The sequence below is a fragment of the Candidatus Thiosymbion oneisti genome (assembly GCF_004359955.1).
In the GTDB taxonomy this organism is placed as follows: domain Bacteria; phylum Pseudomonadota; class Gammaproteobacteria; order Chromatiales; family Chromatiaceae; genus Thiosymbion; species Thiosymbion oneisti.
In genome coordinates, this window is record NZ_SMSC01000003.1 from 115130 (window position 1) to 172800 (window position 57671).

The window sequence follows — 57671 nt, forward strand, 5'->3', positions numbered from 1 at the left end:
AAAAAACTGCTTGAAAAGCTGCCGCGATGCCGCAATCACTTGAAAGACTTTGTCTCGCCCATCCAGCAACCCCAAAGCATACGCAAAATATATGCTATTAAAGATAAACGGTAATGCCAAGAAGACCTGGCCAGCTTCTAGGTTGTGACGACCCCCGAGATATTGGGTATATATTCACCCACATCCGATTTTAATTGAGAGGATCAGTAGAAAATAGAGGTAGCGACGTAACACGCTTCACGTCAATCACTTTCCTTGTAATTTTAATTCGCCCCTGAATACCTGTCAAAAGCCTTACCACGCAAACCTCACCAGGCCAAGAATGACCAACGCTAAAAAAATACCCTGGGCCAACAGCCCAAAACCTTGAAGGCTTCGTCGAAACATTTTACATTCGAAATTCGATCTTCTTCCCGCCAACTGATCGTAAGTGCTTTTTAATGTTTTGACCACGGTGATAACTTGCAAGAAGCATCACATAACTGGAACGCCAAACTCACCGCAGTGCTGACTCAGTAATAGAATTCTGCAGCGAAGATGTACCATAGAGGTTCAAACCTGAAATCCAAATCAAGATATACAGTTGGCGCAAAGCACCTGCAGAAAAAAAAAATCTTATTATACAAAGTGGCTTTCACGAATGTGCGGAACTGCGAGCAACTTCGAAAGCGACTTCCCTTTACTACGGTGGAACTGTGCGCCGAGCAGACAATCAACCTGCTCGTGAACACCTTTCTTCCAGCAGCGGAACTAAGTCTCTAACAGCCCGCCGATCAATGCAAGCGACGACAACATAGTCCATTTCTCTGCTCAAACGGCATAACGGAAGGCTGCTTTGTGAGAACCACCCAAACCATAGTTATCAATATCATTTCCGTACATAAACCGGCTTCTATAATCCTGGCAGTCCCCGGTGATCACCGCCGCCCGTAAAGTACCAAGGTCGGGAGCTGATTGTCCACGACCATAACCGTATGAATCCGCCTGTACTTCGGCCTAAACCTGACCAACAGCACGAACAACCTGCGCCTTTACAACGATAGGCTGGTGGTATAAAAAACAAGAATGCGATGATTTTTTCATAGCTTTAGTCAGGCCTGTGCTTGCTGCGCAGCTATGGCGGCGGAAATTTAGCGTACATAAAAGCCGGTTACAAGATTTTACCGGCGTAACGAATTTCATCTTTGCCGCGGATTTCCGGCTGTCCAATTGGTAAGCCAAACGCACCCTTGAGCCTGCAAAAAAGTGAGCGACAAAGGACGGAGCAAGAGCGGTCAGCATGAAATGGAGAGAAACTTGCGCATCCATTTAGGCACCAAAACTGCCCTGAAAGTCTCCCAAGCCAAGTCTGAAGATACCTTTATATAGCGAACCGTATCAAAGGTTAATTCAACATGATGATAATAGCAGTTCGTGCTACGGAGGGGAAAATCTTGATAACCTTGACAAGCAGCGCGTGGTCCGTGCTCAATTCTAAACCAGACAAGAAGGCGCGGAAAGCCGAAAACTCTGGGCGAAGGCTAAGCGCATTATTTAATTACCTTTTGACCTCGGGCTCTTCTTCTTAATGGCAATTTATCAAAGTATACGAACCAACCTTTGTGCCAAGTTCAAATGTGTTCGCCTTCAACATCTATCAAGCTTAGTTCGCATTCGAGCGATCCGTGATACCCCCCTCTTTGTGAGAATGGCTTACAGCAAGACACAACACAATTGTCCACCCTGCGTAAATGGTCGCAACAGTGCATTGAATGTGAGGCTGGCATAAATATCAAACTCGCTGCGCGGCTTTCATTACCATAACCAAAACAAACCTCGATATTGTTCCTTTTATGTTAACAATAGGAATTATAAACAATATTAGAAATTAGAACCTAATTATGTAGAGAAAATGACCCGGTAGTTGATACACTCCCTTATATTGGGCAGCTGATACCTTCATCTGTTGATTCAGCCGCTTCTGAAGTGTTGGAAGCGGTCTCCGTAGGTACTTATCTCAAGCCCTTTGCCCTCGATCGTTCATAAGCCGAATACCGTCATAGTAAAACCAACCACCTCATCCTGGTACTGTAAGTTGCAAAAGCTAACAATACCCAGGGACCATAAAGTGCGCAGGATTCCAAAGTATAAGTTCAAATACGCCAGGATATAAAGATCTCTTATCTCATTAGTTGTTTGTAGTACTTCTTTTATGAAAAAACAATTTCGTCCTCGCATGACCATGCTGTGTTTCGGTGATATATTTAATATCAATAAATCGACCAATATTTACCGTATAAACCAACCAGCCTTCGCTTTGTATACGCGTTGCCAACGGTACCAAGAAGATTGTTTCGGGCAAATCTCTAAAATTTAAAATAACTGAAATTAATGATGGGAGGCATTAAACAACCCGAAATTTTAAATTAAGATTGTTTGTTTTAAAGATAACTCGTAAAATTTTCCTTTGATGCATTTATCGCTAAAGTCGTTATTAATACATTGAGCAATACCTTCATACCGCAAACCATCGTATCACAACGATAAAGTCGCATGTTCCAGTACGTATAACCAAGGCTTGTATTAAATTCCTCATTGCTGCCCAGCAATGTAAATATTGAAACACCAATCACGGGCGGATAGAAATCCAAATAAAGAAGCAATGTCCTGCGCGTAACAAGTGATTTATTAGAGGTACTCGACATTGTAAAACAACAAAAAAAGGAAAGAAATAATACGTATCGATATTTTCCTTAAGATTTGATAATTTTTCGTGTAAATACAACAGATGCAAGTAGACAGTGCAAAACAACCAATTTGGGCACAACCAAAGAAAACTCATATGTGGAAAAAAAACATAATATTGATCATCAAATAAAATTGGCGACATTAAGCCATACCAATTTGAAATATTTAGGTGATTTAACAGTTTCCTAGAGATTCCCAGCTAGCCCGGTCAACCGCCAATTTAGATCATCATGATTGTCAGAGAGAAAAAGCGATTGAAATAGCAAAGGCATTGAAGCAAAAAGAGACCAGCATAACGATCATTGCTGAAACTTCAGGACTTTCAATCGAAGAGATTAAAAAACTATAAGGCCGAGAGAGAAGAGGGGTCAGGCTCAATTGATGGGTCGTTTTTCACGGTTCATTCGCCTAACATTTGGTTGCAAGCGACCCAATGCCGCGGTCCGGCTCCTCAGCAGCTTTCAAACTCAGTGCCATGCGGCATTGGGCGCCTGAGCCAAGCCGTTAGGTGGGATCATCGATGGTTACCACATCATCAGCAGGAACAAAGTGCGCTTGATCGCAGCTATTCATTACAATCGTCGCAAGCTCTACATCCGGGCGGTGCTCACACACGCGGAGTACGATCAAGGGAAGTGGAAGGAGTAGGTATGCAAGCTATCGAAGTGAACAAGGCACTCAACGCTTGGCCAGCGATGGCCAGAATGATTTACGTGCCACACACGGAGGAAGAGTACGATCTGCGTAATCTGTGGATTAAAAAAACCTTTGCGCCCTTTGTGCCTTTGCGGTTGAACCCTGAAGTATCCCCACGAAATCGACCCCAGAATCAGTCGCTTGTGCCTCAAGGCGTGGCCTGACCCATACTAAACACTGGTTTTTTCAGTAACTGATTGATTTCAAAAGCTATTTTCTGGGGATACTTCAGGGTTGAACCTATTTCGTTTGTTGCTACCCGAAGACGGCATAGGCGTCGAAAACAGGCCCGTCCACGCACACACGCTGCATGGCCGGTCCCTGTTTGGTCCGGACCTGGACGACGCAGCCGGCGCAGCCGCCCACGGCACAGGCCATAAATTCCTCCAGGGAGACTTGACAGGGCAGTCCGAGCTCGCGCGCCAGGGTGGCGACTGCTTCGAGCATGGCGTGGGGGCCGCAGGCGAAGACCTCGACTTCGGCGCGGGCCGATTTGTCCAGGCCTTCCAGCCACTTCCGCGCCAGATCCGTGACATAACCCCGGAAGCAGCCCGGAAAGTCCGAAAGACTCGTGAGCCGGTTGGGTATGCTCCAATCGTCGAGCAAGGGCATGGCGGCGATCACCTGCGGCGGCAGGCCCGGAACCAGGTACTGGGAAGGACGCGGCTGGAAGGGGAAGGGGATCTCGGAGCCGAGGACGGCGAAGGGTCGGAACCGTCGATCCGAGCGCAGGGCGTCGGCTAGAAAGATCATGGGGGGGATACCCACGCCGCCGCCGATGAGCAGGGGCCGCGGGTGCTCGGGATGTGGCTGGAAGGGGCGGCCGATGGGTCCCAGCAGGCTGATGCGCTCACCGGGTTGCCTCAGGGCTAGGAGTCGGGTGCCCTTCCCGACTGCCTTGTAGAGGAGCTCTATCCGATTGTCCTGCGGGCTCGCGCGCATGATCGAGAACGGCCGGCGCATCGATAGCCGGGGATCGCACTGTAGATGCACGAAGGAACCGGGCCGGGCGTACCGCGCGCACTCCGGGGCTTTCAAGCGCAGTAGGAATTGATCGCCTGCACAGGCTTCCTGCTTGAGGATCTCGGCGTCTTCCAGAAAGATACCAGTATAGATGCTCTCAACTACCGATGACATTGCGGCAAAAAAATGATTCCCATGTTAGTAGTGGTAAATTTTTAAATGGTTAGCGTAGAGCGGTTGATTATGCCCTATTTCTTCATTTGATCCCCTCTCCCGCCGGGAGGGTGTCATAAAAGGCACTGATCCTCGCCCTTTGACCCCCTCTCCCCAACCCCTCTCCCGGCGGGAGAGGGGCTTTTGCGACACCCTCGGGGGGAGAGGGGGTGCAGCTTGTGGCGTGCCCAACATATACTAGCGGCGATGTCATTCAGACCTTAGCCACTACCAAATGAGGTAGTGCTTGACATGCCGTGGTCGTGTAATTCCCCCGGCGGGGAAGAAAAGGGTTCAGGTGGTCTCACGTTGGAACACGACGCGGCCGGCGAGCAGGGTCCAGGCTGCCTGCCCCTTGAGTTCCTGGCCGAGAAACGGGGTATTGAGGCCGGCGCTGACCAGGGTCGACGCCGAGGGTGTCCAGCACGCGTCGGGATCGAAGACACAGACATCGGCGACCCGTCCCGGATCGAGCCGGCCCACAGGCAATTGCAGGATCCGGGCCGGTCCGACGGTGATCCGGGCAATCGCAGTCGCCAGATCCAGCACCTGTTCGGCAACCAAGCGCAGCACGAGGGGCAGCAGGGTCTCGAGGGCCGAGATACCCGGCGCAGTGGCGGGGAACGGGGCCAGCTTGGCGTCCTGCTCATGGGGGCGGTGATCCGAGCAGACGGCGGCTAGGTCACCCCGGGCCAGGGCGGCGCGCAGGGCCGTTCGATCCTCGCTGGTGCGCAGCGGCGGTATGACATGGCAGTTGCTGTCGAACGCCCCGATGTCGTCTTCGGTCAAGAAGAGCTGATGGGCACTCACATCGGCACTCGCCCGGATGCCGCGTTGGATCGCCTCGGCAAGCATGCGGGTGGCGCGACCGGTGGACAGGCAGCGGAAGTGGATGCCGGCCCCGGTCTGTTCCGCGAGGGCCAGATCCCGCGCGAGTGCGACGGTTTCCGCCGCTTCCGGGATGCCCGGTAACCCGAGGCGAGTAGCCACTCGACCCTCGTGGACACACCCCCCATCCCGCAGGTGTTTGTCCTCCGGGCGCAGAAAGACGGTGAGGCCGTAGGTGGTTGCGTACTCCATCGCCCGCCGCTGGACCAGGGTGTTCTTGAGCGGCCGATCGGCATGGCTCATGACGGGACATCCGGCGTGCTTGAGCGCCGCCATTTCACTGATCTGCTCGCCCCCCAGGCCCTGGGTGAGGGCGCCCGCAGGCACGACCCGGGCCTGGCCGTGACGCTCGGCGGTCTGGACCACGAGCTGGGCCACCGCGGGGGTGTCGATGACCGGCTGGGTATCCGGTGGACAACACAGGGTGGTGATGCCGGCCGCGGCGGCCGCGGCGGTCTCGCCGGCGATCGTGGCCTTGTGCTCGAACCCAGGTTCGCGCAGCCGGGCGCACAGATCCACCAGGCCGGGACAAACGACCAGGCCCCGCGCGTCCAGGGTGCGGTCGGCGCGAAACCCCGCCGGCGCCGGGCCGACGGCGGCAATCCGCCCGTCGGCGATATGCAGGTCGCACTCGGCGTCGATCCCGTTCGCCGGATCTACCAAGCGGCCGTTACAGATGCTGATTTTAGTCCCCCGTTTCATCTTAATTTTCGGATAAAAAGATGGTTTCGTGTCGGGAACGGCCGACCTGCCATTCCTGACCTCCGCACCCTATTTCAAGACACCGCCGAGGATCGAGCCCCCCTGGAGGAGGTCGAGGAGCGAGGCGCTGGGGAGAGAGGTCCGAATATTCCGCATGGTCCGAATATGTCGGACGGTCCGAATATGCCGATGGGTCCGAATATTCTGGAGGGTCCGAATACCCGGGTGGGCCGGAGTACCCTGGAGGCCGCCCAAAAGGCCACCGACGAGGGGTAGACCTCCCTGGGAACCGCCCAGAAGGCCACCGACGAGGGGTAGACCTCCCTGGGAACCACCCAGAAGGCCACCGACGAGGGGCAGACCTCCCAGGACGTTTCCTGCGGGATTGGGTGAAACTAGGCTCATGATTCCTCCTCGCCGCATTTTGGCGGCATGCAAAATAGCTCACAATTGCCCTGGTGATGAGTGATGAATGATGAATGATGAATGATGAATGATGAATGATGAATGATGAATGATGAATGGGGAGCAGCTTGCCACTTCATCACTTATCACTTATCACTTATCACTTATCACTTATCACTTATCACTTATCAGGTTCAGACCTATGTCGACAGCCTCCGGTTCCGTCACCCCCGTGTTTCTTCCTGGGCGTGCAGATTCTGGGTCCCGATGCACATGGACATGACCGCCATACGGACCGCGATGCCGTTGCTGACCTGCTCCAGGATCACCGAGCGCCGGCCGTCGGCCACCTGGGAGGCCATCTCCACCCCCCGGTTGATGGGTCCGGGATGCATGACGATGGCGTCCGGTTTGGCGGTACTGAGTCGCTCCTCGGTGAGGCCGAAGAGCTGAAAGTACTCGTGCTCACTCGGGAGCATGGCCCCCCGCATCCGTTCGCGCTGCAGGCGCAGCATGACGATGACGTCGGCATCCCGCACCCCTTCGCGCAGATCATGGAAGACCCGGACCCCCAGCGTCTCCATATGGGTGGGGATCAGGGTCCGCGGGGCAATGACGCGGACCTCGCCGGCTCCGAGGGTATTCAACGCCAGGAGCTGAGAGCGCGCCACCCGCGAGTGCAAGATGTCCCCGACCACGACCACGCACAGATCAGTGAAATCCCCCTTGTGTCGGCGGATGGTAAACATGTCCAGCATCCCCTGGGTGGGGTGGGAATGGCGACCATCGCCGGCATTGATGATGCTGATGTGGGGATTCGCATGTTCGGCGATGAAGTGAGCCGCGCCGCTCACGGCGTGGCGCACCACGAACATGTCCACGTGCATGGCCTCCAGGTTGCGCAGGGTGTCGAGCAGGGTTTCCCCCTTGGCGGTGGCCGAGGTATCGATATTGAGGTTGAGCACATCCGCGGAAAGCCGCTTGGCGGCGAGTTCGAAGGTAGTACGGGTGCGGGTGCTGGTCTCGAAGAAGAGGTTGGCGACGATCTTGCCTCGGCACAGGGGGACCTTCTTGACCGCCTGCTCGGCAACCCCGAGAAAGCCTTCGGTCTGGTCCAGGATCTCGGTCAAAAGCTCACGGCTCAAGCCCTCGATGGTGAGGAAGTGCTTGAGGTTTCCCCGCCTGTCGAGCTGGATATCGGATAGGGTCATGACGACGCTGCCGCCGGCCCATTGTTCCCACCGCGTCCCGGTGGTATCCGGCCCAGGACGAGCTGGAGCGGGTCCGGACCGGTGAGCTTGATCTGTTGTCCGGGCTCAAGACGGGCCCGTAATCCCACTAAGTTAGGCTCGATCGGCAGCTCTCGGCCGTCGCGCTCGGCCAGGGTAGCCAACAGGACTGAAGCCGGTCGACCATAGTCGAACAGGATGTTCAGGGCGGCGCGGATAGTGCGCCCGGTCTGCAGCACGTCGTCTACCAGGATGATGTGGCGGTTGTCCACCGACACCGGGAGCCGGGAGGGGTGCACTTGCGGATGCATGCCGATGCGGGTGAAATCGTCGCGGTAGAAGGAGATGTCGAGCTGGCCCAAGGGATCGGTGAGGGCGATCTGATCATGCAGGCATTGCGCCAGCCAGACCCCGCCGGTGTGGACACCGATCATCAGGGGCTTGTCGATCCGCCGTACCTCCAGCAGGGTCGTCAAGTCGTTGCCCATGCCTTGGATGCAGGTTTCAACCTCGGCGGCGGTTTTCCAGACGTCAGTGTTGCTCACATATTCTCACTGCGGGACAGTTTGAACCGCAAAGAGCGTGTAGGTTTCAGGTATCGCATGATCATATACTAAGCAGGCATTGTCTGCTGCTCCAAACCGAATCTGTTCAAAAATCGAATCGCGCGAGCCAATCCAGGCACTCGTCCTTTGGCAGGCCCCAGGAACCCCAAGGCCGAGTGGTGCGTAAGGGCCTGAGTAGCCGAGCGACCGGCCCGTAAACCAGGGGTGGTTGCCCGATCTCGTCGTCCTGGTACAAGAGCGGCGCCTCACCGGCGGAAAAGATCATGCCACCGGGATACCCATGAATGCCGATCTCGCTGCCGAGCGCCTCATGTGCGAGGCGTGCCTTGATGCTCGCAACTCCACCGAGCTTTTCTATACACTCGGAGCCGATCATGGTCAGCCAGTTGACGGAGAGGAGACCCCAAAGCATGTTGTGCTGTCCAAGGTAATCGGCCAATTCGACACCAGGGAATTGCTTTCGAAAGGCGGCGGCCAGCTTGGAGGTACGCCCGCGCCTGGGCGTATCCTCGGGCGGGATGAATCCGAGTCCGGCGCTGCCGTCGCGGGCCTGCAGTATTGCCGACCAGCGCAGGAAGAGCTCGACGGGATGCTGGCCCGGATTTTGGGCAAACCAGGTTGCGGGCAGGATGAGCGTCAAATCGCTATAGGAATGGGTCCTTGTGCTCTTGCCAAGGCCGACGCATTGATACTCTGCTGCCTCGCTCGGGATCCGCCCGGAATGGAAGATCATCGACCAGACCCAGTCCTGATCCGGAAAGCCCTGCAACCATTGTTGCATGGAGTAGCCATTGGGTATCTGCTGCCAGAGGCAGGTCTTTGGTGTAATCATCCAGACCAGGTGCCGGCCGCAGAGACGCCAATAGTCGGCGCAGATCTCAGCGCAGCGGCGGCGCAGCTCGCGGCGATAGCCGTCCGGGAACCGGAAGCTGAAATAGAACCCGAAGGCCGTCAGGGCATAGCCTTCTTCGTCTTCGGGGAAGAATTGCTCGAGGGCCTGGGACGAAAACAGGTTTTTCAATTCAATCGAACCTCGCGAGCCAATCCAGGCACTCCTCTTCCGGCAGGCCCCATGAACCCCAAGGCTCACTGGTCCGTAACGGCTTGAGCAATCTGGCGACCGGCCCGTAAACCAGGGGTGGCTGCCCGATTTCGTCGTCCTGGTACAAGAGCGGCGCTTCACCGGCAGAAAAGATCATGCCGCCGGGATATTCATGAATGCCGATCTCGCTGCCGAGCTCCTCGCCAGCAAGCCGTGCCTTGATACCCGCAACTCCACTGAGCTTTTCTATACACTCGGAGCCAATCATGGTCAGCCAGTTGACGGAGAGGAGACCCCAAAACATGTTTTGTTGACCCAGGGGATTGACCAGTTCGGCGCCGGGGAACTGCTGTCGAAAGGCCGCAGCCAACTTGGATGTCCGCCCACGCTTGGGCGTATCCTCGGGAGGGACCAGTCCAAGCCCGGCGCTGCCGTCGCGGGCCTGCAGTATCGCCGACCAGCGCAAAAAAAGCTCGATGGGGTGCTGGCCCGGATTTTGGGCAAACCAGGTTGCGGGCAGGATGAGTGTCAAACGGCTATAAGAAAAAGTTTGGGTGCTCTTGCCGAGACCGGTGATTTGATATTCCGCTGCCTCGCTCGGGATACGTCCGGAGTGGAACAGTATTTGCCACACCCAGTCTTCATCCGGGAAGGCTTGGAGCCATTGCTGCATGGCGTAGCCGTCGGGTATCCGCTGCCAATACTTGGTTTTTGGCTCGGTCATCCAGACCAGGTGCCGGCCGCAGAGGCGCCAATAGTCGGCGCAGATCTCGGCGCAGCGTCGGCGCAGCTCGCGGCGATAGCCATCCGGGAACCGGAAGCTGAAATAGAACCCGAAGGCCGTCAGGGCGTAGCCTTGGTCGTCTTGGGGGAAGAATTGCTCGAGGGCCTGGGGCGAGGTCTGGTAAAAGTTCATGGTCGAGTAATCTCAAGGAACGGGGATCAGGTTTCTTGGTGGAAAAAGTATTCGAGAGCCCTCTGAAATGATCAGATAGGCGATGAGTGCAGCCCCGGTCAGTCCGGTGGCGGTTTTTACGCTCTCGATGGTGCGCTCAACCCAGTCGGGTTGTCGCATCGGCACCTCAACGCGGCTTGGGGTGCGTTCGCGCACCTTTTCGCGCACCTTCTCCAGTGCAGACGCCCGTTCAGGTTCCGGCAGGCCACACCGACATTCCGCGGGAGACAGCTCGACAACCTTGTCCTCACCGCCGGCAATAATCGCGTAATCGTCGAGTTGCTCTTGATCCCGCGGTTGGTAGTTGAATTTGATCTCGACTACGGATTTTAGATTTGGAGCGGTCAAGGCCTTGTTGGAGATGTCCTGGGGGGTTCTCGTGACAACGGCATCCGGGATGCGTACCTGATAGATCCCCCCATTTTCCCCGGCGGCGCGCAGGCCAAGCTCTTTCATTCTTCTTGGAAGATATTGAGTAGCACGCAAAAGGCCGGGCATTTGCCGCGTCGTAATTGGTGTGGGCGGCACTGTTGTCATGTTGTAAGGAATTTCCGCCTTGATCGGGCTCATGCCGCCGGCGGCATCGTCGGCGGCGATCAATGCCTTCTCGACGCATTCCTGTTTGAGTTCGGATTCTCCGGATGCGGAGGCTATGGGCAATTTGTCGCATTGGCAGATCAGTGCGCAGATTGCCATCAGCTCGGGCCAGGCTTCGAGCGGGGCCTGGATCAGCCCCGCCAGATTCACCGTATTGCCGTCGTTCATCAGCATCTTGTCGGTCAGGCGGCAGACAGGCTTGCCCTCCATCTTTACGTCCGGGGAGAAGCTGAGCCAGGTCGCCTTGCCCTTGAAGGTGCCGGATTTGACGCCGCCGGCGGTGCCGGGCTCGTCGCCGGTGCTGGGGGCGAAGTACGAGCCCTTGACGGCTACCGGGTTGCCGCCGTCGACCTTGACGGTCTTGGTGCCCTTGCGCAGCTGCTTGGAGAGGGCGATGTTGGGATAAGGGATGGGTACCGGCCCGCCGGGCGCAGGTGTCTTGCAGACATCCGGCGCGGTGGCGGTGGAGATGCCGCCGCTGCCTTTGTGGCACAGGGTGAGTCCATTGACTTTGATGGTCAGGGCCATAGGTAACTCTCGGATGTGGGCGGGGCGGCAAGCAGCATGGCGGCGCGCTCGGGTCCGTCACTGCTGCAGAACAGGAGCGCGCGTCGCCAGCGGGCATAGCGTCTCTGGTGCGCGGCGGCGGCCAGGGCGACGAAGAGGATACCGCCGGCCGTGCCCACATCGCCCCAGCAGGTGGCCGGGACGAAGATGGCGTCGGGATCGCGGAGTGATTCGCCGATCCGCGCCAGGGCAAAGCCCGCTTCGTCGGCACGGTGGCGCTCGCCGTTGAGGTCGCAGTAGATGGCCTCGACGCCCTGCTCGGGGATGCCGTCGAGGGCGGCCTGGAGCGCTTCGGTCAGGCCCGTGCCAACGCAGGGGGCGTTGCTTCCCAGCGGGTGGGGCTCGGTACCGGTCCCGACTCCTTCGATGATCCCCAAGCAAGGCAGGCCGAGTTGTGCGAGCAGCTGCTGGTCGGCCAGCAGGCAGCAGCCACCGGCCTCGCCGGGGACGAAGCCCCAGGGCATGGCCGGGGTGTGCAGGCGGCCGCAGCGGTCGAGCCATCCGAGGGTCTGCGGGTGCAGCCAGGAGTCGGCGGCGGCGACCACCACCAACGGATTGCCCCGGCGTATCAGCTCGACGCCGTGAATGATGGCGGTGAGCCCGCCGGCCTGGCCGGCAGTAAGGGATTCGCAGCGCGCGGACCGGAGGTGGTCGGTGGACCGCGCGGTCAGCGCAGCGACAATCCGGTGCGCCAAGTCCGGGGGTAGTCCCGGACGGTCTGCCGGCAGCGCCAACACCAGCGGTAGCGAGCCGAGAGGTCCCGGCAGGCTGCTCTCCAGGTCCGTCAGGGCGGCGTCGAGCAAATACCGGAGCCGTTCGCCGAGGTACTGGCTACGCGGTGGCTCTGGCGCCGCGGCCAGCACCATCGGCTCGCCTTGTTGGTCCACCAGATAGGGGTGCTCGTTGAAGTTGGCGATGTCCGCGCGCACCGCCGCGGCGCTCGGGGCCACAGTGTAGCCCACCGCGGTGCGAGCGCCGACGGCAGCAATGGCTATGTTCATGAGCTATCCGCCAAGGTGAGATGGGTCCGCTCGATCAGGTGGTCGCGGCCATGACAGCGCAGGCGACTGTGCCACAGACAGGCAACACGCATGGCATCGGTATCGACCAGAATGCCGTGCAGCTGACCCGTGTGCGGTTGTGCCTGGCCGGCCAGCGACGTCCGGCAATGCAGGGGTAGGCTCGGGATCGGAAACCGGATATCGCCATCGGGAGACAAGCCATGCAGGGTCATCGGCTCGCCGCCACGGAGAAAACCCTTGAAGCGTTGATCGGTCGGGGCGCTGAAATAGAAACGCTCATCGAAGTCTTCGGGCAGCAGCGGTTGGCGCGTCCGAGACCAGGCAGCGTCGAAGGTGCCAGCCAGCTCGCGTCGCGGGGTCCAGTGCCGGGCGACGGGACCGAAGCCGGCGGGTGGGCTTTGTCGCGCCCAGTCCGAAGCAGTGGCGCCGGGTTGCTCGATATTCGGTGCGGCGGTACCGGGTAGATGCTTCTTGCGGAGCGCATGGCCGGTTCCGACCGGATTGTAGGGATTGGGCACGGGTGCGGTCTCGGGGTCGTGACCGGCCAGACCGCCGAGGGCGCGCTCGTAGCAGATGGGCATGCGCGAGAAGGGTTCCGGCTTACTGAGCACCGGGCCGCTGAATCCATAAAGCCAGCGTCGGTTCCCGAGCACGTGCAAGCGTTTGCGGAGCGGCCCGATCTGGAATCCGACCTCCATCTCGCTGACGCTCCGACCTCTCGGGGCGCAGGCCGAGCCTTCGATCAGGATCTCGGTGCCGGGTTTGGTCGGTATCAAAGCGGTGTCGCGCCGCAGATAGAATCCTGCCGGTGAGTCGCGGTAGACCGGTTCCAGGTCGACCGGCGGCTGCTCCGCCGCGGGTTGCAGGCTGCCGTCGGGGCTCAGCTCGAAGGTCGCCTTAACCAGGACGATCCAGACCTCGCCGCCGTCATGGTCGCGCACGAAGCCGCGCTCGGCCGCGTAGGGGGTCTGGTTGATCAACTCCCACATCAAGGTATCCCGCTTATTCGCAACGACAGCGGCTAGTTGATGTCGATTGCTGTCCCCTTGACCCAATCGCCTAACTCGCCCTATCCGTCAGCCAGGTCTCCAGGATCAGCTTGGCCGCCAGCGCGTCGATCGCCTCCAGAGAAACGGCGTCCCGACCGAGCCGCCGGCGCGCCTCCAGCGACGTAAGGCGTTCGTCCACAAGGTGCACTTCGAGTCCACAACGCTCCTCAAGCTGACGAGCGAAGCGTCGGGCCCCCGGGGCCGTCGTGCTCTCTGTGTCGTCCATATTGAAAGGTAGGCCGACTACCGCCCCCGTCGGCTGCCATTCGCGTACCAGTTGCTCGATTCCGGCCCAGTCCGGCCCGTTCCGGTGGCTGCGGATGGTGGTGAGGGCCGAGGCCGAGCGGGTGACCAGCTGGCCGACGGCGACACCGATCTTGCGCGGGCCGAAGTCAAAGCCGAGCAGGGCACCCATTCAGGCGTGTCCGGCCTCGCCGCTTAGCAGGTTCATGTCGATTCCCAGCAGATGGGCCGCTGCCTGCCACCGGGCACTGGCCGGCAGGCGGAAGATAATCTCCTCGTCCACGGGGCCGTTTAGCCAGGCATTAGCGCTTATTTCCTGTTCGAGCTGCCCCCCACCCCAGCCCGCATAACCCAGGGCGATCAACCTGTGGGTCGGACCCTTGCCGTCGGCGATGGCCTCGAGGATGTCTCGGGAGGTGGTTACGCTGATTTCCGGGGTGATGCTGAGGGTCGAGTCGAACCCTTCAGCGGCGGAGTGGAGCACGAATCCGCGTTCCGGCTGCACGGGTCCCCCGAGATACACCGCAGCCTCGAGCACCCGGCGGTCGTTGCTCGCGATATCGAGCTGATCGAGCATCTCGCCCAAGCGAATGTCCATGGGCCGGTTGATCACGATGCCTATGGCCCCATGCTCCGTATGCTCGCAGACATAGGTGACCGTACGCGAGAAATTCGGGTCTTGCAGACCCGGCATCGCGATCAGAAAGTGATTGGTCAGGGACGTCGCAAAGGACATAACCATAGTATCCAATCGGACCGGGGCAGTGGCAAGCCCGGATGCCTTAGAAGGCACGTCCCCATCAGCGTTCCCAACCGAGACGGTTGCTGCTCAGGAACCGCCAGGTGCGCGTAATATCCAGCATGTCGGTTTCGGCCCTGATGGCGGGGGGAAAGGGTGAGAACGGGGCAGCCAGCTCGACGATCTTAACGGCGGCCTCATCGAGCAGCTCGAAGCCGGAGGAGCGCAGAACCCGCACCCGCTCAAGACTACCGTCGGCCCGCAGTGCAACCTGCAGGGTGAGGTTGCCGTACAGCTTGCGGCGTTTCGCTTCCTCGGGGTAATTCAGGTTACCCACGCGCTCGACCTTCCGACACCAGGCCTCCAGGTAGTTTGCATACTTATACTCGCGGGTACCGGCACCGATGGCCTTGCGCCGCGGGCGGTCCGCAGAAGCGGTGGAGCCATGCCGAACCCTGGCCGTCAGCGCGGCGACCTCCAGGTTACGACTAGCCAGAATCTCGGCCGCCTTGACTTGGGGTAGCTCGGTTTCGGGGAAGGGGGGCTCCAACGCTTGGGGTCCGAGTATGGACTGTGGCTCGGGTTCCAACCTGGGCTGGGGGTTTGCAGAAAACACCGGCTCCACGGGTTGCCCCGTTACCGTGGCTTCTGGCCCGGTGGGCCTGGGTAGCGGCGGCGAGACCGATGCCGAAAGCGTCTCCCCCAGGGTGGGCAGGAGATCGAGCCCCGGTATCTCCGGTGCCGGCTCGAGGCTGGTCGGGTCATCGGCCTCCGGGGCTCCCTCGCCATTGCTTACCACGGGATCGGGCGGGGCGGAGGCATCGGCGATCTCAGGCCTCTCGTTCAGCGCCCCCGTCCGTTGCAGCACCATGATCTTGAGCGGACGCATGGCCTGCGTGCCGGAACTCGCCTTCGGAAATGCCAGGTCCACACCCAGGATCAGGATCAGGTGGATGAGGCCGGCGATCAGCAGGGCCGCGCCGAAAGGGCCCACCGAAGCATCGGTAGCGGCATTGTCTACCCATAATCGAGGCATGTCCCCAGTCCTGGTCGTCATCCGTGGTTCCCCGGGATTTTGGGAGTTAGCGGCGGATTTCGGGAGTTAGCGGGAAAAAGCGAGCCGGGTTCCACATCCAGGTCCGTGTCGAAGTGCCTGCAGGCAACCTCCCTCCTCAATCGGCACCCATCTGTTCCGCTAGCTTGGTCATCAGGTTACCTGCGATGTCGAGCCCGAACCAGGCATCCAACTCCCGGATGCAGGTCGGGCTGGTGATGTTGATCTCGGTCAGATAGTCGCCGATCACGTCGAGACCGGCAAACAGGATGCCGCGCCGGCGCAGCTCGGGTCCGATCTGGGAGGTGATCCAGCGGTCACGCTCGGTCAAGGATTGCCCGACGCCGGTCCCCCCAGCGGCGAGGTTACCCCTGGTCTCGCCGGGCTTGGGTATGCGGGCCAGGGCATAGGGCACCGGATCGCCGTCGATAAGCAGGATGCGCTTGTCGCCGTCCGCGATTTCAGGGATGAATTTCTGGGCCATGCAGAACCGATTGCCGTGATCGGTCAGGGTCTCGACAATCACATTGAAGTTCGGATCCGCGGCCGGTACCCGAAAGATGGAGCGGCCCCCCATACCGTCGAGGGGCTTGAGTATGACCTCCCCGTGCCGGGCGAGGAACTCCGCGATGTCCGCGTTGCGCCGCGTGACCAAGATCGGCGGATAACAGTGGGGAAATTGCAGGATGAAGAGCTTTTCGTTCGCGTCGCGCAGGCTGCGCGGATCGTTGACGACCCGGACGCCCCTGGCCTGGGCCCGTTCGAGCAGATAGGTCGCATAGATGTACTCCATGTCGAATGGCGGGTCCTTGCGCATCAGAATCACCGGCAGGGTATCCAGCGGACGTGTCTGCTCGCCGCAGAAGCGGTACCAGAGCGCCGCATCGTCCCAAACCTGGACCTCCCGCATCCGCGCCCAGGCGCGATCGTCGCGCAGAAACAGGTCGGACAGCTCCATGTACTGGATACGCCATTGCCTGCGACCCGCGGCCAACAGCATGGCGAAGGTGCTGTCCTTCGCAATCTTGATGGACCCCATGGGGTCCATGACGACACCGATCTCTCGCTGCATCTCCCTATCTTACCGCATCCCGGATTGTGCCGTCAGGACGCCCAGGCGCTTGGTCAGGGCTACCGAATAATAATTAGAGATGTGACCGAAATCGTTATACCGATGCTCCAATTCGTATAATCTATAAGCCTGTTGTATGTTTTTCTTAGGGTCTAGATAACTTTAGAGTGGGTTTTCTCTCAGCAGAATTAGTATTCTATCATAGAGATTTTCCGCTCGGTGATTAAATCTAAACTCACATTCCTTGAGGTGTAGATGAAATGTTTTTCTGGGAACACCATTGAACTTTGCGAGCCTTCGTTTAGCATACGACCAAAATGATTCGATGCCATTGATGTGGCAATTGCCGCGGGCAAATTCATGCTTACCATGATGCACGCGGAAATGCTTTTTGTAACCCATGTCTACTAGCCCAGTATAGCCTCTCCAGCCGTCCGAGTGGATGATGCTGTCGAGGGATACCTTGCCCCGGATCGCAGCCTGTAGCTGCTTTTTGGAGGCATCCGGGACGATTTCCGTGTAGACTTTTCCGTGCCGTTCCAAGATCCCGAAGACAATCGTTTTCCCCCCGGCCCCGCGACCTTTTTTGCCACGAACACGCCGGGCACCGAAATAGGATTCATCGACCTCAATCTCACCCGATAAAGGCGAGGATGCTTCACAAACCTGGGCGATTCTGATGCGTAATTTCATCAATAGCTGATTAATCGTCGGGCGGCTTACATCACTCAACTCCGCAATTTTTGAAGCCGGTAAATCGTGCGTAAAATAGCGTACAATTGCCCTGCATTTAGCCTCTGAAAGGTGTGAACGCCTAAAATACCTGTTTTTTCCTTTCATTACATAACCTTAGCATCAAGTTGCAGATGCTAAAGTTATCTAGACCCTTTCTTATTTTTCCGGATATTCAAAATCAACCACTATGGGCTGAGAGACTGCCTATAAAGGTAGTCTCTTACAGTCCCTGGCTGTGTGGGAACCCCGCTTGTAATCCTCAATCCAACGAGCTTAATCTCAAGGCTCCTTGTCCGTCGCCTAAAGGCGAGGGGTTTACAGATTCCCTATCGGGGACTCTAAACCACGCGAATCTGCGAGATCTGCGTTCGGTTCCACCCATCATTCTAACTTTCCCGCTCAGGTAGTTTCGACAAACGGAGTCGTAGAGGAGACCGGTTGCTGCGCCGCCTTCTGGTCGGCTGGGGGCGAACGCGCGTCAACCGTCTCCAGGCCGAGTGCCTCACCGATGGAATGACGACAGTACTCGGAGATGTGCCGACGCGAAAGCGCGCTGCCGTCCAGCGGCGGAAGCACCCGGATATGCACCTGCAAACCCGGATGGCGCGCTAACCGCATCAGGTGGGGCAGCAGGACATCATTACCGATGAAAGGGACGACCGGGTCCGGCGCAGGGTTGGAGCCGTAGCGCAGGGCGACCGGCTGGATCAATACTCCCTCGAGCTGGCCGGCAGCGAGCAATCGCGGATGAAAGCGGTGCAGCCGGGAACCGTCGGTAGTAGTGCCTTCGGGGAAGATCACCACGTGTCTACCCCTTTGCACACGTTCACCGATCTCGGGGATGAGAACGTCCGTTTGGTTAGCACCGCGGACAATGAAGAGAGTGCCGACTATCTCCGCCATCCAGCCGATCAGGGGCCAAGCCTTGATGTCCGACTTGGACAGAAAATCGATCCGCGCCTGGGAGCCCAGCACTGGAATGTCCAGCCAGGAGACATGATTTGCCACCAGCAGTGCGTTGGGAACGAGCTCGCCCGTCACCTGCATGTGCACGCCGAGCGCGCGACAAAGGCGCGCATGCCACCAACGCACCACCTCCGGGAGCCATACCGCCCGCAACCCGAAATGCCGCCCTAGGGCAACGCCCAAGATAATCGTCACGCCTGTAAGCAGGTGCTCGCTAACGCGCAGCAACCGCCACCAGGACTTAAGAGGCTGCCTAAAAACTAACACATTGATATTCGGCTGGCTCCCCACGCTCCAGCGTGGGAGCAGATCCCGACGCTCCAGCGTCGATTAAGCGCCTCGGTAGGCTAACCGCCAACGCCGATCAGCACAGAGGGGCTGAGTCCGCGGGAGCGGACAAGACGGCGTGAGCGCGAACCGCCAGGATGGTGATAGGCTGGCGGCAATCACACACTGTTTGTTGTGGCAATTGAGAAATTAACCCATAACCCATTGAAATAAATGGAAACTGAAGTGCCGCCAGCCGCCCCGGTGAGATATGTGGGTTGAGACTCGGCATGCTGTCAAGGCCGGTCGGCGCGTTCCATGAAATGGCGGGAATACGCAGGATCGAGGTCGTTCATATCGAGCAGCATCAACACGTCGGCGACCCCGAAATCCGCATCGCGGTAAGGCTCGCCACACGCCTTGGCACCCAAACGCACGTAAGCCTTGAGGAGCGGGGGAAGGGGGGCATCCAGCACATCGTTCGGTACGGGAGAGGCCCGTAAAGGTATCCGCGGGGTCACCCGGATCTCAGGGGCCGCCATGGCCTGATGGCGCAGGCGGTTCATGATTGCCACCGCTTGCATGTCCTGTTCCCCCAACGGCAGACTGGCGCAGCCGAACAGGTAATCGTACCCGTGCAGATTGACGAAGCTGGCCAGACCGGACCAGAGTACTGCGATCGCAGCGCCCTGGCGGTACTCGGAGGCGATACAGGTACGGCCTACCTCCAGCATCCGGCCCGGCAGTGCCCGAATGGCCCTCAGATCAAACTCGTTCTCCGAGTAGAAACGCCCGATAAGAGCCGCATTCCGATCGGTGAGGAGGCGGGCACAACCCACTACGCGGCCGGTTTCGGATTCGCGTACTAACAGGTGCCGGCAATAGGGGTCGAACTCATCGCTATCCAGGCCGGTCTCGCCACCTTTCAAGGTCACCCCCCATTCCTCGCCGAAGATCCGGTAGCGTAGGGCCTGGGCCTCCCGGACATCGTCCGCTCCGCGGGCAAGTTCCACGAACAGGCGGCTGCTATGCTTGATGGACGACACCGACGCGCTCAACCCCACTGCGTACCCTCGGAACAAACCAAATCATAGAGAGGATACTCGTGCCTTGTTTCGAACCTGGGTCCGATTCATGAGGAAAGGATGACAGGAGATTTGGATACGATTTTGCAACCAATCCTGTCTCGTGTCGAGGCTCGGCGCCCAATCAGCCGGTACCCATCTCCGGTTTATAGACCAGGTCATCGGTGTTCTTGAGCATGATCTCCTTGAACCCGACCCCGAGGAAACGCCGACCGGCATCGAAGCTCAGGACCAGGATCCCGATGAGCACCAGGCTGTAGGCGATACTCCAGACCTCCTCGCTACCCCCGAGGGTGGAGGCGGCCCATTCCGCAACCGTGATGTAGTCGGTAAGACCGTCCGCCAGCAGCAGCCCATCGATCTGCTCCCGGAACAGGGTGTAGGGTATATAGCCGATAAAGAATCCGGGCAGTGCCGCCAGGGCCGTCATGTACCCGAGTCCGAGGCGCGCGTAGGTGCGCACCTCGCAGCCGACCATGAATACGGCGCCCACGGCGAGCAGGGGGCCGCCCACGAGGTGGCCCCAATAGAGCCCCTGCTCCCCCGCCGCATTCGGGATACTACCTTTACCCAACAGCCAAGCACCCAGGATATAGAGGTTGAACAACACGATGGCGGCCATGAATCCCTGGAGCGGCAGCATGCTGCGGAACATGCGGAAGGTGCAGAGTGGAACCCCCTGGGCACGGGAGGTCTCCTGCTGCATGAAGACCGACTCGGGCGCCATCACGGAGCACTCGGTACCGAAGCCGCACTTGGCGATACCGATGCCGAGCAGGATTCCCGGCGCTGCCAGCCAGATCACTTCCGACCAGCCGATCTGACTCACCGCCCCCTGGATAGCATCCCCGAAAACGGCCAAGACCAGCGGCACCCCGAGAAAGACGATCAGTATCCCGTTCATGAGCCAGCGGGCCGGATCGCGCCACGGGCTGTAGTCCGGGTCGTAACAGGGATTATGGTGCTCGGGGTGGCAGTAGCAATGGGCCGCGATCTCCCTTGTCTCCTGGTGCCGGAAGTAGCCTCCCAAGCCGGTCCGGAGGGCGAATCGGAAGGCCAGGAACGCACAGGGGATCCCGCTCAGGAGCACGACCCAGGAGGCAATGCTCATGGCGGGGATACCGCCGACGAAGTGATGGGTGGTACATCCCGCGGCAAGCCGGGTGCCGAATGAGAACAGCAGACCGCCGATGAAGGCGAGCGCAAGCATCCTCTTGTCATAGCGTACCCAGCTGCGCATCTCCCCCTCACCGAGACCCACGAGCCGGGCCCCGAGCAAGGCGCCGATAATAGTCCAGTGGATTCCGGGCTCGTAAACCCGGCCGACCCAGTCCAGACCTAAGAGCTGCTCGCTCGCCGCATACATCTGGGCAAAGCCGGTGGTGACCACGATAAAGTCGTAATGGTCCGAGTGGATGTAGTAGAGGATTTCCGCGATCCCGACCAACACCCCACCCAACCAAAAAGGCCATTGTTGCCTGATCAATTTTGAAATCATCTGCTCATCTCGTTTGAAATCATCTGCTCATCTCGCGGGACTCGACACCTATAAGCTCGCCGGGCCGGTAAGTTCAAGCATTGGCCTTCTCGGCCGCCTGCTTGGCCCGCCGCGCTAGCCACACCTCCAGCCCCTGGGCATTGAGGGCGATGTCGACCTCGAGGACGGCGCGGATTCGGGACTCGTCCAGTGCGCAGCCCTGGCGCCGGGTGCGGCCAAGCAGCTGCTCCGCGACACCTGCTCGCAGCCGTTCGCTACGCCCTGCCTGCTCATTGCCTTCCTCCGCTAACGCCAGCTCGGTGAAGTCACGGATACTCCGGCGTAGCTCCTCTTCCAACGCTTGGGGGTCATCGAGGTGCCCATAGTGGGTCAGATAGACGGCCTTTGGGTTGTAGCCCATGAGTCTGTCCAGGCTTTTCTGCCAGGCATCAGGATCGAAGGCGACGGGGGTAGTGGGGGCAAACAGGAAGGGACCGTCGGGCGTGTGGAGCTCCGGGTAGGCGATGCCGAAGGTATCACCCGTAAACCAGCCGCGGGTGTGCTCGTCGAAGATACAGCCGTGGTGGTTGGCGTGCCCCGGGGTGTCGATAAAGGTCAGCGGACGCCCGTTGAGGTCGATCACCAGCGAGTCCTCCGCCACCATGACGCGCTCCGCGGGGATCGGCGTCAGGGTGTCGAAGTGCCGAGCGAACTCCTCCGCCCCATAAACGGCGGTAGCTCCGGCCACCAGCTTGGAGGGATCCAGCATGTGGTCCGCGCCCTTAGGATGGATCACCAGCCGGGCCTTGGGGCAGCGGGCCATGAGGTCACCGGCGCCGCCCGCATGATCCAGGTGCACATGGGTAGGGATGACATAATCGACGGCCTCCGGCGTGAGCCCGAGGGCGGAGACCAGGGCCAGCATGCGGGACACCGAGCGCGCGGTGCCGGTTTCCACGAACGCCAGGCGATCGCCCGCGCGGATCAGATAGCAGGCAGCCAGGCCAGGGCGGTACAAGCCGGTCTCGATGCAATAGATACCAGCGGCGACTTCTTCGTAGTGGGATTCGTTCATGGTTAAGATACCTGTAAGCGGGTCGGGTTTGTGTATGAAATCCTGGCCATCACCGCTGAGAATATGGTCCGGATTGCGATGTTGCGGATCACGGTTGCCAAGTGTGTATAAAGTTTAACCAGACAACTTCTGGAGGACCTGGTGATCCGCCTGGATCCGCTGCTGTCCGTTTCGCCTCCTGTTTTGTATGCCCGGCGCTGTTTCGGGCTGGCAGGCACCTGCCCATGCCCAGTGCGGCAGCACCCGCCGCAAGCTCCTGAAGATCGGTGCACAACGGCGTATCCGTGTGCGCCGAATCTGGAACTCGTTCTCGCAGAGCTACCCTGATGCTGACCGGTTTCGCCACATCCTGAACAACCTGCGTGCCCCACCGCTGGTGACAATCTTCGCACAGCATGGATACGCCGGAACCGGGCATATTTCATTGCTATGAGTCAGGAAATACGCCTTGCCCTGTTTTTCTGATCGTTTGTTCTATACTTGGTTTGATTTACGATTGTAACTGAGCAGGAGGAGGTTTCACTTCCATACTGAGAAGCTGTCTGGTTAAAAGCAATCCTGAATTGTTTGGCGCTGTTTGGGGGACTTGACATGTTGCGTTCGACGCCCAACGGCTCATTGGTCCACGGCCAGGTCAGTGCCAGCGTCTTAACGCAACCTACACCCATATGATCCCCCGCGCAGCCTGCACGCGCGGACCTCGCCTATAAGTGTAGGTTGCATGGCGTAACGCAACACGACGCTAGGCTCCGTTCTAACCAGACAGCTTCTGAGACGAAACATGTGAAGAGCCGTACGCATGGTTCGATGGGCACATGGGGGTCGCGGTCCCCTCTATCCGATCGATCTTGCGGTGCCACGTCGCTATCGGGGTCGCTATCGGGTACGAGTAATCGGCATCGGGGCCAGGAATCCACGGGTAGCGGCATATCTTCACCAGAACCGTAGGTTGATTTCTTGACGGGGTTGTTGGATTTCATCCGCCAGAGTGTTTGGCGAAGGAGTGTGAGCTTATGTTCCGGTTCTTAGTTCGATCCAGTCTAAGGCTGCGTTTCTTGTTCCTGGTGGCCGCCGTGGCCTTGATAACCATCGGTTTCGCAAAGCGAGGGGATTTGCCGACCGATCTGTTGCCTGAATTCTCACCACCGACCGTCCAGATCCAGACCGAGGCCCTGGGGCTGTCGGCCGCCGAGGTCGAGCAGCTGATCACGGTCCCACTAGAAGCGGACCTGCTCAACGGGGTCGCCTGGCTGGATAGGATTCGCTCCGAATCCATCCCATCCGTGTCATCCATCGAGCTGATCTTCCAGCCCGGTACCGACCTTATGGAAGCGCGGCAGATGGTGCAGGAGAAGCTGACCCAGGCCCACGGCCTGCCCAACGTCTCCAAGGCACCGGTGATGCTGCAGCCGGTCTCGTCCACCAGCCGCGTACTCAAGGTCGGGCTGCGCTCGGACGAGCTGTCGCTGATCGAGATGTCGGTGCTGGCCCGGTGGAACATCCGCCCCCGCCTGATGGGGGTGCCCGGCGTCGCGCATGTCTCGATCTGGGGCCAGCGCAAGCGTCAGCTTCAGGTCCACGTAGACCCGGATCGGATCAAGGAGGCGGACGTGGGCCTGCGTGATCTGGTCGCGACCACCGGTAACGCGCTCTGGGTCTCACCGCTGAGCTTTCTCGATGCGGCCTATCCGGGTACGGGCGGATTCATCGATACACCCAACCAACGCCTGGGGGTACGTCACGTCCTTCCCATCGTCTCGCCGGAGGGCCTGTCTGAAGTTACCATCGAAGGCAAGGATCTGCGCCTCGGAGATGTGGCCGAGGTGGTCGAGAGCCACCAGCCCTTGATCGGAGACGCCATCGTCGGTAACGACAGCGGTATCATGCTGGTCATCGAGAAGTTCCCCTGGGCCAACACCCTCGAGGTGACCCGTGAGGTGGAGAAGGCCCTCGATGACCTGCGACCCGGCTTGAAGGGTATCGAGATCGACACCGAGCTCTTCCGTCCCGCGAGCTTCATCGAAGATGCCGTCGATAACCTGAACACGGCAGTGACGATCGGCATCCTGCTGGCGGCGATCACGCTCTTGCTGTTCTTCCTCGACTGGCGGATGACCCTGATCGTGGTCATATCCACCGCGACTTCCCTCATGGTGGTCTGGTTTGTGCTGTTCATCACCGGCGCTAGGCTGGACATCCTGGTCTTGACAGGGATCATGACGGCGGCAGGCGTCATCGTGCACGACGCCGTCCTGGATACGCATGCCATCCGCCACCGCCTTGCCGGTGAGCGACCGGAGGGCAAGGGGGTCTGGACGGCCATCCTCGATGCGGCTTCCGAGATGCGGGGGACCATGGCCTCCGCCACCCTGGTCGTCTTGCTGCTGGTGCTGCCGTTCCTCTTCGTTTCCGGGGTCCTGGGCGCGTTCTTCCACTCGGTCGGTCTGTATTACGCGATCGCGGTCGTCGCCTCGCTGGCGGTTGCCTTGCTCTTGACCCCGGCGCTGTGCCTGCTGATCTTTCCCAAGGAACCCCGTGAGATCCGGCATTCCCCACTCTCGAAGGCACTGCAAGGATCAACCAAGAAGATCGCCGAGGGTTTTTCCGCCGCCTCCGGCAAGGTCTATGCCATTGCGGGTATTGCCTTGCTCGCGGTGGCGGTCGGTATCCCGTTCGTGCATTCGGATCAGCTGATACCCGAGTTTCGGGAACGCGACCTGTTGATCCAGTGGAACGCCAAGCCGGGTACCTCCCAGCCGGCCATGAGCCGCATTACCGGTGAGCTGGTGCGGGAGCTGGGCGAGATTCCGGGGGTCGACAACGTCGGCGCCCATGTCGGCCGTGCGGTGACCTCCGACCTGATCGTCGGGATCAACGCCTCCCAGGTCTGGGCCAATGTGGATCCGGAGGCAGACTACAACGCCACACTGGCGGCAGTGGAGTCGGTCATCGAGGGCTATCCGGGGCTCGATGTGGACCTGACCACCTATTCGGAGGAACGCATCGCCGCGGTCCGGGCCGAGGAGGACGACACGCTCGTGGTCCGGGTCTATGGGCAGGACACCGATGTCTTGGCGCGGGAGGCCCAGAAGGTCAAGGATGTGCTCGGTAACATCGAGGGCATCGCCGAGCTCGAGATCAAGGGCGCCCCGATCGAGCCGACAGTGGAGATCCAGGTAGACCTGGAGCGCGCGCAGGAATACGGCATCAAGCCGGGTGATGTGCGACGGGCCGCCGCGACCCTGCTCTCGGGCCTGGAGGTGGGGAGCCTGTTCGAAGAAAAGAAGGTCTTCGACGTCGTGGTCTGGGGTACGCCGGACACCCGTTCCAGCCTGTCCGACATCGAGAATCTCTTGATCGAAACCCCGACCGGGCAATACATCCGGCTCAAGCAGGTCGCGGATGTGGGTGTCAAGCCTCATCCGACCGTGATCCGTCGCGAGGGCGTAGCGCGCTATGTGGATGTGGAGGCCGACATCTTCGGGCGCGGGATCGCCGAGGTGGCAAACGAGATCCAGGCCCGTCTCGAGGCCTATTCCTTCCCCCTGGAGTACCACGCGGAGGTCCTGGGCGACTACCGGTTCTTCGCCGCCGGGAAGCAGCAGGTCCTGGCCGCGGTCCTCACCGCGCTGATCGGTATCTTCCTGGTGATCCAAGCGGCCTTACGCAGCTGGCGGTTGGCCGCAGTCCTGGTGCTGAGTCTGCCGGTCTCGGTGCTCGGCGGGATCCTGGTGGTGCTGCTCACCGGTGCCGAGTTCTCACTCGGCTCGCTCCTGGGCCTGCTGTTGGTCACGGCCTTGGCCGCGCGGCTCGCCATCAAGTTGTACCTGCATTTCGAGCGGCTGGAGCGGCGTGAGGGTGTGGCATTCGGCGCGGAGCTGGTGGCGCGCGGCACTTTTGAAAATGCTATCCCCGCCGTCGCCACCATCCTGGTCACCGCCGCCGCCTTGCTGCCGTTCGCCTTGCTGCACGCCAGTGCCGGCATGGAGATTGCCGGACCCTTGGCCGGCGCTGCACTCGGCGGATTGGTAACCACCCTGGGGATGATCCTGTTCGTACTACCCTTGCTGTATCTCGGCTTTGGATCCGAGGCCAGGTCCGAAGAGGATTTCGAGAACCTGCTGGAGGCCGTTCCCGATGAAAAGTGATCCGTTGCAGGCAAGGCATATGGGCGCGACCGGCGGGGACCTGCGTGGTCCCCGGGTCGCGGACGGGCAAGCAATGGGCAACTTCGGAACCGAACAGGAGAGTACAAGATGAAAATGCAGCGCTTCAATCGATGGATGACGATGGCAGCAATTCCGGCAACCGCCCTGTTGCTCGCCGGGTGTGGGGACTCGTCCCACGATGCGGAACACCACAAGATCCACCCGGCAACCGTGGAGCCCAGCGGGGATTCGGGCATTAGCCGGATCACCTTGACCGACCGGGCGGCGGAGCGTCTGGGCATTCAGCTGGCCGAGGTGACCCGGCAGGGTGACCGGCTCGTCGCCCCCTACGGCGCGCTGCTCTATGACGCCGGGGGCGGCGAGTGGGTCTACGCCAGCCCCCAGCCCATGGTCTTTAAACGGGCCAGGGTCGAGGTCGACCGCATCGAGGGCGATCAGCTCTACCTGCACACGGGTCCCGAGCCCGGCACCCAGGTCGTGATCGTCGGCGCGCCCGAGCTGTTCGGGGCCGAGTTCGAGATCGGGCATTAGTATGGAAGATTTAGCCGCAAATGAACGCAAAAAACGCAAATTCGGAATCGATTCAATTTGCGTCCATTTGCGTTTATTTGCGGCTAAAAAATGTCAACAGCCCCTGGATCCATCCACGGAGGACTGAGCCATGATGCGCTGGCTGGTTGGGACCAGTCTGAGGTTCCGGTTTATCGTCATCGCCATCGCGGCCGCGATGGTGTTCTTCGGTGTCGGGCGCCTGCGCCAGATGCCGGTCGATGTCTTCCCTGAGTTCGCACCGCCGATGGTGGAGATTCAGACCCCCTGTCTGGGTCTGACCCCCGAGGAGGTGGAGGACCTGGTGACCGTCCCGCTGGAAGAGGCACTGGCCGGCGTGGACGGGCTGGACGTGATGCGCTCCAGGTCCGTGCCCCAGCTGTCGGCGGTCAAGCTGATCTTCAAGCCCGGCACCGACCTGCTGCATGCCCGCCAGGTGGTGCAGGAACGGGTGGATATGGTCACGCCCTCGATCCCGGCCTGGGCCAGTCCGCCGGTCATGGTGCCGCCCTTGTCGGCCACCAGCCGCACCATGAAGATCGGCCTCTCTTCACAGGAGCACTCGGTCATCGACCTGTCGATGATCGCCTACTGGAAGATCCGCCAGAAGCTCCTGGATGTGGAGGGGGTGGCGAACGTCGCCATCTGGGGTGAGCGCCTGCAGATGCTCCAGGTCCAGGTGGACCCGGCGCGTCTCAAAGAGAACGGCGTCACCCTGAACCAGGTCATGAAGACCACGGCGGACGCGCTGGACTCCGGCCTGCTGCCCTGGTCCGATGGAGCCGTGGTAGGCACCGGCGGCTTCATCGATACCCCGAATCAGCGCCTCCACATCCGCCACATCTTGCCGATTCTGAGCCCGGAGGACCTGGCGGAGTTGCCCATCAAGGATACCGGCGGCGAGGTGCTGCGCCTGGGTGACGTGGCGGAGGTCCTGGAAGACCACCAGCCGATGATCGGCGACGGGATCATCAACGACGAGGTGGGGCTGCTGCTGATCGTCGAGAAGTTCCCCTGGGCCAACACCCTCGACGTCAGCCTGGGGGTCGAGGAGGCCCTGGCCAAGATCAAACCGGGGCTGCCCGGCATCGAGATCGATCACGAGATCTTCCGCCCGGCGACCTTCATCGAGCTGTCCATCGAGAACCTGACCACGGCGCTTCTGATCGGCTGTGTCCTGGTGATCCTGATCCTTGGCGCCTTCCTGTGGGAGTGGCGGGTGGCCCTTATCAGCATCGTCGCCATTCCGCTGTCGCTGATCGCGGCCGGTATCGTGCTCTATTGGCAGGGGGCGACCATCAACACCATGGTCCTGGCCGGCTTCGTCATCGCCCTGGGGGCGGTGGTCGACGATGCCATCATCGGCATCGAGAACATCATGCGGCGTCTACGCCGACACCGCGCGACCGGCAGTGCCTACTCGGCAGGCAGGATTATCCTCGACGCCACCATCGAGGTGCGGAGCGCGATCGTCTACGCCACCCTGATCGAGGTCGCCGCCTTGATCCCGGTGTTCTTTATGGAGGGGCTCTCCGGGGCCTTCTTCAAGCCCCTGGCCTGGGCCTATGTGCTGGCCATCTTCGCCTCCATGGTGGTGGCGCTGACGGTGACCCCGGCGCTGGGTTTCATCCTGCTCAGAAAGGCGCCCCTGGAGCGGCGTGAGTCGCCGCTCATCAAGCCCTTGCAGGCCGGCTACGGTCGGGTGATGTCCGGACTCCTCAAGACCCCGGTCATCGCCTATTCCACCCTGGGCGTCATGTTCCTCGCCGGGATCCTGATCGTACCCCAGCTCGGTCAGTCCCTGTTGCCGTCCTTCAAGGAGCGGGACTTTCTGATGCACTGGCTGACTAAGCCCGGCACTTCCTGGCCGGAGATGAACCGGATCACCATCCAATCCAGCAAGGAGTTGCGCGCGATCCCAGGGGTTCGCAACTTCGGCGCCCACATCGGTCAGGCCCTCATCATGGACGAGGTGGTCGGCATCTACTTCGGCGAGAACTGGGTCAGCGTCGATCCCGCCGTGGACTATGACGAGACGGTAGCTAAGATCCAGGAAGTCGTCGACGGCTATCCGGGGCTCTACCGCGACGTGCTCACTTACCTCAAGGAGCGCATTCGGGAAGTGCTGACCGGGGCCCACGAGGCGATTACCGTGCGCATCTTCGGCCATGACCTGCATGTGCTGCGTGAACAGGCCGAGGCGGTGGAAGCGGCCCTGAAAGGCACCCCCGGACTCAAAGAGCTACACGTCTCGCTACAGACCGAGCAACCCCAGATCGACGTGGAAGTGGATCTGGAGCGGGCCCGGCAGTACGGGCTCAAGCCGGGTGATGTCCGCCGGGCGGCGGGAGTCATCGTCGCCGGTCTGGAAGTGGGTGACATCTTCCGCGGCGGCAAGGCCTACGACGTGCAAGTATGGGGCGTTCCCGAGGTGCGCAACAGTGTGACCGACATCGAGAACCTGCTGCTCGATACCCCGAGCGGCGAGCAGGTACGCCTGGCCGACGTGGCGCGGGTCGAAATCAAGCCGACGCCGAACGTGGTCAAGCGTGAGAATATGCAACGGCGCATCGATGTGGGCGGCAATGTGGAGGAAGGCGTCGCCTTGAGCACCGTCGCCAAGGAGGTCGCACGGCGCCTGGCAACCGTCGAGTTCCCGACCGGTTATTATCCGGTACTGCTCGGGGAATACGCGGAGCGCCAGGCCGCGGAGGCCCGTCTGCGGGTATTTACCCTGTTGGCCGCCGCGATCATTCTCCTGCTCCTGCACACCTCGTTCAAGCGTTGGACGCTGGCACTGATGGCCTTTCTGGCCTTTCCCACCGCCTTGGTCGGCGGCATCATCGCCGCCTACCTGGGCGGCGGCATCGTCTCCCTCGGCTCCCTGGTCGGGTTCCTGACGGTGCTCGGTATCGCCGCCCGCAACGGCATCATGATGATCAGCCACTTCCAGCACCTGGAACGGCATGAGGGTGAGACCTTCGGGATCGACCTCATCATGCGCGGTGCCCGGGAACGGTTGGCACCGATCCTGATGACGGCACTGACCACCGGCCTGGCCCTGTTGCCCCTGGTGATCGCCGGGGACATCGCCGGGCACGAGATCGAGTACCCGATGGCCCTGGTCATCCTCGGCGGGCTGGTCACCTCGACCCTGCTCAACCTGTTCGTGATCCCCGCCCTCTACCTGCGCTTCGGCAAAGGCTCCGCCCGGGCCCTGGAGCGCATCGGGGGAGAACCGGCACCGGTCGCCGGCTGATCGGAGTGCGGCGAAGCAGAGTAGCATGTGGTGAGCCGTGGGCAAGGACGCCCGCGGCGAACCGCATCGATGGATGGTAACGTGCCCGACATTCTTGTCATCCCGAGCGAAACGAGGGATCTTATTGGGCACGCCCGCCATCTCTGATAGGCTTTGGTCTCTCTCTGTATGAAGGTGTTCAAATGGCGATGCCTATCCAGTATGCACAAACCTTGATCGAGAAGATCCAGTCACTTCCGTCAGATCGAGTCGCTGAGGTGGAGGATTTCGTCGATTTCCTGAAAGAACGGGCAAAAAACCGGAAGCTAACCAGCGGTAAGGAATCCCTGGATTTTCCGGTGGACGATCTAGGTCCCTGGCCGGATGGGATGAGCCTGCGCCGAGAGGACCTGTACGGCGATGACGGACGCTGATCCGCTTTTTATAGACACCAATATCCTGATCTACGCCAACGTGGTGACAGCACCGCTACATGATGCGGCGATCAAAGCGTTATGTGATGCATATCAGGCTAAACGGCCTTTATGGATCAGTCGCCAAGTGTTGCGGGAGTTCATCGCCGCGCGCACCCGACCGCAAACCTTTGCCCAGCCGTCACCACCGGATGTCATGACCGAACGGGTACGCTATCTGGAGGAACGCTTTCAGATAGCGGACGATACCGCCGCTGTCACTGAGCAGCTCGTCAAGTTGATAGGGGATTTCAAGATCGGTGGTAAACAGATTCATGACGCCAACATCGTGGCCACCATGCAGGCATACGTTATCCCCTGTCTGTTGACCCACAACAGCAAGGATTTTGAGCGGTTTAGAGAAGTAATCAGAATTGAGGAGATCGCTTCTTGACGGTCTCCCCGGCTCATTTCCGGGTGCGACTCGGAGAAATAACGCGTCACCCTAGCTCATAGGATGTGGTGAGGTAAGCGGGCAGGGACGCCCGCGGCGAACCGCATCGACCGCGTTAATAGATGGGGTGGGTTGGGCAAAGGCGCGCACTGCCGAGCCGGTGATCGAGCCGACGGCCTATATCGCGCCGTGCCCAACAGGGGCTTTGCCCATCCTACAGGCTTGGCAAGGGAACAAAGTCGGTGGGTTGGGCAAAGCCCGCGTAGAGTGGGAAAGGCCAGGGATGGCTGCATCCCACCGAAAGGCTCTCCGCGGCGCGGAGCTTCCGCATACGTAAATCCGTGACCGGGGATGGAGATCGACGTATTCCCAAATCTTGGCTTTGAGTTCGGCAATCAAGTCGTCTTCATACTCGAAAGACAGGAGTGCTATGCTGTCGCCGCATTCTCTCGCATGGTACGTGTCGAGGAAAGTGTACATTCCCTCATAGTCGCCTCGCACCTCCAGATCATAGGAAATCCAGATTGGAGTCTTCATTGGACGTTCACCTTGTAGAGGGATGTGGTTTCACGGGCATAATAAAGTAAGAAGCTGTCTGGTTAAATTTCATACACACTTGGCAACCGTGATCCGCAGCATCGCAATCCGGACCATATTCTCAGCGGTGGTGCTCAGGATTTCATAATCCTTGGCCAATCACCGGTAATGACCAAGCCCGCGTAGGATGGGCAAAGCAAGCGTCCATCAAACCGATCTCGAGGTTTCGGTCATTCCGCGGCGGTTTTCGCACCGCGGCTGTTCGTCAGGATGCACCAAGCGAAGCGTGCCCATCAATCCATCTGACACCTGACAGCCATGAGTAAACCAAAATTACCGCAGGTCTTAACACGCGAAGACTTTGACAGCGACGAGGAATTCGCGCTCTACCAATCGAATGAGGCGGGAGAATGGGTCTCTACCCGAGACCAGGAGCTACAGCGGCAAGAGTGGAAGAGATCGGCGCTACGGACGATGAATGGGGCTCGATCGCGCGGCTCCCGTGCGATGCCGCAACGGAATCCTTTGTAGGTATCGAGATGAAATCGCAGCTCCCTGCCGCAGCAGTCGCCGCATGCGCGCTTGTCGTGGTCGGCGACGTTCAGGCCGACGACCAATTCGACAAGACCAAGCTCTATCTGGAGCGGAACGTCACCGATGGCGATGCCGAGGTCGTCATCGAGGCCAAAGGTGATGATGAGGGACTGTCGGCCCTGACCCTCGTAGCGCCGGACGGCCGCACGCTAGTCGATTTCCAGGTCCCCGAAGGCAAGCTTGGCATCCGATCGGTCAAGCTGGAGTCCCCGGAGCCGGAGGACGATGGCCGGGTGCAGGCCGACTTTCCGGCGGGCGCCTACGGCTTCACCGGTATCACCATGGACGGAGACCGGATAAGCGGCAGCGGTACCTTGAGCCACCGGTTGCCGCCGCCGGTATCCTTCCTCCTCCCGAAGGATGGACAGGAGGATATTCCGGCAGCCGGGTTGAAGGTGCAGTGGAAACCGCTCAAGGGCATCGAGAAGTACGTCTTGAGCCTGGAGGACGCAGCGACCGACCTGGCGATTGAAGCCGAACTCCCCGGCAATGCGTCCTCGTTTGAGATCCCGAACGGCTGGATGAAGCCGGATACGGACTACAAGCTGGCCGTCGGATCGGTCGCACCGGACGGCAATCGCTCATTCGTCGAGATCGAGTTCGAAACCGCTCAGACGCAATAGAGGGTCAATTCCGCGGCTGAAGAGCAGCGGTTGCCTGCCACGGCTCGACGCAGCTCGGGAGCGTCATGGCCCAGTCCGGTAGCATCTTTCACCTGTTCCACTCCGCCGGTGTCGGCGGTATCGAGATCCACCTGCTGCAATTGGCCGCGGCCCAGCATGAGCAGGGTTGGACGCCCAGGATACTGACCCAGCCCCGGGGTTGGCTTGCGGAACAGGCCCTCGACGCAGGGTTCGAGGTATTGCCCCTGCCCATGCGAGGGTTCTTCGATCCGCTATCGGCCTTACGCCTCGGCAGACTGATACGCCGCCATCGGCCCGACCTGTTGCATGCCCACGCCATGCGCGCCAGCCACTATGCGCGCCTTGCCAGGCGTTGGAGCCAAGCGCCGGCCCTGGTGATGACCGCACATTCGACCAACTCCTGGAAGCACTTCGACCGTGCTGCCCCGATCATCTGCGTGAGCCGGGCGGTGGAGCGGGCGCTGCGCGCGCGTGGCCTGTCCAACCTGCACCTGATCTACCACGGCATCCCCGAAATCCCGCCCCAGCCGGCCAAATCGGTGGAAGAATCACCGCTCTTCCGCAGGCTTGCCGAGCGCAAATGTACCCAGGACCGCCTGGTACTGCTCCAAGTCGGCCGTTTCATCCGCGACAAGGGACAGGACTGGCTGCTGGAAGAGCTCGCGGATCTGCCGCGGGAGCTAGCCGAGCGGGTATTGGTGCTGTTCGCCGGTGATTGGCAGGGAACCGACTATGGACGCGCCTGCCGGCATAGACTCGCCTCCAGCCCGCGTCTGAGGGAGACAGCGGTCTTACTCGGGCAAACGTCCTTGGAGGCATTGAGCACCTGGTACCGGCTGGCTGACGTGCTGGTCCTGCCCTCACGGCGGGAGGCCTTATCCTTGAGCCTGTTAGAGGCCGCACGCGCAGGGCTTCCGGCATTGGCCAGCGCGGTCGGCGGTATCCCCGAGCTGGTACGCGATGCCGAGAATGGGTATCTATTTCCCTGCGAAGACAGTGCGGCCTTCAGAGCCCAGCTGCAGCACTTGCTTGATCCCGCTCAGCGCCACGCCCTCGGGACCGCGGCCAGGACCCGCTTCCTGGAGCATTTCACCGCGGAGCGCATGGCCAGCCAGACCCTGGCGCTCTATCACCGGGTCCTCGACGGTGATGCCCGACGAAGGCAAAAGATACAGTGAACCCGCGTAGGGCGGATAAGCTTGCGCCATCCACCGAATGCCAGCCACCTCTTTTTCATCCGCAGATTACGCAGATTTCCGCAGATGAAGAAAAGGTGGTGGGTAAGGTTCAAGTGGAAACGTCCAGCAATCGATAGTCGTTCCGCATTTCTACCACTTGAAAATCTACCACTACCGGTGTGGTTCGTTCCTCACCGCACCCGACGGAACTTCCTCAACCTACAGATCCCTGTAGCGGTTGAACCGGAAAGTTCGCCGCGGCAGCTTTTTTCAGCAGCGTACGGTTGTCAGTAGCAAGCGGTACGCGATTGGTCTCGGCGAGTGCGAGGTAGAGGCAATCGTAGACCGGGTGATCGAGTGAGCGGGCTATACTCGATGCCCTCCCTACCAAAGGACGCGCGTCGCTGAGCACAAGAATCCGGGTCAGCATTCCGAGCATATCATCGATCTGCTGCGGGTCGATGGCATTCCGGCGCCATTGTTTCCAGAGTGCGTTGGCGACCTCGATGAGCAACCAGTCGGGGGCGAGCAGATCGCCATCGTTTCTCAAGAGTGCAATGGCCGCTTCGTGACCCGTCTCCGGTACAAACCACTTCAGGGCGACGCTGGCGTCTACAACTAGACTCAACGGTCGCGGTCCTCGCGGATGAGTGAGGTGCTGTCACCGGTCCAGCGGCCCTTGAGTGCTTGCGCCAGCGCCTCGGCCTTTGCCGTCAGCTCGGCGCGTGACGGGAGTGCGGCTAGGGTGAGGATTTGGCGCAGCTCGCCCTCAAGAGACCGATGGTTTCTCCTCGCGCGTTGTTTGAGGCAGTGCAATACACCGTCGTCGAGATTACGAATAGCGACTTGTCCCATTTGATTTGACCTCTGTTATCAGGATGACTCTAAAATGATAGCATGAATGCGATCATCAATGCCGGAAGGCCTCCACCGGCTCCAACCGTGCGGCCCGTAGCGCCGGATAGGTCCCTGACAAGAGGCCGATTGCGCTGCCTACGACGGGTGCCAGGAAGGGTACAGAGGGGTCCAGTACCGGTGTCCAGACCTGGTAGGCCGAGACGGCGATGACGACCAGGACGCCCAGGCTGGCGCCGATAATGCCGCCGACGGCGCCCATGGAGGCGCTCTCGAGCAGAAATTGGAGCGCGATATGGCTGCGGGTGGCACCGATCGCTCGGCGCAGGCCGATCTCGGGGGTGCGCTCCATGACCCCCACCAGCGTGATGTTGGCGATGCCGATGGCGCCGACGATGAGGGACAGGCCGCCGAGCAGCAGGAACATGACATCCAGGTCCGTCTGCACCTCGTCGCGGACGCGCTTCGGCTCCTGGGGTACCTCTACCTTGAGGACCCGCGGGTTGTCCGGACGCAGCGCCAAAGGTGCCTGTTCCGCAATCAGATAGGCGGCGCCGATCCTGGTTTCGACCACTAGCGTACCGGGCCCGGCCAACGCGAAGTATTTGCGGGCCGTCCCCTCGGGAATGATGACGGACCCGAGCAGCTCCGGCTTGCGCACCAGATCGCGCAATATGCCGATGATCAGATAGCGGTGATCGCCGAGGGAGATCGCCGGCAGCTGATTGAGCCCCTTGATCCCGAGTCGGCGTGCGGCATCCGGTCCCAGGACGGCGACCCGCTCGGCGCTGCCCGAATGCCCGCGATCGAACAGCCGTCCGCTTTGGAGCTCGGCGCGGACGGCGGAGAACAAGCTGGGTGATGCGGCGTGAATGGCCATCTTCACGGCGGTCGGATGCAGCGGGTCCTTGACCGGCGAGGCGCTCACCAGCCTATCTCCCACCTCGACCTGACTTAGGTTACCCACGCGCTCGACGCCGTTGAGCCGCAATAACCGCGAGGGCGCATCCCAGGGGATCGCCCTGGGATCGACGATTCCTGTCGTGCGTCCCGGCCGGGCGCTGATGAAGAGCTCGGTGGCGGCGAGCGCGTCGAACTGGCTGATGATGCGATTGCCCGCGGTCCTGGTCAGCCCGATAGTCGCCACCAGCGCCGTGAGCCCGATCACGACCCCCAGGACCGTCAACAGCATGCGTCCGGGTCTGGCCAACATGCCGGCCACCGCCTCCGTGAGCATGTCCCGGACGGTAATGCCGGAGCGCGAAGCCGCCCGCCCGCCCCCGCTGCCGAAGGCTTCGGAGGGAGGCGGCCCGGTTTCCCCGGGTGTGAGGTCCGTCAGGCGCCCGTCGACGATATGCACCCGCCGCGGGGCCCGGTCGGCAACCTCTGGGTCGTGGGTAACGATCACCAGCGTCAGACCCTCTCGGTTCAGCTGCTCGAACAGATCCATGATCGCAGCGGAGTTCTTCGAGTCCAGATTGCCCGTGGGCTCGTCGCAGAGTAGCAGGCTCGGTGAGCCGACGATGGCGCGGGCGATGGCTACCCGCTGACGTTCGCCGCCGGAGAGCCGGGTCGGCATATACTCCAGGCGGTGCCCGAGCCCCACTCGCTGCAGGGCGGTGATGGCCCGTTCGCGCCGTCCGGCTTGGGGCCGGTTGCGGTAGACCTCCGCCAACATGACGTTTTCGAGCACGCTGCGATAGGCCAGGAGGTGAAACGACTGGAAGACGAACCCGATCCGCCGGCTGCGCACGCCCGCCCGTTCCCGGTCCGTCAAGGTCGTGGTGTCGATACCGTCGATGTGGTAGGTGCCCGCCGTCGGCCGGTCCAGACAACCGAGGATATTGAGCAGCGTCGACTTACCGGAGCCTGAGGGCCCGGTAATCGCCACCCAATCGCCCTGATCGATGCCCAGGTGGATATCCGTGAGGGCATGGATGGGAGGCTCGGTGCCGTACCGGCGTCCGATGCCGGCCAGATCGAGTACACGGCGCGAGCGATCGGTCTCCGATCGGGTCATGGTGGAAGGCTGGCACCCGGATTCCCGACGCCGACTACGACCAATTCGCCGGGGTTCAAGGCTCCGGCGATCGGGGTGACCGCGACGAAGCCGTCCGCCGACATCCCCGGTTTCACCACCACATATTCCAGTGCGCCGCCGCGTTCGACCTGGATGCGCGAGGTACCGTCCGCGGACAGGGACAGGGCGCTGGAGGGCACGGCGATGACCTCGCCTGCGGTCGATTCGATGGGGATGGTCAAGCGCAGGGAGAAGCCCTCCAGCTTCATGGTCGTTTCTTCGACGGCGACCTCGAAGTAAAAGTGGAAGCCATCGACCCCGCGGGTCCCCGGCCTATCGGCCACGAATTTGACCAAGCCGGTGGCCGTGACGCCCAGCGCCTGCTCGTCGATCCGGACCTGCATGCCGGGTCGGACCAAAGGCGCGGTCTCCAGCGGCAGCGACGCGTCGATCGAGAGCCGGTTGTCGGTTACGGACATGAGGGTACCGGTCGCCGCATCGCCGACGGCCGCCTGAATCGCTTCGACCCGCACCGGGAGCGCGGGCAGAAACACGAGCTCGTCGACCGGTACCTGGATGCCGAGCTTACTGCGGGCCTGCTCTAGCTTGGCACTCAGGCGGGAGACCCGCCTGGCCGCCAGGTTGGCCTCGAATTCTGCGATCTTGCGCGCATCCAGGGCCGCTCGAATCGCCCGTTTGCCGTCGAGGGCGGCAGACTTGACGGCCGCCTCGGCGGACTTGATCGCGGCATCGGCGGAACCTACCCCCAGGGTCCCGGAGCTGGATTCACGCTGCGCCCGGCGAATCGCCAGCTCGCCCTCCACCCGGGCCTGCTCGAGGGCGGCCTGGGCCAGCTTGAGATTGGCCTCCGCGGCCTCGCGGGCCGTCTTCGGCTGGCGTGGGTCCAGCACGACCCGCGCCCGCTCGGCGACCTTTGCGGCCACATCGGCCTTGGCGACCTCCAGAGCGGCCTTCGCCTGGGCCTTTGCCGCTTCTATGCTCAGGGCCCGGTCCTTGGTCGAGGCAGCGGCGAGCCCCCGCCGGTCCGCGCGGCGGGCCGCCAGCGCTGCCGCCGCGGCGCTGTTGTTGGCTTCTGCGCTGGCACGGGCGGCCTTTACCTCCAAGCCGGCCGCGGAGAGGGCCGCCGCGGCCGCGAGCTCGGCCTTGCGTGCATCCTCCCACGCCTGCTCGATCGAGCGCATGGCAGCGGTTTGTTCTCGGGTGGCACCGAACGGCTCCCAGCCCCGAGACTCGTACCAGCGGGCCACGGCAGTGCTGGTCCGTTGGTCATAGGCCCCGTCCGCCGGACCTGGGTCGAAGCCCAAACGCGTCAGCGCCTCCTCCAGCTGGCGGACATCTTCCCCCGCGCTACCGGGAACCAGGTCACGATAGGCCGGTAGCTTGCCCTGCAGAATGATAACGGGGCGGCCCGAGGCCGTGAGCAGGACGGCGCCTTCCTCCAGCTGGGCGTTGCGCACCGGCAGGGTGGAGATCAGGCTGGGACCGGCCTTGAGATTGGAAGGTGCAATGGAGACGGGTTGCGGCAGCCCGAACCTGGCCGTGCCTCGGGTCACGAGCTCAGTGCTCAGTACGCGCTTCTCGATGGGAACCAAGATCGGCGACGGCTTGGGGGGAGCGGTGCGGGCGGCGGCATCTGCCGGAGATTCGATCTTGGATCCGGCGATCCAGCCCACCGCCGCGGCCATGGCGACCACCACCACCGCACCGGCCAAAACCGCAACTCGTTTCCCTGCCATACTCTGAATGGCCCTTTATGAATTCCGGTCGATGCGGTTTGCCGCGGGCGTCCCTGCCCGCCGGCTCACCACATCCTACACCCCCGGCACGACCGTAGGGTGGGCTGTGCCCACCGGCGGGCTTCCAGTCACCAGCTACCAGCCGCCAGCCTCGCTCATCGATGTGGTTCGCTGCCTGCTTGTGCATCTGGAGCACAGGCGTCTCGCCTGCAAGGTGAGTGGTAATCGATACGGCCCGTTTCACTCACCGCATCCCTTGTCATCTCCGCCTCGGGACGTTCAGGACACAGCGTCGGCTTGACCTGCTCCCATTCTTCGTCCGTGAACGGACGTGCGTCGAGATCCGACACCGCGGCCTCCGTGATGGCCGCATCCTCCTCCGGGGTTGGGATAAGGGTATTTGGTTTAAGCCTGGGCATAGTGGTTGATCTCTCGCCTGTTGGCTTTTCGCAAGCTGATAATCCGTCGGCGTCCACCTCTATCCACGAAGGCAGCGAAGTAAAGCCGCTTGCCGATATACCCGAGTGCACACCCACGCGGCTCGCCATAGTCACAACGCACGTCGTCCCAGACTACCGCCGTGTCCCACTCGAAGTCCTCTGCCTGCACCAACGATACCCCGTGCTTTTGAAGATTGCTCGCATCCTTGCGGGTATCGTACTCGATCTTCATATAATTACGGATGGCTCTTTATGGATTCCGGACTGCTTTAGAGTGCGCCGGCAAAGCGGCGCAACCGAATCAAACCTCAGCGACGGGGGATACCAGCAGCGCTTGCCAAGAACCTGGGCATCGGGCTCCACACGCGCCGCGGCGACGGCGCTTTCCCCTAGCCGCAAGGCCTTTGCCGGGGATGGATGCGTCGCCAAATCCAAAGCGGCGGCAGGATTGTGCCACTTGGCTGCCCCCCCGCTTATGCCTGGCGCTGTAGGTTCCGGTAAGCATCGGGGTAAAGTTGCCGCCGCACTCCAAAACGTTCGGTGGTACCCTTCCATGATCGTTGGCAGTCCGGAATCCATAAAAGAGCCATCCGCGAGAATCCGTGTACTCTGCGGATAATGGACTCCGTATGGGCTACTTGACCTTGCGTGCAAAGAGCTCCTTCTCAATCGCTGCTTCGACGGGGTCGAAGAGCTCCTCCGCCAAGTGGAAGTTCATGGCCGCGGCGCGGCGTTCCTCAGCCTGGAGCTTCTTGAATGCCTTGATCTGCTCGGGCGTCATGTCCTCCACCCGCAGGGTACCATTTTTGGTCAACGCAGCGAGACGCTCGCGGATATCCGGCTCCACCTCATCCGGGTGGTTGTAGTCCAGACCCATGGTACGCATCTGTGCGGCGTACTTACGCAGGGCCTCCTTCATGCGTGGGTCCTTGTTGATAAGGGCGTCCTTGGGGTTGTAATAGCTCGCCTGCAGCTGGTCCTCGGTGAAGACTTGGCCGATTGCTTCGCGGGTGCATCCGCCTGTGCGCGAGAAGTTCTCGGCCTCGATGGCGACCGCGAAGCTCTCGCCGGGATTCTCTCCGAACAGGGCGCGGTTATAGGCGACCTGATCGGCCGCAGAGAGGTTCTTGAAAATCCCCACGTTGCGCTCGCCGAGACCGATCTTTGCGGGGCTGTAACCCGCGGAGAGCTGCGGCGCTTGCCCCGTGTAGAAGGTCGAGACGCCGAAGCCGTAGCGGTCGATGAAGTCTTCTTCGCTCATCCCGGGCAGGGTCTTGTCCGCGGACATCCCCTTGCGTACCGTATTGTAATCGGCGGCCACATACTCGAATCCTTGGCCGCGCATGCACTTGGTGATCAGGGCCTCGACCTGGTCGATGGCCTGGACGAGCTCCCGCGGGGTCAGCCCGAACTCCTCGGTCCCCGGCTTGGGTGCTGGGTCTGTGGCCTGAACAGCGAAGGCGAACGGCAGGCCAACGAGGATGGATAAAATGGTTGGGGTGGTTTTTTTCATGACTCGATCTCTCTGAAATTGAGCCGGCGGACCTGGCTGTCAGTCAATCAATGGCGCGACCATCCATGGCCGCAGCTCACGGCGCCTCGAAGTCAAAGCCGCGTCGCGCATCTCCTCAGTTATCCGTACCGACGATCTCGCCCGTCTCGATGTCGACGAAGACATCCCATTCTACGCCGTCTTTCGCGCCGATGATCTCGACGGCGTAGACATTGTGGTCGCCCTTGCGCTCGATCTTCACCGAGTTGACCTCACCCGGGATCTTCTTCAGCGCGATCTCCGAGGCCTGGAATCCGTCGATCTTGGCGACCGGCGCATCGATCTTCTGCACAGGATTCTTATGGAATTTGCCGAATTCCGTGACCTTTTTGCCGGGAAGTCCGTCGGATTCGACCAGCTCGCCGTCGGAGGTGTCCTTGATGATTCCCACGCCCTTGCACCACCACTTATCGGTGATGTCGTCAGGGTCGGTGATATTGAACTCGCGTACCTTCACGCAGTCCTTGAAGGTACCGGCCGGGACCGTCATGGTCAGTCCCTCTTCCCGGTTCTCGGAGTAGCCGTGGGCCTCCAGCTCGTGGGCCTCGTAGAGATACTTGTCTCCAATCTTGAACTCGGCGGGCATCAGCAGGCCGGGCTCGGCGATGCCGTTGCCGTCGGGCTCACCGACGCGCCAGGTGCCGGCAAAGATCTTGCGGCCCGCGTGATCGACCTCCCAGCTCAGCTCGCCGAATGCATACACGGCGTTGGTAGTCTTGTCGATGGCAAACCAGTTGAGCGCCTGCTGAGTCCAGACGCCGTCGAAGAACTCCTCCTCCTGGACGACGGCCGCTTCGAACTTGCCGAATCCGGGGACATCGAACGGCTCGGTCTCGTCGAGAACGATGACCTCTTTCCTGTAATAGCCGTTCTTACTGTCGGGATACTCCATGACGAACTTGAAGCCTGGCTTGAGTGGGAAATAGAGTGGATTGTGGCCTCTCGGGGACAGGTTTTCGGCCTTCACCCCCCATTCCTTGAGGCCGGTGACCCCGCTTAGATCGGGTTTCTCCGCGCCTTTGGCGGCAGGGCTACCCGCCATCGCGACCGCCGTACCCCCTAAGAATCCGAGCGCGGCAAATGCCAGGGCACAGGACCGAAAAGTAGGAGCGGTAAAGGGTGTCTTATTCTCGGGAATCGTTATTGCAGAACGCATGCTCATTCTCCATGCAATGCAAGAATTTAGGACCCCGACCCTCATTCCGGTCGGGGGTTACATACCGTCTCGGCATCCTGCCTTCCGCACAAATTCATTCGCCTCCGCGAAGAACTGAATCACGGCGACACAGGTAGACGTCGTCCGACTACGTCAAGTCAACAAAGTATTCTCGCTGTCGATGGACGGGCAACAACATCCGTCTCCTCGCCGTATGCCTAATTATTTTAGCAGATGCGCCGAATTCGACAGACGGTTTCCGGGAGCTTGTTCCCAGTAGGCATGCGGTCTACCGTGAATGCGCACAGCGAATTACAGATTCTTCTAATATTGTTATGTTAGCTCTTATGCGCAGAGTAACAATTATAATATGCTGGAAAATAAAGATTTTTTGCAGTTTTTATTTTGCCGACAAATGTAGAAATACTCTATAAATGGTATATTAAAGAGTGGAGAGAAATCTCTCAATACCAACGGATAGGGGTCTGTTGTAGGAATAGGGATAGGAGTTTGTAGGAGGATGCCGTCGTGATTCGTCAAGCTTTCCCATGGTCCATGCTTATCCTCATTCCGGGCATGACCATGCCGGTGCCTGCATATGCGGCGGATGCGGATGAGCTCGCGCGGCTGATGCAGGCCTTCGAGGCCCTCAAGGCACAGAACGAGGCCATGGCGGCTCGGCTCTCGGCGTTGGAGTCACAACAGGCTCCCGGTGCGGCGCCGACACCGGCGGCAGACAGCGATCAGGCCGACGGAACCGCTGCTCAGGAGGGTCTGGCCCGGCGGGTCGCGGAGCTGGAAGCGGCCAGGGCCGATCAGGAGCAGGTGATGCGCGCCGTAACGACCGAAAAGACCGCCCTCGAGCAGCGTGTCCGCGAGCTGGAGACCGCGCAGGCCGCCCAGAACGAGGCATTCCGTTCCATGGTCATGGACAAGGAACGGCTGGAGCACAAGCTCGCCGCGTTGGAAACCAAACCGACCCGGAGTGGGCCCGCCAGGCCCGTAACAGACGGCAAGCCCGGACCCGGCACCAGGGTCACCGCCGGCCCTGGGGTCGCGGGTCGCAATCCCCTCGCCCGCCGCGTCGCCGAGTTGGAGGACGCGAAAACCCGCCAGGACCGGACCATCGAGATCCTGTCGAAGGACAAGGCGGTGCTTGAACGGCGCGTGGTCGAGCTGGAGAGCGACGCGGCGGTCGCCGCTACCCTGGGGTCACACGGCTTGGGATCGCACGGCTTGGAGCAGCGGGTCAGTGAGCTCGAATCGGCCCGGCACGCCCAGGAAGACGCGACCCGCGCCATCATCCGCGACGCCATGACCTCTGTCGGATCAAATATCAACGACGCTGTCGCCTTGGGCGGCACCCTGGAGATAGTCACCGGCTGGAGCGAGGATTTCGACGGCACCTCCGCCAGTGATGTCTTGCTGAATACGGCGGAGCTCGATCTGGAGTTCTCGGTCAACGACTGGACCCGTGCCGGCATGGTCATCGAATACGACGATGGAAAGGACGTATCCTTCGTGTCGACCGGCGGCTTTGAGGAATCGGTGGACCGCATCAATCTGGATACGGCCTTCATCACCATCGGCGATCCGCAACGGTTTCCTCCTTACCTGACGGCGGGCCGCATCATCCTGCCGTTCGGCATCTCGACCGGCAACCCGGTGGCCGACGTGCTGACCATCGAGGACCCCTTGACGATTTCCGGCTTCGAACAGCGGCAGGTCGCCATCGGAATCGGCGCCGGATTTCCGACGCCGTCACAAACACCGCCGCTGCCCGTTACGCCACCGCCGGTCCAACCCCAGGTTCTGAAGCCCGGGTGGGACAAGCTACTCAGCAGCACCGGTTTCAAGGCGCCCACGACCTATCCCCCGCCGCCAGCGGCAATCGTACCGCCGCCCGAACCGCCGCAATTCAACCTCGCCCTCTATACATTCAACGGCGATACCTTCGCTCGCAAGCAGTCCGGTTGGCACCCCGACGACCATTTCAACCTCACCTTCGGCTACCGTACCGGCGGTCATTGCGGGAGGCCCTACGACGAGCTCACGGCGTCCGACCTTTGCCCCTGGACCCTCGACCTGGGTATCGACTATAACAGCTCGATCTTCGACAGCCGCTTCATGAGCCAGGAATACCGCAAATGGCTCGGTGATATCGGCCTGGTCCCCGGCCTTGCCGCCAGCCTCAGATCGACCCTGGGACCGGTATCCCTGGTGGGTGAGTGGAACGGTGCGATCGGTACCGCGCGCTTTACCGACGATGCGCAGAACCGGGTCTCCATCAGCCCCGGCGCCTGGCAGGTCTCGCTCGGCTATCAGCTCGACTGGAACCCCTGGATGGAGGCCATCGGCGCCCAAGGCACCTATCTCGCCATGAGTTATTCCGAGAGCCGTGATTTCGGCGGGGTCCAGCGGGACATCGACGGCGAGCGCTCACGGGTCGGTTTCCTGCCCAAACGGCGACTGCTGATCGGTGCCGGCGAATGGTTCATGGACGGCATCAAGCTCGCGATCGAATACGCTCGGGATTGGGACTATTCGAAACAAGTAGGCGGCACCGGACGTTCCGCCGATGGTCTGTTTACGAGCCTGACCTATACCTGGTAGCCCGTCGCCCAGTTTGCCCTCTTTTCAAATAGAACCGCATCATCCAGGACCTGACATCACCAGTGCTTATAGGGATTCCGCGCCAGGTTGACATTGTAGTAGCGCGGGTCGTGGCTCACGTCTTCTCCCGCCCATGCCGGTAGCTCGAAGGGCTCGTCTTCGGAACCGAGCTCCAGCTCCGCCAGCACCAACCCCGCGTTCTCTCCGGCGAACAGATCCAGCTCCCACAGGTGTCTGCCGGACCGGACCTGGTAGCGCATCTTGTCGATGGCGGGATACACCGTGAGATCCCGCAGCATGGCCTGGGCGTCTTCGATTGGAATCGGATATTCGTACTCGCTGCGCCGGACCCCCACCGTGGGCCCTTTGATGGTGAGATAGGCGGCACCATCCGTTACCCGAACCCGGACCGTCGCTTTGTCACCGTCCGCCAGATAGCCCTGCATCAAATGCGCCTCTGACTCCACATCGGAACGCCAAGAATCGTCTTTGACCAGGAATTTACGCTCGATCTCCACGCCCATTGCTCAAGCCCTCCGCGACTGTGCTTCAACCGCGCTCGAATACCGCCATCGCCTCCAGATGCGCCGTGTGCGGAAACATGTCCAGCATGCCCACCGCCCGCAGCCGATAGCCGAGACCATTCACCAAGCGGTCCGCGTCCCGCGCCAAGGTTGCGGGATAGCAGGATACATAAAGGATACGCCCGACCCCTATCGCCGGCAGCAGCTCCAACACCTGGAGCGCACCGCTGCGGGGCGGGTCCAGCAGCGCCTTGTGGAACCGCTGTGAGGCCCAAGGCTGAGGGTCTGACCTAGCGTAGAGATCGGCGGCGACAAAGCGGGCGTTGGTGATGCCGTTGTGCTCGGCATTGGTCCGGGCCCGGGCCACCAATCCCGGGTCTCCTTCCACGCCCAGGACCTCCGCGGCCCGGCGGGCGATGGGCAGGGTAAAATTCCCGAGCCCGCAGAAGAGGTCGAGTATCCGCTCGTCCGACCGGGGGGCGAGCAACACCAATGCCTGCTCGACCATCATTCTGTTGAGCCCTGGATTGACCTGGGTGAAATCCGTCGGCTGGAAATACAGGCGGACATCCGCGCCGGGCAGGTCATAGTAGAGATCCACACCCTGACCGAGCAGGGGACGAATGGTCTCGGCCCCGCCCGCCTGTACATAGAAGTGCAACCCGCAGGTCTCGCCGAAATCCGTCAGCCGGGCCACATCCCGTGCCGAGGGCGGTTCCAGGACCCGCAATACCAGTACGCAGGGACCCTCACCCATCGCCATCTCGATTTGCGGTATCCGCTGCCGGATCGAGAGGCCGTCCAGGAGTTTGGCGATAGCCTCAATGCGCTCCCCCACTGTGGGATGCAGAATATCGCAGCGCCGCAGGTCGGCGATATAAGAGGTCCCGCGCTCGCGAAACCCCACCAGGGTGCGTCCTTTCTTGGCCACATAGCGGACCCCCAGGCGGGCCTTGCGCCGATAGCCCCAGGGCGCGGCGATCAGCGGCGGCAGCCGGCGTTCAGGGCGCACCTGGCCGGTCTCTGCCAGCACTCGCTCGAGCATCTCCTGCTTCCAGCGGATCTGGGCGGCAGGGTCCAGATGTTGCAGGCTGCAACCCCCGCAGATGTCCGCATGGGGGCAAGGTGTCGGTACCCGCTCCGGGGCTGCCCGCAAGACCTCCTCTACCGTGCCTTCGGCCCGATCCTTGCGGAGCCGGGTATACCGGAACCGCACCCGCTCCCCCGGCAAGGCCCCGTGGAGGAACACCGATTTGCCGTCCACCTGGGCCAACCCCCGCCCCTCCGGCGTCAGGGATGCGATCTCCACCGCGTCGGGGGGCTTGGGGAAGGGTTTAGGCTTCTTCTTGGTCAAGGGCGGCTAGTACCCCATTTCTGCATATTTTGCGCGTAACCCGTAGGGTGGGCTGTGCCCACCAACACCGTGCCTGGCTGGTGGGCACAGCCCAGCCTACGAGCCTGAGAACATAAAATAGGGTGAAATGAGGTACTCGTACACCTGAGCGTATCGATCGGAAACAGCATGCAACCAAAGGCGTTGCGGTGGTGGTGTTGGAGGATAACTTCCCATTTTGGTGGTGGTTAATATTTAAATGATTTGTTGGGCACGTCGCCGTCCAAAGATGCGGTTCGCGGCCTGCCCCTTGTCTGTTGTGCCTAGCCATCCCTGAGGTGGTGGATAGGCCGGCACAGGCAGACATTCCTGGGGCGGTGGGCAGGCGCTCACCGCATCCTACCGGCTTTGCCCAACCTCCGAGCTTGTTTGATCCCCTCTCCCACTCCAAAGCAGTCCGGAATCCATAAAGAGCCAAGAAGTTTATCTGTCGGTCAGTGCGCACACGAGTCCGAGGTCGCTTCCGCGATCCGGTTACCGTCCGGGTCGCACACCAACACCTGCAACCTGAACCGGTCCGGGTAACGCCCGGTAAGGTCGTGTACCACCCGCTCGGCCAGGGCCCGATGGAAATCCATGAGCATGCTCAAATCCCGCATGCGCTCGGCGGCATAGCGCGCTGTCCTGGCCCGGCGGATCTCGGTGCATACCTGGAACGGCGCCCCGATCTCCGCGGCCAGATCGGCCAGCAGATCCATGTCCACCGCGCCGCGTCCGGCATGGGTCATGGATGCCCCTTGGGCCATCTTGGTGAGCTTGCCGACCATGCCGCCGATCACGACTTCACCGATGCCGACCGCGACCACCGTATCCAGCGCGGCGCTCAGAAAATCCCCCATCTGCACGAAGCAGACCGGCGCCAGGTGAGCCAGCTCCCGCAGCGCGAACTTCTCGGTGCGCCGGCCCGTGGTGAGGACGACGATACCCTGCCCTTGGGCCGCTGCAACCCGAATCCCCTGGACGACGGTAGCGCGAAACGAGGCCGTGGAATAGGGGTAGACGATGCCTGAAGTGCCCAGGATCGAGATCCCGCCCAGGATGCCGAGTCGGGGATTCAGCGTCCGCTGGGCGATCTTCTCACCCCCAGGCACTGAGATCCTGACTGCGAGCCCTTGCCGTACCAGTAGCGACCCTGCCACGGCCCGCACGTTATCGGCAATGTTGCGCCGGGGAACAGGGTTGATGGCCGGGCCGCCCACTGCGAGGCCGAGGCCCGGCATAGTCACGGTGCCGACGCCGGGACCGCCTTCGATGAGCAGGCGCCCCGGCGCCGCGGGCAGCAGACGGACATCGGCGGTCAATCGCGCGCCGTGGGTGCGATCGGGATCGTCGCCCGCGTCCTTGACCACCACCGCATGGGCGCACGACCCATCGCAACGGCCTTCGGTCACGGCAAAGCGTACCGCCTGCCCGCGCGGTAATTCACAGTCCACGCGCGCGGGTACCCGGTCCCCGACCAGGCCCAGGGTAGCGGCCCGAGCGGCCGCGGCCGCGCAGGCGCCGGTGGTAAAGCCCGTGCGCGTGCCCTTCCTTTTCTTCTGCTCCGCCACACCGAATCCCCCTCACTTCTGCGCTCCGGTGCCTACCTACGGCAGGAGGTAGGAGCAGATTCCGATGAGTCACCACCGGCGCTGCGGGAGCCCGGTCCCGGATCGTCCGCGCCGGGCCTGGTCCAGAGCGCATCGTAGAGCCCACTGGTGCGGACCAGCGGGCGGGCAATCGCCGCCCGCAAGCGTTCCTCGGTGGCGAGCAACCGGACCCGTTTTCTGGCCCGGGTGATGCCCGTATAGATGAGCTCCCGGGTGAGCACCCGGCTTTCGGTCTCGGGCAGCACCAGCAGCACCTCATCGAACTCGGAGCCTTGACTCTTGTGGACTGTCATGGCATAGACGGTCTCGTGGGCGGGCAGGCGCGACGGCAGGATGCGCCGAACGCCCGCGGCGGTGGCGAAAAACACCCGCAGGGCGCCGCCGCTCCCCGGATCGGCCAGGACCAGACCCACATCGCCGTTGTAAAGCCGCAGGGCGTGGTCGTTGGCGGTGAGCATGATAGGACGACCGGCATAGAGTTCACCGTCGCGCCGGATCAGGCCCGCGGCCTCCAGGGCCTGGGCCAGGCGTTCGTTGAGGTGGTCGACCCCTTGGGGTCCCGAGCGCACGGCACACAGGACCCGGACCCGGTCCAGCGCCAGCAGCGCCGCTTGCGGCTCCGGACTTGTCAGTACCCGCCCCATGACAGGCACCAGCCACTGCTCGATCAGATCGGTGAGGATCTGCGGCCGCGGCGCTTCCAGACCAACGTCCGGATAACGGTCATCGGCCAGGATTTGCAAGCCCGCATCCGCATCGCCCCGGTTCACGGCCCTGGCCAGGGCACCGATACCACTGTCTTTGCCGAAGCGCCAGCTCTCGCGCAGCACCAGGATCCGGTCGCCCAGGTCGGGACCGGGCGCAGTAGCAGGTGCCAGTCGGTCACCAGCCACTGCCGCGATCTCTGCGCACAGCCCCGGTGAGTAGCCGGGGGCCCGACCCCGTCCACAAAGGTCGCCGAGCACCCGGCCGGCCTCTACCGAGGCCAGTTGGTCCTTGTCCCCCAGCAAAATCAGACGGGCGCAGCCCGGCAGCGCGGCCAGCAGGCGGGCCATCAGGGGCAGATCCACCATGGAGGCTTCATCGACCACCAGGACCTCCAAGTGCAGGGGGTTGTCCGCGCCGTGGCGCGGCGTGGCGTGGCCCGGGCGATAGCCGAGCAAGCGGTGGAGGGTAACGGCCTCTTCGGGGATGCGATCCGAGGTCTGCTCGGTCACCGACAACCCCGCCTTGGCGGTGCGGATGGACTCCGAGAGCCGGGCCGTCGCCTTGCCGGTGGGGGCAGCCAAAGCTATGCGCAAGGGGGGGCCCGCTGTCTGCTCCGTCAGCAGGGCGAGGATCGCGGTCACGGTGCGGGTCTTACCCGTGCCCGGTCCGCCGGAGATCAGACACAGGTGCCGCAGCACCGCTACCGCGGCGGCGACCCGCTGCCAGTCGATGCCGCCGGTGCCGGGGAACAGGCGCCTGAGCCCTGCCCGCAGCCGATCGCGGTCCACCGCCGGCGGGGGGGAACGGACGCGTGCCAGCACGGCATCCGCCACCTGCCGTTCGAACCACCAGTAGCGCCCGAGGTAGAGCCTGCCGTGCCGGTCGAGGATGAGTGGGGCGCGTCCGCCGGGCTTGCCGACCACGGCTCGGGCACCTAAAGCATCGACCCAGACCTCCGGAGCCGGCACCCGCGGCCTGTCCGTGCCGCCATCGCCATGCAACAGAGGAAGCTCCCGGCAGCGCTCCAGATCCAGACAAACATCACCCTCCCCCACCCGGTGGCTGGCCAGGGCCGCAGCCAACAGTAGCTCGGGGGCATTGCCGCCGGCCAGGGTCTCCATCTGGCGCGCGAAATGGAGATCCACCGCCCTCAGCATGCCTTGCGCTACCGCCCGGCGCAGAAACCCCTCCATCAGACTCTCCCCACCCGCCGGCACCTGGGCGCTTCAATACCGGAATTGCGCTACCGTCCCAGCGTCGATAGCGCCCAGGGTCTGTGACATTTGGCTCTAACCAACTGTTTTACTATGTTAAATGGCTGCAACGCCCCACCGGCCCGCACCGGGGACCCTAAGGGCTCAAATGGCTAACATAGGGTCCGCTACGCGGACCTTCCAAAGGTCAACAGGACCTAGGTCTCCACCCGTCCCGCGGGTACCTGATCAGGGTTCACGGCGGACCCTGGTAAGACCGGCTTGTAGTGATGATCATCGAAATTCATGACCACATACCGGATACCCATGGTGTTTGCGATTTGGTTCAGGATGGTGATGCAGGGCATCGCGTTCTCGCTCGCGAATTTGGATAAGTACGAATAGGCACCCTCATTGCCCATGAGCCGGGCAAAGCCCCGGAGTGACCGCACCGGCTCCCCGCCCGAGTCGCGCAGACCGATATCCCGGCCTTGCTTCAGCTCGACCAGGTTGGCGCGCAGCGCAGGTGCCAACTCGTCGATGCCAACCAGAAACCCTTGTGCCCTCACGCTGCGCAAGAGGGTGTCCAACTCCCTGTCAGCGGAGTGATTATTCGCCATCGCCTCATCTCATTGTTACCAAAAAGAAACACATTATATGAAGGGCGATGGAGATAAGCACGGTAAAAATAATCAACAGTCAGCGATGTTGCGCGGCCACGCTGCCCCCGGATTACAAACGAAGTCGTTTGCACACCGGCGTAATCCGTGGACTCGAAATGCATCCTGGTCGGGTACGGCAGGCGCGTCCGGTCCCCTTTGCCACGCCGAGATCAACAGGCGCGCCTTACCCGACTTGTCGACAGGGCGCTAACTCGACCCGTCGGAAGGGGCCAACTGCTCCGGGTCTCCCCCTATCCGTTCCAAGACCTCGGAGAGCTGCTCCGTAATCAGACGCAACAGACAGGCCAGGCGCCAACCATTGGTAACGTTCAGATCGAGCTCCTCGGTGGCCACCAGATCGGCAATCGCCTGCAGGGCTGAATTGGCCAGATACAGCTGGGTGTGCACATCATCGTCCATGGCTAGGTCTCCACCCGTAGCTCGCGTACCTGATCGGAGTTCACGGCGGGCTGCGGCAAGATGGGCTTGTAGTGATGATCATCGAAATTCATGACGAGATACCGGATACCCATGGTGTTTGCGACCTGGTTCATAATGGCGATGCAAGGCATCGCGTTCTCGCTCGCGAATTTGGATAAGTACGAAAAGGCGCTCTCATTGCCCATGAGCCGGGTAAGGCCCCGGAGTGACCGCACCGGCTCCCCGTCCGGGTCGCGCAGACCGATATCCCGACCTTGCTTCAGCTCGAGGAGGCTGGCACGCAGCGCCGGCGCCAACTCGTCGATGCCAACCAGAAACCCTTGTGCCCTCGCACTGCGCAAGAGGGCGTCCAACTCCCTGGCAGCAGAGTGATTATTCTCCATCGTTTTGTCCTCTTTCGGTTCAAAAAAAGTATCATATGGGGATCGATGAAAATAATCAACATACAGATGACCTCACCGCTCGCGCCACCATACGAGCCGTCGCCAATCGCCCCATGACCGCAGACCGAGCGGATACCCGACATGCCAATCGGTGGGCATCCGGGCAGTGCCGAACAGCCAGTCCCAGAGAGCGACGGGGGAATAGTTATAGTGGTGTACCCCCATCCGATGGTGTATCAGGTGCATTTCCGGGAGCTGCATCAGGCCGGCGAGCCAACGCAGCCGGGGCGGGGTACGGACGTTGCTGTGGTGACCGATCTCCAACAGGCCCTCGATCAGCAGGGTACCGGCGGCAATCTCCACGGGGACCCGCAGGAGCTGCCCGAGACCCAACAACACCCCCAGGTTGCCGAGGGTCTCCACCGGATGACGCCACACACAAAGCTCGGCCCCCATGTGCTGCGGGGCGTGATGGAACTCATGCAAACGCCAGAGGAGGCCGTGCTTGGCGCGGTGTATCCAGTAATTGAGGCCGCTGTAGAGGAGATAAAAACCGATCAGCTGCTCGAGATCGGCAGGCTTAGCCCCGGAATCGATGGTACTGTGCCAAAGTTGGTTGGCGAGCAGGGATAGGATCAATCCCAAGCCATTGATACCCAGCCACCACCGCCACCAGCCCGGCTGTATTCGATAGGCACGCGCCGGCACCACCGACTCGATGATTTTGGCGCCTAAGAGGACCGCTACCCACATCGCGAATAGGATCGTAGACATGGTCGTTTCCCGTGGTTGCAAGGCAGGCGCGACGCGCGGAGGCAACCCATAGGAAATCGACCTGGCTCGCGATCGAACGCCAGGATCTCTCTCGTTTCAGATCAGATCTGTTTGGAAAATCGGGGTCTAGTGCATGGTGTAGAGGAACACCATCGCAACGGATGGCTTCAGAAACGCGGTCGCCGGCAGCATTGCGGTTCTACGTCCAACAATGCGCGACGAGCCGCCTGCTTGTGCTCCGACTGGGCGCGATAGGCGCGCAGCAGGGCGGCTTCCTCGTGGGGGAGACCGGGAAGATCCGAGCGATCGAGGAATTCGGTAATCCGGTCGTTTCCGTTCTGATCCGTGAGATGTCGCACGCAGAAGGGCACCCCATCACCTGTCGGTAGCCAGTCGGTACAGACTCCCTTTGTCCAATGGACGATCACCAGAGCACCTGCCGTGGGGATTCGACCTCGAAACATCTCGGTGATGCGCGTGCTCCGGATACCCATAGATCTGTTCCCAGGGCTGCTTTCTCCGATCACCAAAAATAAATTTTATCCTAGCCAAAAAATTATCATCTCTCATTTGTAGGATTTTGTTCTAAAATTGATAATAAGGATTCCTCACGGGTGCTTTGAAAAGCTCAAGGCACCCATACAGGGCAAGAACACCCTACCTTTTTCAAATACATCGGTATTTGAAAGCGGACACTCCACCGGTTAAAGCCGGTGGCTTCGAGTTACGGCTAAAAGTCCTTAAGAAGCTGTTTGGTTAATACGGACCCTCGTTGCGTTACGTCCCGTTCGACGCCGTGCCTGTCCGGGCGCGGTCGTGGGTTATTTGGCGTTGGTTGTGGGAAAAGATCCCTCCTGCATCGGGACAAGTCTGACGTGTTGGGTTACGGCGCGTTCGGCTCTGTCGCTGTGCTTCGGGATCGGACAGCGCACAGATGCGGTTCGCGGCCTGCCGGCCCCGTCCCTGGGGCGGTCGGCAGGCGCTCACCACATCCTACACCCACATTACCTTCGCGCGGCCTGCCCGCGCGGACCTCGCTTTAGGTGTAGGTTGCGTTAGCCGCGCGAGAAAACGCCTGGGTAAGCACGGCATCCAACGCGGCGTAACGCAACACGATGCCCGCTCAGGCAACACCAAATAACGCCGAACAGCTTACCGGATGTTCGAGTCGCCGAGACACCGAGTTTTCTCGGTCAAGCGCTGCTCAATCTGGACAACAGATCATCGAGCGCGTTATCGATACCAAGGGCCTGTCTTCTGGCCAACTCATAAAGTTCCTTAAGGACTTCTGCGATATTTATTCCCTCATGAAGCTCATCTTTCATTTCATCGCTGGTAGCAGCCTCGACCAGTCTACCTTCGCTGTTGTAAATCTCCACTTTGTAATTATCCATAACCGTTTCGCCTGTTGGTATTTCCCGGACAACCCGATCTGGTATTTCCCGGACAACCCGATGGGCAATCCGAATGGAATAGTCGGGGAAATCAACTCCAAAGACATCGAGTTTCTCTGTCGGTACCCAAGTCAAGCGGCCTTGTCTAGTTTTGGTCAGCAGAACATTGGAAATCTTGATGAGCTTGGCCGTGCTACGGTGAGTCATAGGGTCACCTTTATCGATCCGCCTTGATCCTTACAAGCATTTCTTGTAGATGATCGATGTGATCTGAAACAGTTGCGTTCCATCGAGCCACTACTTTGGGCTTTGGGTTTGGGCCATGGATGTATGGTTTGAGGTCCTGCTCCATGTTGGATGACAAGGTTATCGTTTGCTGGAGACGTATTTGCTGATCTTCGGCAAGCGCCGCCACATTTGCGCTACGCACAGTGATGAGGGCCTTTCTCAGCGTGGAGTAGCGGTCGGGTAGAATCTCCCAGGCTGCTTTTCGCTGCAGTGCCTTGATTTCGTTCATGGCCGAGATCGCAGCAGACAACTCCGCGACCGTGTCGATCTTTCGGATATCCCGCTGGACGTCGATGACCGCCTGTTTCGCCTTTTCGGCCGCGGATTTAGAACGCCACACGCCGACCAGTGTAAGACCAAAACCAATCAGGGTCACGATCAACCCAATCGCGCTCGCCCAATCCCCCCATCCCGACGCTAGAGCCGCATCGAGCTTCGGCCAGAAATCCACCTGAATTTCCTGGCTCTTTATGGATTCCGAACTGCCAGGGATCATGGAAAGGATACCACCGGACGTTTTGGAGTGCGGCGGCAACCTTACCCCAGTGCTTACCGGAACCGACAGCGCTTGGCATAACCGGGGGGTCGGCCAAGGGGCACAAGCCCGCCGCCGCTTTGGATTTGGCGACACCTCTGTTCCAAGTAAGGGCGCTGCGGCCGGGGGAAAGCGCCGTCGCCGCGGCGCGGGTGAAACCTCAAGTGCCTGGATTCCCGGCAACCGCCGCTGGTATCCCTGTGGTCGAGGCTGGATTCAGACGCGCCGCTTTGCCGGCGCACTCCAAAGCAGCCCGGAATCCATAAAGAGCCTTTCCTTTGGTGATTTGGCTTTGGTGCTCTTGGCACCTTGGCGGTTACAGGTTTCTCTCCCGCTCAACGTGGGTAACGATCGTCCAGGTTTGCCGGGCACAGTACCTCCCGCATGATCCCGATCAGATCCAGTAGTTGGGGGTTGCGGATACGGTAGTAGATCCGGTTCGCTTCCTTGCGCGCGGCCACGATGTTCTTGTTGCGCAGCTGCTCGAGGTGCTGGGAGATATTGCTCTGGGAGGTCCCGGTGCGTTCTACGATCTCCCCTACCGAGAGCTCCCAGCTTCCGAGTGAGCACAAAATCTTCCAACGCAAGGGATGGGCCATTGCCTTGAGGGCGTTGGCGGTCAATGCGGTATCCTCATTCTCCGGTCCTTTGGTCGCGACGAAATCAGTCATGGGTTGCTCCTGGACTTGTCTCCTCTGACGTATTGTGCCCCATCTCGAAGGATGCCATCTCAACCGTCTCCTTCTGCCTCGATACGCACATAGCCTGTCATGTCCTTGGCGATGCAGATAATGTCGGTAATCTGCCCGCCGGGGTCTTTCACGGCGGTACGGGAAAAGAGAATCGGTACCCGGCGCCCGTTCTTGGCGATAAAGCGGGCTTCGATCTTGCTCAATACGCCGGTGCGGATCAAGGCCTCGAGCCAAATCCCCATGAAAGCACCGGCCTGCTCGTCGCCTTCCTCCTCGAACACGTCGCCGATGGACATGCCGAGGAGGTCCCGCTCGCTGTAGTCGAGCATCCGGCAGGCGGTCGGATTGACCAGCTTGATCTCACCCTGGGGGGTGAGCACCAGCAGGGCCTCGCCCATGTAGGTGATGATGTTTTCGAGATACTGATTCGCCTGGGCGAGCTCCGCGGTACGCTCGGCGACCTTCTGTTCCAGCACCCGGTTGAGGTCACGTTCCTTCTCGATCAGCCGGAAGTAGGTGCTGATCTTGTTGATGAGCTGGTTGTCCTCGATCGGCTTGAGCAGGTAGTCCACCGCCCCCACGGCGTAACCCCGCTGCTGGAATTCCTCGGATTTGAAGGCGGCCGTGAGGAAGATGATGGGGATGTCGCGGGTGCGCTTGCGCAGCTTGAGGAGGGAGGCGGTCTGGAAGCCGTCCAGCTCCGGCATCTGTACGTCGAGGATGATCAGATCGATGTCCGGCTGCTGGAGCGTGACATCGATGGCCTGGCGACCGGATGTCGCCTCCAGGATTACCACCTCCATGTGCTGCTCGATCAACGCCCGAAGAGTGAACAGATTGTGGGCGTGATCGTCGACGATAAGGAGCTTAAATCCGGAATAAGGATTCATGCCGGCTGCCGTTGTTGGTGCCCGGAGGATGCACTGGTACAGCAGTCCCGAAGTACCGATAACATAGAAATCATTTTTTTCATACTCAAGGGCGCCTTGAAAAATAGGCATTTTCACCGATCAGGCGACTCTAACCCCTTGATTATTCAGGTATGCCCTTGAGGAAAATCGTATTTTTCAAGGTGCCCTCAATTCATTCTATGCTTTGGTTAATAGAGCCAGGCCCCTTATTTTCTGCAACTTCCTTAACCTTTTAGCTCCGAGAGATAGGGAGTCGCAACGAGAGACTCTTGCGTGGCCGGATCGTAAATGATTAACGTGGAGTATGAACGATAGCTACCTTGTTTGGCTTCATCTGACACCCAAATAACCCAATCAGGAATTTTATTGTCATTTAACGGTACGATAGCAACTACTTCCAAGCGAAATATCCAATCCTTAGTTTCAAGTAACGTAGCAGTATCATCAGACACAAGGTTATTCTTGGGATATAGTGCTGACAAGGTATGCTTTTCTTCGTCGCTAATCCTGAACAGCGAAGAAGGGAAAGATCGCAAATCCAATTTCGAAGATAACTTCTCGCCTATACCACGACCAGTGGCACTTCCTTCATGCACAACAGCAGCTTCAGCGAGTATTTTCAGGGCATCACATACCAGATACTCACTCTTCACCAGCTGGTTATGAATTGACTCATCAATTTCTTGTTCTGACGATAACCTATAATACTCTAAACAATTTGTCGCTGAGCTTCCACTGGCGAACTGAAGTTCTGAACGTTGAAGATCTAGCGATTCACCATAGTTCCTTTGCATGTGCAGCAAATCCTGATTGAAAACATAACCAATCTTGTGTGGTTGTACATTGGCGCTCAGATCAATCATCCATAAAAATAGAAAGAAGGCTGCATAAATCGCTTTTGTTGTTCCATTCTGTAAACAGCTTTTTGTAGCTTGTCGCTCTGTGGCGTGAATTTGCACGATGAATTTCCCGTGTTACCAGGTTAATACTCAGCGGGAACGATTGTAGTGGAATGAGGCATGTCGCAGTATTACATCAATGTGTCAAGGACCAGAATTCCTTTTCATCGACACCATTATCAGCACAACGTACCGCATCGTATACTTCCGGCAACGGGTATACGCCATCGCTCCGAAAAACAACGCCTTGGATCTGCGCACCGCAGTCGTTCCTTTGCGCCAATGCCTTGTAAGCACCCTCTTTATCCTGGATTGGAGTACCAATAACGACGGCAACGATTCCGGGACCGAGGTCCTCGTAGCGATAGGTCTTCACCTGGCCTTGCCAATCCAGAACAAAACGACAGGGTGGCGACGGCAGCAACGGCACCGCCCCCTTCTGCAGTGGGCCAATATAGGTTAAATTACAAATGTTGCCCGTATCGGTAATAGCGACTTTGAATTGGCCTGCCCGTTGCTTTATATCGGCCACCTCACCTGAATTTTCCGAACAGTCACCCAATCTGGTGAAAAGAAACAACAAACACAGAATAACTATACCTAATTGAGTTTCCAAAACCACACCTCCTTTGCTAGAGTGAAATAAGAATTCAGCCCGCCAGCAAGTTTGACCCCATTCCATACGTCGATATGATCACCCCCTCTGGGCCAACCGTCTTTGAAGAAAATAATCCCTTTTTTCCCCAAAAACTGTATATATTTCGCCTTCTTCGTCACATTCG

Annotated in this window: 55 protein-coding genes (1 of these 55 cut by a window edge); 11 read left to right on the plus strand and 44 right to left on the minus strand. The window is 60.5% G+C overall.

The annotated features are described in order from the left end of the window. Positions 1–996 precede the first annotated feature (996 nt). A complete protein-coding gene (locus E1958_RS02465) occupies positions 997–1308 on the minus strand; it encodes a hypothetical protein (RefSeq protein WP_133510449.1) in 312 nt (103 codons plus the stop codon). A 1953-nt stretch (positions 1309–3261) separates the two neighbouring features. On the opposite strand from E1958_RS02465, the gene E1958_RS02470 reads away from it, so the two are divergent. Further along, complete coding sequence (locus E1958_RS02470; RefSeq protein ID WP_279512408.1) at positions 3262–3375, plus strand: type II toxin-antitoxin system HigB family toxin; 114 nt, start codon at positions 3262–3264, stop codon at positions 3373–3375. Positions 3376–3377: 2 nt separating this feature from the next. Then, the gene (locus E1958_RS02475) at positions 3378–3587 is read left to right on the plus strand and encodes a hypothetical protein (RefSeq protein ID WP_133510450.1); all 210 of its coding nucleotides are present in this window, start codon (positions 3378–3380) and stop codon (positions 3585–3587) included. Between the two features lie 91 nt (positions 3588–3678). Here E1958_RS02475 and E1958_RS02480 read toward each other — a convergent pair whose 3' ends face one another. From E1958_RS02480 to E1958_RS02565, 19 genes are all read right to left on the minus strand, one after another. Continuing rightward, positions 3679–4560, minus strand: coding sequence for a dihydroorotate dehydrogenase electron transfer subunit (locus tag E1958_RS02480; RefSeq protein ID WP_133510451.1), 882 nt, complete (start codon positions 4558–4560; stop codon positions 3679–3681). A 333-nt stretch (positions 4561–4893) separates the two neighbouring features. Next, positions 4894–6189, minus strand: coding sequence for a dihydroorotase (locus tag E1958_RS02485; protein WP_133510452.1), 1296 nt, complete (start codon positions 6187–6189; stop codon positions 4894–4896). 69 nt (positions 6190–6258) lie between these two features. After that, positions 6259–6594 (minus strand): hypothetical protein, encoded by a 336-nt coding sequence (locus E1958_RS20740; protein WP_141699027.1) that lies wholly within the window; start codon positions 6592–6594, stop codon positions 6259–6261. A gap of 224 nt (positions 6595–6818) precedes the next feature. Next, positions 6819–7805, minus strand: a complete 987-nt coding sequence (locus tag E1958_RS02490) for an aspartate carbamoyltransferase catalytic subunit (protein ID WP_133510453.1) — start codon at positions 7803–7805, stop codon at positions 6819–6821. Beyond that, positions 7802–8368: a bifunctional pyr operon transcriptional regulator/uracil phosphoribosyltransferase PyrR gene (gene pyrR / locus E1958_RS02495; protein WP_133510454.1), complete on the minus strand. Its 567-nt coding sequence runs from the start codon at positions 8366–8368 to the stop codon at positions 7802–7804. Before pyrR ends, E1958_RS02490 begins: the two co-directional genes overlap by 4 nt. Before the next feature lie 106 nt (positions 8369–8474). Then, positions 8475–9410, minus strand: a complete 936-nt coding sequence (locus E1958_RS02500; protein ID WP_133510455.1) for a type VI immunity family protein — start codon at positions 9408–9410, stop codon at positions 8475–8477. A gap of 1 nt (position 9411) precedes the next feature. Continuing rightward, positions 9412–10347: a type VI immunity family protein gene (locus E1958_RS02505; RefSeq protein ID WP_133510456.1), complete on the minus strand. Its 936-nt coding sequence runs from the start codon at positions 10345–10347 to the stop codon at positions 9412–9414. A 12-nt stretch (positions 10348–10359) separates the two neighbouring features. After that, positions 10360–11511, minus strand: coding sequence for a DUF4150 domain-containing protein (locus E1958_RS20745; RefSeq protein WP_133510457.1), 1152 nt, complete (start codon positions 11509–11511; stop codon positions 10360–10362). Then, entirely contained in the window at positions 11502–12551 is a 1050-nt protein-coding gene (locus E1958_RS02515; RefSeq protein WP_133510458.1) for a hypothetical protein, read from the minus strand. The genes E1958_RS20745 and E1958_RS02515 overlap by 10 nt, the downstream gene beginning before the upstream one ends. Continuing rightward, complete coding sequence (locus E1958_RS02520) at positions 12548–13561, minus strand: DUF2169 family type VI secretion system accessory protein (protein ID WP_133510459.1); 1014 nt, start codon at positions 13559–13561, stop codon at positions 12548–12550. Before E1958_RS02520 ends, E1958_RS02515 begins: the two co-directional genes overlap by 4 nt. Before the next feature lie 70 nt (positions 13562–13631). After that, complete coding sequence (gene ruvX / locus E1958_RS02525) at positions 13632–14036, minus strand: Holliday junction resolvase RuvX (RefSeq protein ID WP_133510460.1); 405 nt, start codon at positions 14034–14036, stop codon at positions 13632–13634. Beyond that, positions 14037–14600 carry a YqgE/AlgH family protein gene (locus E1958_RS02530; protein ID WP_089729255.1) on the minus strand — a complete coding sequence of 188 codons (564 nt, stop codon included), beginning with the start codon at positions 14598–14600 and terminating at the stop codon, positions 14037–14039. It lies immediately after the preceding gene. Between the two features lie 64 nt (positions 14601–14664). Further along, entirely contained in the window at positions 14665–15639 is a 975-nt protein-coding gene (locus E1958_RS02535) for an energy transducer TonB (RefSeq protein WP_207787571.1), read from the minus strand. Positions 15640–15775: 136 nt separating this feature from the next. Beyond that, the gene (gene gshB, locus E1958_RS02540; RefSeq protein ID WP_133510461.1) at positions 15776–16729 is read right to left on the minus strand and encodes a glutathione synthase; all 954 of its coding nucleotides are present in this window, start codon (positions 16727–16729) and stop codon (positions 15776–15778) included. Positions 16730–16891: 162 nt separating this feature from the next. Continuing rightward, the gene (locus tag E1958_RS02545) at positions 16892–17569 is read right to left on the minus strand and encodes an IS1595 family transposase (protein ID WP_133510462.1); all 678 of its coding nucleotides are present in this window, start codon (positions 17567–17569) and stop codon (positions 16892–16894) included. 294 nt (positions 17570–17863) lie between these two features. Beyond that, on the minus strand, positions 17864–18625 hold the full coding sequence (locus E1958_RS02550; protein ID WP_243725222.1) for a lysophospholipid acyltransferase family protein: 762 nt from the start codon (positions 18623–18625) through the stop codon (positions 17864–17866). 368 nt (positions 18626–18993) lie between these two features. Further along, positions 18994–19743, minus strand: coding sequence for a GNAT family N-acetyltransferase (locus tag E1958_RS02555; RefSeq protein ID WP_424945063.1), 750 nt, complete (start codon positions 19741–19743; stop codon positions 18994–18996). Positions 19744–19906: 163 nt separating this feature from the next. Next, positions 19907–21280, minus strand: a complete 1374-nt coding sequence (locus tag E1958_RS02560) for a YeeE/YedE thiosulfate transporter family protein (protein WP_133510465.1) — start codon at positions 21278–21280, stop codon at positions 19907–19909. 73 nt (positions 21281–21353) lie between these two features. Continuing rightward, complete coding sequence (locus tag E1958_RS02565; RefSeq protein WP_133510466.1) at positions 21354–22334, minus strand: MBL fold metallo-hydrolase; 981 nt, start codon at positions 22332–22334, stop codon at positions 21354–21356. Between the two features lie 1013 nt (positions 22335–23347). On the opposite strand from E1958_RS02565, the gene E1958_RS02575 reads away from it, so the two are divergent. The 8 genes from E1958_RS02575 to E1958_RS02605 all read left to right on the plus strand — a co-directional run bounded on the left by E1958_RS02575 (position 23348) and on the right by E1958_RS02605 (position 34110). Further along, complete coding sequence (locus tag E1958_RS02575; protein ID WP_133510468.1) at positions 23348–26482, plus strand: efflux RND transporter permease subunit; 3135 nt, start codon at positions 23348–23350, stop codon at positions 26480–26482. Further along, positions 26472–26594 carry a hypothetical protein gene (locus tag E1958_RS21595; protein ID WP_279381366.1) on the plus strand — a complete coding sequence of 41 codons (123 nt, stop codon included), beginning with the start codon at positions 26472–26474 and terminating at the stop codon, positions 26592–26594. The genes E1958_RS02575 and E1958_RS21595 overlap by 11 nt, the downstream gene beginning before the upstream one ends. Beyond that, positions 26591–27034, plus strand: a complete 444-nt coding sequence (locus E1958_RS02580; protein WP_089729813.1) for an efflux RND transporter periplasmic adaptor subunit — start codon at positions 26591–26593, stop codon at positions 27032–27034. Before E1958_RS21595 ends, E1958_RS02580 begins: the two co-directional genes overlap by 4 nt. Positions 27035–27164: 130 nt before the next feature. Then, entirely contained in the window at positions 27165–30311 is a 3147-nt protein-coding gene (locus tag E1958_RS02585; RefSeq protein WP_133510469.1) for an efflux RND transporter permease subunit, read from the plus strand. A 182-nt stretch (positions 30312–30493) separates the two neighbouring features. Beyond that, positions 30494–30724, plus strand: coding sequence for a DUF2281 domain-containing protein (locus E1958_RS02590; protein WP_207787570.1), 231 nt, complete (start codon positions 30494–30496; stop codon positions 30722–30724). After that, on the plus strand, positions 30711–31157 hold the full coding sequence (locus tag E1958_RS02595; protein WP_133510470.1) for a type II toxin-antitoxin system VapC family toxin: 447 nt from the start codon (positions 30711–30713) through the stop codon (positions 31155–31157). Before E1958_RS02590 ends, E1958_RS02595 begins: the two co-directional genes overlap by 14 nt. A 986-nt stretch (positions 31158–32143) precedes the next feature. Next, entirely contained in the window at positions 32144–32911 is a 768-nt protein-coding gene (locus E1958_RS02600) for a hypothetical protein (RefSeq protein ID WP_133510471.1), read from the plus strand. A gap of 65 nt (positions 32912–32976) precedes the next feature. Further along, positions 32977–34110 (plus strand): glycosyltransferase family 4 protein, encoded by a 1134-nt coding sequence (locus E1958_RS02605; protein ID WP_133510472.1) that lies wholly within the window; start codon positions 32977–32979, stop codon positions 34108–34110. Positions 34111–34324: 214 nt separating this feature from the next. Here E1958_RS02605 and E1958_RS02610 read toward each other — a convergent pair whose 3' ends face one another. The 8 genes from E1958_RS02610 to E1958_RS02645 all read right to left on the minus strand — a co-directional run bounded on the left by E1958_RS02610 (position 34325) and on the right by E1958_RS02645 (position 41890). After that, complete coding sequence (locus E1958_RS02610; RefSeq protein WP_133510473.1) at positions 34325–34738, minus strand: type II toxin-antitoxin system VapC family toxin; 414 nt, start codon at positions 34736–34738, stop codon at positions 34325–34327. Next, a complete protein-coding gene (locus E1958_RS02615) occupies positions 34735–34965 on the minus strand; it encodes a FitA-like ribbon-helix-helix domain-containing protein (RefSeq protein ID WP_133510474.1) in 231 nt (76 codons plus the stop codon). The genes E1958_RS02610 and E1958_RS02615 overlap by 4 nt, the downstream gene beginning before the upstream one ends. A gap of 55 nt (positions 34966–35020) precedes the next feature. Beyond that, entirely contained in the window at positions 35021–36985 is a 1965-nt protein-coding gene (locus E1958_RS02620) for an ABC transporter ATP-binding protein/permease (RefSeq protein WP_133510475.1), read from the minus strand. Beyond that, positions 36982–38742 carry a peptidoglycan-binding protein gene (locus E1958_RS02625; RefSeq protein WP_133510476.1) on the minus strand — a complete coding sequence of 587 codons (1761 nt, stop codon included), beginning with the start codon at positions 38740–38742 and terminating at the stop codon, positions 36982–36984. Before E1958_RS02625 ends, E1958_RS02620 begins: the two co-directional genes overlap by 4 nt. A gap of 155 nt (positions 38743–38897) precedes the next feature. Beyond that, positions 38898–39161, minus strand: coding sequence for a hypothetical protein (locus E1958_RS02630; RefSeq protein ID WP_133510477.1), 264 nt, complete (start codon positions 39159–39161; stop codon positions 38898–38900). Then, a complete protein-coding gene (locus tag E1958_RS02635) occupies positions 39148–39414 on the minus strand; it encodes a BrnT family toxin (protein ID WP_133510478.1) in 267 nt (88 codons plus the stop codon). Before E1958_RS02635 ends, E1958_RS02630 begins: the two co-directional genes overlap by 14 nt. Positions 39415–39816: 402 nt before the next feature. Then, positions 39817–40695, minus strand: coding sequence for a hypothetical protein (locus E1958_RS02640; RefSeq protein ID WP_133510479.1), 879 nt, complete (start codon positions 40693–40695; stop codon positions 39817–39819). A gap of 115 nt (positions 40696–40810) precedes the next feature. After that, positions 40811–41890 (minus strand): PepSY domain-containing protein, encoded by a 1080-nt coding sequence (locus tag E1958_RS02645; protein WP_133510480.1) that lies wholly within the window; start codon positions 41888–41890, stop codon positions 40811–40813. Positions 41891–42418: 528 nt separating this feature from the next. Between E1958_RS02645 and E1958_RS02650 the strand changes: the two genes are divergently transcribed. Further along, positions 42419–44503 carry a hypothetical protein gene (locus E1958_RS02650; protein ID WP_133510481.1) on the plus strand — a complete coding sequence of 695 codons (2085 nt, stop codon included), beginning with the start codon at positions 42419–42421 and terminating at the stop codon, positions 44501–44503. A gap of 56 nt (positions 44504–44559) precedes the next feature. Here the strand turns inward: E1958_RS02650 and E1958_RS02655 are convergent, their stop codons facing one another. The 16 genes from E1958_RS02655 to E1958_RS02730 all read right to left on the minus strand — a co-directional run. Further along, positions 44560–45027, minus strand: coding sequence for a CYTH domain-containing protein (locus tag E1958_RS02655; protein ID WP_089729840.1), 468 nt, complete (start codon positions 45025–45027; stop codon positions 44560–44562). A gap of 25 nt (positions 45028–45052) precedes the next feature. Continuing rightward, positions 45053–46381, minus strand: a complete 1329-nt coding sequence (gene rlmD / locus E1958_RS02660; protein WP_133510482.1) for a 23S rRNA (uracil(1939)-C(5))-methyltransferase RlmD — start codon at positions 46379–46381, stop codon at positions 45053–45055. Between the two features lie 473 nt (positions 46382–46854). Beyond that, entirely contained in the window at positions 46855–47970 is a 1116-nt protein-coding gene (locus E1958_RS02665) for a cobalt-precorrin-5B (C(1))-methyltransferase (RefSeq protein WP_133510483.1), read from the minus strand. A 32-nt stretch (positions 47971–48002) separates the two neighbouring features. Then, positions 48003–49910 carry an exodeoxyribonuclease V subunit alpha gene (recD, locus tag E1958_RS02670; RefSeq protein ID WP_133510484.1) on the minus strand — a complete coding sequence of 636 codons (1908 nt, stop codon included), beginning with the start codon at positions 49908–49910 and terminating at the stop codon, positions 48003–48005. Positions 49911–50128: 218 nt separating this feature from the next. After that, entirely contained in the window at positions 50129–50530 is a 402-nt protein-coding gene (locus E1958_RS02675; protein WP_133510485.1) for a hypothetical protein, read from the minus strand. A 249-nt stretch (positions 50531–50779) separates the two neighbouring features. Then, positions 50780–50992 (minus strand): hypothetical protein, encoded by a 213-nt coding sequence (locus tag E1958_RS02680; RefSeq protein ID WP_133510486.1) that lies wholly within the window; start codon positions 50990–50992, stop codon positions 50780–50782. A gap of 2 nt (positions 50993–50994) precedes the next feature. Next, entirely contained in the window at positions 50995–51396 is a 402-nt protein-coding gene (locus E1958_RS02685; RefSeq protein WP_133510487.1) for a hypothetical protein, read from the minus strand. A 72-nt stretch (positions 51397–51468) separates the two neighbouring features. Then, positions 51469–52170: a sterol desaturase family protein gene (locus E1958_RS02690; protein WP_133510488.1), complete on the minus strand. Its 702-nt coding sequence runs from the start codon at positions 52168–52170 to the stop codon at positions 51469–51471. Positions 52171–52337: 167 nt separating this feature from the next. Beyond that, a complete protein-coding gene (locus E1958_RS02695) occupies positions 52338–52664 on the minus strand; it encodes a hypothetical protein (RefSeq protein WP_133510489.1) in 327 nt (108 codons plus the stop codon). A 699-nt stretch (positions 52665–53363) separates the two neighbouring features. Next, positions 53364–53771, minus strand: a complete 408-nt coding sequence (locus E1958_RS02700; RefSeq protein WP_089729312.1) for a hypothetical protein — start codon at positions 53769–53771, stop codon at positions 53364–53366. Positions 53772–53781: 10 nt separating this feature from the next. After that, positions 53782–54348 (minus strand): hypothetical protein, encoded by a 567-nt coding sequence (locus tag E1958_RS02705; protein WP_133510490.1) that lies wholly within the window; start codon positions 54346–54348, stop codon positions 53782–53784. A 374-nt stretch (positions 54349–54722) separates the two neighbouring features. Next, positions 54723–55058 carry an ArsR/SmtB family transcription factor gene (locus E1958_RS02710; RefSeq protein WP_133510491.1) on the minus strand — a complete coding sequence of 112 codons (336 nt, stop codon included), beginning with the start codon at positions 55056–55058 and terminating at the stop codon, positions 54723–54725. 59 nt (positions 55059–55117) lie between these two features. Next, the gene (locus tag E1958_RS02715; protein ID WP_133510492.1) at positions 55118–55969 is read right to left on the minus strand and encodes a response regulator; all 852 of its coding nucleotides are present in this window, start codon (positions 55967–55969) and stop codon (positions 55118–55120) included. A gap of 245 nt (positions 55970–56214) precedes the next feature. Next, positions 56215–56949, minus strand: coding sequence for a hypothetical protein (locus E1958_RS02720; RefSeq protein ID WP_133510493.1), 735 nt, complete (start codon positions 56947–56949; stop codon positions 56215–56217). A 76-nt stretch (positions 56950–57025) separates the two neighbouring features. Further along, positions 57026–57505 carry a hypothetical protein gene (locus E1958_RS02725; RefSeq protein WP_133510494.1) on the minus strand — a complete coding sequence of 160 codons (480 nt, stop codon included), beginning with the start codon at positions 57503–57505 and terminating at the stop codon, positions 57026–57028. Continuing rightward, positions 57490–57671, minus strand: partial view of a type VI secretion system amidase effector protein Tae4 gene (locus E1958_RS02730; protein WP_133510495.1) — the final stretch only. Its footprint extends 256 nt past the window's final position; 182 of the gene's 438 nt are visible here — the last part of the coding sequence; its start codon lies beyond the right edge, outside the window; it ends in the stop codon at positions 57490–57492. The genes E1958_RS02725 and E1958_RS02730 overlap by 16 nt, the downstream gene beginning before the upstream one ends.

Excerpts from the sequence above, each read along its gene's own strand:
- E1958_RS02480 (WP_133510451.1), bottom strand. The coding sequence starts at position 4,560 with ATGTCATCGGTAGTTGAGAGCATCTATACTGGTATCTTTCTGGAAGAC.
- E1958_RS02675 (WP_133510485.1), bottom strand. The coding sequence starts at position 50,530 with ATGGCGAATAATCACTCCGCTGACAGGGAGTTGGACACCCTCTTGCGC.
- E1958_RS02630 (WP_133510477.1), bottom strand. The coding sequence starts at position 39,161 with ATGCCCAGGCTTAAACCAAATACCCTTATCCCAACCCCGGAGGAGGAT.
- E1958_RS21595 (WP_279381366.1), top strand. The coding sequence starts at position 26,472 with ATGAAAAGTGATCCGTTGCAGGCAAGGCATATGGGCGCGACCGGCGGG.
- E1958_RS02595 (WP_133510470.1), top strand. The coding sequence starts at position 30,711 with ATGACGGACGCTGATCCGCTTTTTATAGACACCAATATCCTGATCTAC.
- E1958_RS02575 (WP_133510468.1), top strand. The coding sequence starts at position 23,348 with ATGTTCCGGTTCTTAGTTCGATCCAGTCTAAGGCTGCGTTTCTTGTTC.
- E1958_RS02620 (WP_133510475.1), bottom strand. The coding sequence starts at position 36,985 with ATGACCCGATCGGAGACCGATCGCTCGCGCCGTGTACTCGATCTGGCC.
- E1958_RS02545 (WP_133510462.1), bottom strand. The coding sequence starts at position 17,569 with ATGAAAGGAAAAAACAGGTATTTTAGGCGTTCACACCTTTCAGAGGCT.
- E1958_RS02625 (WP_133510476.1), bottom strand. The coding sequence starts at position 38,742 with ATGGCAGGGAAACGAGTTGCGGTTTTGGCCGGTGCGGTGGTGGTGGTC.
- E1958_RS02655 (WP_089729840.1), bottom strand. The coding sequence starts at position 45,027 with ATGGGCGTGGAGATCGAGCGTAAATTCCTGGTCAAAGACGATTCTTGG.
- E1958_RS02515 (WP_133510458.1), bottom strand. The coding sequence starts at position 12,551 with ATGAACATAGCCATTGCTGCCGTCGGCGCTCGCACCGCGGTGGGCTAC.
- E1958_RS20740 (WP_141699027.1), bottom strand. The coding sequence starts at position 6,594 with ATGAGCCTAGTTTCACCCAATCCCGCAGGAAACGTCCTGGGAGGTCTG.
- E1958_RS02695 (WP_133510489.1), bottom strand. The coding sequence starts at position 52,664 with ATGGGTATCCGGAGCACGCGCATCACCGAGATGTTTCGAGGTCGAATC.
- E1958_RS02490 (WP_133510453.1), bottom strand. The coding sequence starts at position 7,805 with ATGACCCTATCCGATATCCAGCTCGACAGGCGGGGAAACCTCAAGCAC.
- E1958_RS20745 (WP_133510457.1), bottom strand. The coding sequence starts at position 11,511 with ATGGCCCTGACCATCAAAGTCAATGGACTCACCCTGTGCCACAAAGGC.
- recD (WP_133510484.1), bottom strand. The coding sequence starts at position 49,910 with ATGGAGGGGTTTCTGCGCCGGGCGGTAGCGCAAGGCATGCTGAGGGCG.
- E1958_RS02505 (WP_133510456.1), bottom strand. The coding sequence starts at position 10,347 with ATGAACTTTTACCAGACCTCGCCCCAGGCCCTCGAGCAATTCTTCCCC.
- E1958_RS02580 (WP_089729813.1), top strand. The coding sequence starts at position 26,591 with ATGAAAATGCAGCGCTTCAATCGATGGATGACGATGGCAGCAATTCCG.
- E1958_RS02635 (WP_133510478.1), bottom strand. The coding sequence starts at position 39,414 with ATGAAGATCGAGTACGATACCCGCAAGGATGCGAGCAATCTTCAAAAG.
- E1958_RS02615 (WP_133510474.1), bottom strand. The coding sequence starts at position 34,965 with ATGGGACAAGTCGCTATTCGTAATCTCGACGACGGTGTATTGCACTGC.
- E1958_RS02705 (WP_133510490.1), bottom strand. The coding sequence starts at position 54,348 with ATGATCCCTGGCAGTTCGGAATCCATAAAGAGCCAGGAAATTCAGGTG.
- E1958_RS02465 (WP_133510449.1), bottom strand. The coding sequence starts at position 1,308 with ATGGATGCGCAAGTTTCTCTCCATTTCATGCTGACCGCTCTTGCTCCG.
- E1958_RS02645 (WP_133510480.1), bottom strand. The coding sequence starts at position 41,890 with ATGCGTTCTGCAATAACGATTCCCGAGAATAAGACACCCTTTACCGCT.
- E1958_RS02690 (WP_133510488.1), bottom strand. The coding sequence starts at position 52,170 with ATGTCTACGATCCTATTCGCGATGTGGGTAGCGGTCCTCTTAGGCGCC.
- E1958_RS02715 (WP_133510492.1), bottom strand. The coding sequence starts at position 55,969 with ATGAATCCTTATTCCGGATTTAAGCTCCTTATCGTCGACGATCACGCC.
- E1958_RS02475 (WP_133510450.1), top strand. The coding sequence starts at position 3,378 with ATGCAAGCTATCGAAGTGAACAAGGCACTCAACGCTTGGCCAGCGATG.
- E1958_RS02680 (WP_133510486.1), bottom strand. The coding sequence starts at position 50,992 with ATGGACGATGATGTGCACACCCAGCTGTATCTGGCCAATTCAGCCCTG.
- E1958_RS02565 (WP_133510466.1), bottom strand. The coding sequence starts at position 22,334 with ATGAACGAATCCCACTACGAAGAAGTCGCCGCTGGTATCTATTGCATC.
- E1958_RS02640 (WP_133510479.1), bottom strand. The coding sequence starts at position 40,695 with ATGAAAAAAACCACCCCAACCATTTTATCCATCCTCGTTGGCCTGCCG.
- gshB (WP_133510461.1), bottom strand. The coding sequence starts at position 16,729 with ATGCAGCGAGAGATCGGTGTCGTCATGGACCCCATGGGGTCCATCAAG.
- E1958_RS02560 (WP_133510465.1), bottom strand. The coding sequence starts at position 21,280 with ATGATTTCAAAATTGATCAGGCAACAATGGCCTTTTTGGTTGGGTGGG.
- E1958_RS02485 (WP_133510452.1), bottom strand. The coding sequence starts at position 6,189 with ATGAAACGGGGGACTAAAATCAGCATCTGTAACGGCCGCTTGGTAGAT.
- E1958_RS02530 (WP_089729255.1), bottom strand. The coding sequence starts at position 14,600 with ATGTCCTTTGCGACGTCCCTGACCAATCACTTTCTGATCGCGATGCCG.
- E1958_RS02685 (WP_133510487.1), bottom strand. The coding sequence starts at position 51,396 with ATGGAGAATAATCACTCTGCTGCCAGGGAGTTGGACGCCCTCTTGCGC.
- E1958_RS02700 (WP_089729312.1), bottom strand. The coding sequence starts at position 53,771 with ATGACTCACCGTAGCACGGCCAAGCTCATCAAGATTTCCAATGTTCTG.
- E1958_RS02710 (WP_133510491.1), bottom strand. The coding sequence starts at position 55,058 with ATGACTGATTTCGTCGCGACCAAAGGACCGGAGAATGAGGATACCGCA.
- E1958_RS02520 (WP_133510459.1), bottom strand. The coding sequence starts at position 13,561 with ATGTGGGAGTTGATCAACCAGACCCCCTACGCGGCCGAGCGCGGCTTC.
- E1958_RS02535 (WP_207787571.1), bottom strand. The coding sequence starts at position 15,639 with ATGCCTCGATTATGGGTAGACAATGCCGCTACCGATGCTTCGGTGGGC.
- E1958_RS02605 (WP_133510472.1), top strand. The coding sequence starts at position 32,977 with ATGGCCCAGTCCGGTAGCATCTTTCACCTGTTCCACTCCGCCGGTGTC.
- E1958_RS02590 (WP_207787570.1), top strand. The coding sequence starts at position 30,494 with ATGGCGATGCCTATCCAGTATGCACAAACCTTGATCGAGAAGATCCAG.
- E1958_RS02585 (WP_133510469.1), top strand. The coding sequence starts at position 27,165 with ATGATGCGCTGGCTGGTTGGGACCAGTCTGAGGTTCCGGTTTATCGTC.
- ruvX (WP_133510460.1), bottom strand. The coding sequence starts at position 14,036 with ATGGGTGCCCTGCTCGGCTTTGACTTCGGCCCGCGCAAGATCGGTGTC.